Raw genomic sequence first — 57671 nt, forward strand, 5'->3', positions numbered from 1 at the left:
GTTGCTCCGATGGTCGGAGCAAAAATATACAGAAGCCATTTATTCACTTTTATATCGAAAGACTAATTATCTTTCCAACATGAAGCACATCAAGATTGTGGATTACGACTCCCGGCGCTGTCGGTAGTAAATAACCAAGTCCTTCAGGATATCTTTGCCTCCCTACTCGAGCGAATAACGACGGCCCTCCTCGACTCCGACCGCGTACCTCCACCCACGCGTGCCACGACACTCCTCGCATCGACACCTACACCGACGATGTTTGTATCCTCACCGCTGACAATCGCGGCGGTGTTGCTCGCATTGATATGCGTGTTGTTCTGGAAGGCCGAGTCCGTATTCGCATCGCCGTTCGCCTTCGACATGGATGTCGAGACGCCGAACCCGCCGGTCCCGTATGACACGCCGAAGCCGAGGCTCTTAGACTGGTTGTCGCTGCGCATCGACTCGGTGTCGGTGCTGTTGTGCAAGTTGACCTGATGGGTCGCCTGAAGGAGGACGTCCCGGGCATCGACGTTCGAACCGGTGATAATGACGTCGCCGTTGAAATCGCCTTCTCGCGCGGTACTAGTTCCCATCGGAGTGAAGCCAAGGTCCCAGTGTCTTTGGATCATCGCTCAGCATCCCTGCATTTCTTAGCGGCTTTGGTAAGTACTTCACAAAAACACAGAAAAAAACGACGGCAAATGGAAGAAAAATCAGCGTCATGGCCACTCGTTCTTCGAGGCCGAAAGCAACGCGACAAATTCCTGCGATCAGGAAAGACCAGAATCCGGCACCAAACGCCGATGCAAGACACACGACGAACCATATCTGAATAGTTGAGTAAGCCCTTCTCCAGTTCATCTACTTTCTCCTACACGACGAGCATCTTCGATAACAGTAGGCTCCTTCGATCCAACACTCCGTCATGCGACGGTACTGAAAACGTTGCGCCTTAATCGTAGATACCCTCCGGATTACTCGCACCATCCACCACCATCCCAGTCGTCACACTTTCGCCTCGTTGGCTATTGTTGGCTGCACGTAGAGCATCGCTTATCTGCTGCTCTGTATATTTCCCTCCACTGATTGACGCGATCTTTTTGCAAATGCTTGCATCATCCGGATGCAACTGCCGATTAAGCCGATCCGTGTTAAATCCTGTGAGCGCACTCGATCTACCGCCGACTACCGCACCAACTGCAGTACCGAAGCCCGTTGCGACGATCTGACCGAGGGCTTCGCCCAAGTCGGCGTTTCCTGTGGAGCGCTTATTCCGGATGTCTTCGTTCACTCAGTCGAGTGCGCGCCCGTGCTCCAGCATCAAGCCCAAACCTAGCGGTGTTCCGGTAATACTTTGTTGGCTACCTTGTTTTTCCGATTATCAAAAAAATCATAATTACGAAAAAGGAAAGGGATCCTTTAATTAAGGCACTTTTTACATTAATCATCGTTATCAAGATTCCGATGTTTATCTCTCTAAGGCAGTCGTCGTAAAATGCACAAGAAATTAATATGCCAAATATCCATACTAGGAAAAAGCATAGAACGCAAATTGTCCATGTGAAAACGGAAAAAATAATCCATCGCTTCACTTATTTTTTCCGTTAGATGTGTTGAGGTGCGGAATTTTCTTTGTGACGGTGTCAGCTATTTCCTGTCCAGAACTTCCAGAAACGCTTCCAAGTGCTGCGGGTAGTGAATTCTCTCTGAATAGGTTCCATCCGGAATTGCTCCATTTTCCAGTCGCAGTCCAGCCTGAAGAATTTATATCAGGTTTCAAAATACTCGACATCCCTTTTTGTGCGAATTTTCCTAATCCGAACCCAGCGACTGATAGCGCGCCATTTCGTAGCGCAGATGCGGCTATATTGTCGTTCGTACCCTGCACATAGTTCTTAACTCCGGCACTGACTCCCCCAAGAACGGCGTTAGTCCCTATGTTCCAGAGCAAGCCATGACCAGTTCCTAGCGCCGCCGCACCGAATGCCGCAGCTACGTCAAATGGATTAATTTCTCCGTTTTGAAGGTATTGCGCAGTAGCGTTGACCGTCGCTGAAATGGTTCCAGTCGCCACGGGGCCCGTCAGAGCGCCTGAACCCATTACACCTCCGGAACTGAAGATTGGGGTACCCGGTATGGCTGCTGCCGCACCGCCCGTAGCGATCGTTGCGGCCGTCCCAGCTGCGATCAGCGTTGCGTTTGCTAGGTTGTTTCGAATCGCCGTCTCTCTATCTACAGCGCTTGATATTGCGGAGGCACTTGGTGTGTTCATTCCATTTCCGTTTACGTAGAACTCGGCGTACATCTGGGGATTCGCTTTTTGGCCGGGCGTCGCGACAAACATGTAGCTCATGCCGCTGTCTCCAGAGGCGGGCAACATCCCACGAGCCTGACTCAGAAACGTGCTCGCGGATTGGTCCCATGCTCCCTCGGAGCCGCTCTGTACTTGTCGGTTCGCTTGGTCGGTCAACCGAGATAGGGCTTGCTCATCAGTGATGCCGAGCTGTTTTGCATACCGCGAGGCATTGTTCTTGATCCACTGGTTCTCATCCGGATGCAACTGCCGATTAAACCGATCCGTATTGAACCCGGTGAACGCGCCCGAACTACCACCGGCTACCGCACCGACGGCAGTACCTAAGCCCGTTGCGACGATCTGTCCGAGGGCTTCGTCCATGTCGGCGTTTCCGGTGGGGCGCTTCTTGCGGATGTCGTCACTGACGTCGTCGAGGACCCGGCCAAGCTTGGATGTCAGGCCGGCACCCAATGCGCCTCCTAAGGCGTTTCCACCCCCGAGTCCCGCAACGAGCGCGCCGCCTGCCGCATGCATCGTCGCGCGATAGTCGCCGCCTTCAGACCATTGTTTCGCTTCTTCCAAGTACTGCGCTTTCAGTGCGGGATCATCGGTTTTCTCGGCCAGCTTCTTCGCCTCGTCCGCCTTCTTGTTCGCGTACGTGCCGATGTCGCGTGCGACGGCTTCACCCGCCGCCGTCGCCGCTTGCATCAAGCGTGATTGATCGCTAAGAAGATTCTGCAAATCTGGCGTCCGTGTGACCGTTCCGTTCAGGTCTTCAGTATCTCTGTTGAGATTTACCAAATCCTGCGTCTGGTTCGCTGTGTCGGTGATGACAATCGTCCCTTCGCTCACGCCGGTGCGTGTCGTCGCGCGCTCGCTGCCGCTCTCCATTTGCGGCAACATCGGAGAAATCCCACCCTTGTTCTTGCCCGACGTCTTGCCAGTGGTACGTTCGTTAGCGCCCCCGTTGCCGACGGTGAACCCGCCGCCGAAGCCGAAACTGTTGGCGCTGTAGTCGGAGTGGTTTTCGATGTCGCTGAACGTCAGCGTGCCCGTCGTCAGGTGGTTCTGCGAGGCGTCCGCCGTACTCGCGATGTATGCGCCCTTCAGATCCGTATTCCCGGCGACGGCGACGTCGAAGCCGCCCTCGCCCGCCTGCAATCCCGATTGCTCCACCACGCCTGCGTAATTTCCACTCGCATTGCCGCGTGCATAGCTGGCGCTTCCAGAAGCCCCAGCCATGCTGAGGTTCACGCCGCCGCCCATGGTTTGCTGATGCGCGGATCCTTCGGTCGTGTCCTGCACGCTCGCCACATTGAGGTCTCCACCCACGCGCGCCACGACAGTCTTCGCATCGACAACCGCACCGACGATGTTCGTATCCCCACCGCTAACAATCACTGCGGCGTTGCTCGCGTTGATGTGCGTGTTGTTCTGGAATGTCGAGTCCGTATTGGCGTCGCCGTTCGCCTTCGACATGGATGCCGAAACGCCGAACCCGCTGGTCCCGTATGACACGCCGAAGCCGAGATTCTTCGATTGGTTATCGCTACGCGTCGACTCGGTGTCGGTGCTGTTGCGCAAGTTGACTTGATGGGTCGCCTGAAGGAGAACGTCACGGGCGTCGACATCCGAACCGGTGACGTTGACGTCGCCCTTGCCCGAGGCGGCATCGCCCGTGGCGATTAGCGCGACGGCGCCACCCGCTCTGATGTGGCTGGCATCGTTTTGCGTCATATCCATCGACGACGTCGATTTGCTGCTCGATGACCCCCAGCTCAACTCGATCTTGCCTTCAGGAACTTTGCCTTTCTTCAGCGCATCGACTGCCGCCTTGCCTTCGCCATACGCGCTGTATGCGCCACTCCCCGCTGCGTAACCGCGCAGCGCCGACACCCGTGCGTCGCCACCGTTGTCTACCGCTGCGCGGGTCTGATTCGCGACGTTCTGCACGGCGTCGATGACCGGCGACTTGATCGCCAGCGTGAAGCCGGAGCGCTTCATCTCGTGCGTCTCGTCCTGCTGCTGACGATTGACGGACGATTCCACGGTTACGTTCTGGCCAATCCCCGTGACGTCACCGTTCGCGACGATATCGCTGCCGCGAATCAGCAACTCGTTGCCGGCAATCATGCTGACGTTGCCATCGAGCGCACCCACGAGACTCCTGGTTTGCGTCACGCGGCTCTCGTTCGTCCGGTCGCGCTGTTCGCTCGCGCCGTAAGAGATGCCCACCCCGCCGGAGGTACCGAATCCCGACCGCTTCTCCTCATAGAAGGAATGGCGCTCGCTCTGGTTCTCCGTCGATTGAATCGTGAGATCGCGCCCCGCCTGAAGCGCGACGCCCTCCCCCCCGACAATCGTGCTGCCACGTACGCTCAGATCGTTACCCGCAACGATGGCGACGGCATCGGCGGAGATCATGCTGCCGTTGGCCTGTACTGTCTTCGAATCCATCGTGCTCGTCGTGCGCTTGCTACTGACGAGGCCACTGCGACTGCCTTCATGACGGCTGCTGTATTCATGCGTCTCGGTGACCTCGCCGACGATCACGTCCCGCGTGGCCGCGAGCGTTGCCGTCCCACTTTCAAGTGTGATGCCGCTACCTCGCAAGTGGATGTCGTTGCCGGATGCAATCGTAAGACTGTCCCCCGCCCGCACGGTGGTGCCCATGACGGTGTCATCGGACCGATACGACGACTCCGAGTAATCGCTGTCCGCGCTGCTGCTTCGCACCGTGGACGTCGTCACCGCCGCCTGCAACGTGACGTCGCCGCGGGCCGCAATCGCGCCCCCTCCCTTGAGGTTGATGTCCGCCCCGGTCGCGCTCAGATTGCCGCCCACGCCGATATTGGAAACACCCCCGACAGTCACTGCGCTGCCCGTCGCGGCGTTGACGTTGGTATCGGATACGCCGTTCGCCCGGGAGACGACCTTCTGCTCGCCCGTCTGCACGGTGTTCAGTTCCCAGTTGCCCCCGATCGCCATGCCGAGATTTCCGCCGACGTTCAACGCTCCGGCGTTTTGCTCGAAGTTGCCACCCGTGGCGATCACCGCGTCGCCTGTGACGTTAAGCGTCGCGACGGGACCGAGCGTGGTCGAGGTGCGCGTCGCGCCCGTGTCGCTGACCTGATCGACACGGTTGACCGTGGTATCGAGCTTCAGATCGCCGCCCGCTTTCAGAGCGAGGCTACCGGCGTTGACCGTCGCTGAACTCAGATCGACGTCACCGACGGTGGACAACGTCATGAGTCCGCCGCTCTGTAATGCGCCGAAGGCGTTGTCGATGGCCTTGCCGTCGACGGTGAGTGTTCGCTCGGCACTAAGCGTCCCGCTATTGATGAATCGCTGCGCGTCTTTCAGATCGACGTCGCGCGCCGCTATCAGTGGGCCGTTCTGGGTTTGCCGCCCCGTCTGCGCGAGATAGACGACCGGCACCAGCACCGTCTGTCCGTCGACCACCTGCGTTTGCATCACGATCACATCGCTCGTCAGCGCCGCGACCTGTTCGGCCGACAGGCTCATGCCAAGCGACAAGTTCAGCGACTTGGAGAGCGCAGCACCGGAGGTCATCATCGCCTCGAACATGCGCTCCGTATCGCCGAAGGGACCGAGCACGGGGCGTCCGGTGAGCGCTGTGATCTGGTTTCGTACCAACTGCTGCTCGTACATGCCGTCGCCCAGACGTTTGATGACCGTTTGCGGATCGACGCCGATCTGCTTGAGGTAGTAGTCGCTGGAGATAAACGTCTTCGCGTTGGTGAAGGCGGGATTCGATTCGATGACGTAGGTGGCGCCCGGTGCGGTCGTCGGTCGGAACAGGCCGCCTTGCGGGATCGTCAGGTTCGCGATCACGTCGAGCGCGACGGCGCTGGCGATGACCGGATCGATGAGTATGCCGTCGTGCTGGAACGAAGCGACGCCGGTGTTTGCGCCGCTCGCATGCCCGTCGAAAGTCCCGACGTTGACACCCGTCGCATCCTGTCCCGGCAGTAACCCAAGCAAAGGCGTTCCCGCGTTGCCTGCGGTGTTCTCAACGCTGACACCCGAGCCCGACAGCGTGCCATTGGCGACGAAGCTCGATTCATAGGCGGGAAGCGCATAAGTACGAACGTCCGCAGGCGCGACCTGCGAATACCCCCCTGGGCGGCGAGTCGTGAAGGTCGCGTCGCCGAAGGGAAGCTGCCAGTCATGCTTGCTGTTGTCGTAATTGTTGTAGTGGTAGTGTCCTGAATATCTGACGCTGACCGCGGGGGCGGTCTGATCCCGCCAACTGTTCTGATCCAGCGTCGCGGGCATCGCAATGTCACCCGTCGCGGAAACCGCGCTCCAGTAGTTCTGGAACAGGCCTACCGCCGACGCGTTCAGGTTCGCGCCCGACATGATCTGCGCCTGCGGGCTGATCGACGTCACGGTGTTGGCCGTCGCCACGCCCCAATACGATGTGAAGATGTAATCGCTGTTCCATTCCCCGCCATGGGGTTGCTCGATGTAGACGCCGCCAATCGCGTTCGGATTCCGGGTATTCACCTCTCCCGTGCGTCCGCTCAGGCTGATGCCGAGACGCGTAATCAGCTCGGGATCGACCGAGGTGCTGAATCCCGAGGTTTGCATCGAGCGTCGGGTGTTAGTCACCTGATCCGCGTGAAGCGCCATGTCCTTACCGGACTGAATGAGGGCCGAGTGGTTTTGAATCCGGCTCGCATTCAGGTAGCGACCGCTTGCATCCTTGAGACCGGCGATCACAACGCGGCCCAGACCGTAGATGGCCGTCGTCGCCTGTGAATCGGTACCGGTCGTGTCGTCGACGTTGTCGATGACCGGTGCGAGCAACGCTAGCGTTCCGTCGGCATTCGTCGCGCCAATCAGGGCGCTCGCCCCGATGTTCGACAACCGCGATGTGGCGGTGAACGAGACATCGCCACCCACGAGCGAGCCGACATTTCGCAACGTGCGCGAACGCGTTGCCAAGGTTCCGCCTGCCGTGATCGAGCCGTAGTTTGTGATGTCGCCAGCGCTCACCGTCAAATGACGGATCGCCGAGAATGCGCTGCCGTTGGTGAACGTGCCCGGCAGCGTGATCGACAGATGGCGGCCCGCGGCGAATTGAAACGTCGGCTGGAGGGTGAAATCTCCGCCGACGTTGATGACGACATCCTGAGTCGCACGATATCCGCCGCCACCAACGAGCGAGGCGGCACGGACGTCGAGATCGCGAGTGGCACCGATCTTACCGCCGGCGTTGGTGAGGACGCCCGTTGTCGCAAGCGCGATATCCCCGGGCAAGCCAGCGATATTGCCGATGTTGCCGCCGGTGTTGTCGAGTGTGTCGGCGTTGGCGCTGATGCTCGCACCGCTTAACTGCGCGCCGTCGGTATTGTCGATGGTGGCGGCCGTCACAGCCACATGACCGCTTCCGGTGATGACGCCGCCACGATTGACGATTCCGCCCAGGCTTAGCATCGCGGTGTCGCCCTTCCCAAGATTGCCGACGAGGCCTTCAGCGTTGTCAATCGCCGCTGCGCGAACGGAGAGTGAGTGACTGCCGCCCCCGGTGCCGGACTGAATCCGCCCCCCTGCGTTGCGCAGGTCACCGTCGGTGCCGAGCGAGATGGACCCCAGCGAGCGAATCACACCATGTGAATTGACGAGGTTGCCAAGAATGTTGGCCTGAAAATCGCTGCGTGCGGACAGCGCGCCTTGCGTGTTATCGAGCTGAGCCGCGAGCACCGATAACGCACCGCCTGCCACAATCTCGCCGCCGACATTCGTTAGCGTTCCCGTCCCCCCTCCCGGCGCGATGGTCAGCTTTCCCGTACCGGCGGACAGAATCTTCCCGCCGTTATTGTTGAGCGACGATGGCGTCAACGTGAGGTCGGACCCATTGCTTTGCAGCACGCCGCCCGCCGCGTTGTCCAGCAAGCCGTCGACGTCGATCCGCATCGGACTTGCGCCGTAATGCGTGATCGTCCCGCCTCGGTTCAGAAGATCGGTTGCCTTCAACGAGAGTTGGTTCGCTTTGAGCGTGCCGCAGTCGTTGTCAAGTGTGGTGCGGCTTGTCACATCGAGTTCGGACGAGACGATGGCGCCGCCGCGATTGGTCAGCGCGTCGACGTGTATCGTCGATTTCGCGCCGCCGGTGATGACGCCGTCCGTGTTCGTCAGCGTCTTGCTGACGAGTGTGACATCGCCGTTCGTGAGCCACTTGCCGCCCGCGTTGGTCAATGCGCCCCGGAGCGTTGCGCTGAGTCCGCCTTTGCTACTGATCGAACCCGCGGAGTTGTCGAGATGGTCCGCGCGGATGATCGCGTCGCCATTGCTGCGCACGGTGCCGCCAACGTTGAGAACTTCGCCACGTCCGCCATGGGCATCAAGCGTGAGCGTGCCGTTGCCTGCATGCGTGATGGTGCCGCCGTTGTTGTTGATTCGGACGGGCGATAACGCAAGGTCAGCACTATTCGTTTGCAGCGTGCCACCAGAAGCATTGTCGAACTCGCCGGAGATCTGGAGCGACATTGGCCCCGCGCCCGTCTGGGTGATCGTGCCGCCGCGATTGGCGACGTCCACCACACGCAGCGACAGTCGTTCGGCTTGTAGTGCGCCGTCGCTGTTGTCGAGGGTCCGTGCATCCAGCGTTACTGATTTGCCAGCAACGATGCTGCCGTCCCGATTGGTTAAATCCTCTGTGACGAGAACCGACGTGCGATTCGACGCGCGCAGCGTTCCTTCGCTATTGTCGAGCGCCCGGGCGGCGATTTCGAGATCCGATGGGCTGCTGAAGACGCCGCGATTTTCAATGTGTCCGCCGCGAATCCTGACGGCACCATTGCCACCGATGGCACCGCCCTCCGTATTCGTCAGCGTCTCCGAAGCCTCGACCGTCAGCGCATCGGTGGCGAGCGCGACAATGCGCCCTGCCGTGTTGTCGAGGGACTTCGTCGTCATCGACAGACCCCCACCGCTTTGTACTTGCCCGTGATCATTGGCGACGGATCCGCTTCGGACGTCCATCGCGCCGTCCGAGACGAATATCCCGCGCCGATTCGTCAGCCCTTCCGCAATTCGGGCGACCAGCGCTGCCTGTGATGAGACTTTGCCGTCTACGTTGGACAGGTTAGCGGCGTCGAGCGTCACGTTTCGGCGTGCCGCTAATGCGCCATGATCGTTGATTAGCGCGCCCTTCGCGTTAGCAACAAGCTGTCCTTGCGCGTTCGCCCAGGCGTGTGACAGATTCAGATCACCTCGCGTGGCGAGTAGCGTCAGATCGCCTTGGGACGATGTCTTGCCGTCCCCGAGGTCCAGCGTGCCGCCTTCCAATCGGAGGTTGCCGCCGGAAGTACTCACACCGCTTGCATGCAGGCGCGCGGAAGCGGTGACCGTCAGATCGCCACCGGTATCGACGGTCCCGTCACGGTTGACGCCCGCGCCGAGCGTGCCGGTCGATGTGACGTCTGCCGCCGTGGACGTCAGATGCCGTTGCGCGGCGAGTGTGCCGCTGTTGGCAAGTGCGTCGTCAGCGCGGAGGAATGCGTCCCGTTGCGCGTAGACGGTCCCGCGGTTGGCGACACCCTGCGCATCGATCGCGATATCGCCCGAGGCATTGAGCTTGCCCGTCTGCACGAGTTGCCCGGCGCTGGTCAACGTAAGATCGCCCAGTTGCGCAGCGATCGTGCCGCCGTTCGTCACGCCGACGCCCTTTTCGGTGCCGACCAGCGTGATGCGGTTCGCGTACATGCCGCCGAGCGCACTCACGTCGATAGCGACCGTCGGCGCGGGCCCGTCCCCCGTCGTGACCGTCGTTCCGAGTGTGTCGTGATCGATTCGATTCGCGCCGGTAATGACATTTAGCGTCTTGCCGTGAATGGCGGCATTGGCCTGCACGGCGCGCGCAAGAAGATCGACCTGATCGACGTTAGTGGCGTTGAGTCCGAAGCCCTGAATGGCGATGCTGCCGCGCGTCACGTCGAAACCCTGAATGCCGCCATTCGCGTCGAAGACGGGAGTTCCGGTCGTGAGAATGCCGCGCGTGGTGTTGATGAACCCCCCGCCGTCGACCACGATGCCCGCACCGTTCGCCACGATGACTTCAGCCCGGCTCCCCGCGACTTCGAGGTGGCCTCGCAACTGGCTCGGCGCATTGCTATCCACCTGATTCAGGATGATGCGAGCCGATTGGTCTGGCGCAAGATGCGGGTTCCCGTTGATCATGCCCGCCTGCTGCGTCTGCGTCATCGTCGATGCATTGTTCAGAATCACGCCGGCGTGCGGGACGTCGAACTGGGAATACGTGTTTTGCGAAACACCGGCGGCGCTTGGCGTATTGATATCGACTTGCTGAAGGCCATTGGCTGTCTGCACCACGGACGGTGGCAGATTGCCCGCGGCGGTGACTTGCGCATGGGCTGACGTTGCGCCGAGGGCCATGACTGCCGCAAACGCTATCGGTCTCAGGGTGAGACGTGCGGTGCGCGGTGCGACGAAACCCGCACGCACGCGACGCGTCCCCGCTTTACTGGCGGTGCCGACCGTCTCCGCAACGGCCATCAGCATGCCTCGTGCCGGGTTGTGCACTAATCGAAAGAGGTTCTTGTTCATTGACGTGATGACCAGAGGGTGGATGCCTTGGCGCGAGGCAGGAAAGGCGGGATCGGAAACGCGACGGGCGTACGCGCAGCGCGCGTGCTTCTGCATCAAAGGTGGGCGGTCAACTGAAATCCGACGGTCCACTTCGCTGTGGGAAATCCAGAGGGTTTGTGAAGCGGAGTGCCCGCGAACAGGCCATAGCCGTAGCTCCCGAATCGCGTTACGACACTTCCCTTGACGCCCATGACAGCCCCGGCGAGCCGCGTACCGTCGAGCGTCACGGGTTGTGGTCCCCACACCTGTCCGACATCGACGCCCGCATAAAGGGACTGGGCCGTCTGCCCGATAGGAATCTGAAGTTCGTTGCGCCAATAGAAGCCGCGTGCGGCGGCGAGCATGGTTTCGCCGTCGAAGCCACGTACGGTGTAGCGACTGCCGATCGAGAGGCTGTCGATGTAGTAGAGCTGGTTCGCGGTGTATTGACCGTGAAACGTGGTGACAAACCGGAACCGCTGCTGCGCGAGCGCGAAGGGCACGCTGACGTTGGCGTCGACCACGGCCATGCGAAAGCGATACGTCGGCCCGCCGCGACTGCCGAGACGATCCGCCTGAGCGCCGAATGCGCCGAGACCCTGCCGATAGGCGATGAGCCCATCGAGCTGCGCGTTGCCCAGGTAGTGCCGTTGCGTCAGACCTAGCTCAAGGAGGGTGTTGTTGCGTCGCTGGTGCGTGATTTCGACGTCTTCGATGAAGCTTTGACCGAAACGCCGCGACAGACGGATTTGCGCGCCGGTGACGTGGCGCTGACTACGGGACAGCACACGATGGAGTTTGACGTCGAGGGTTTGCGCGTTCCCGCTCGCGACGAATGTCTGATTCACACCTGCGATCTGTTGGTAGTAGGTGCTGGCGTACGCGGCAAGCGTCGCCGTTGTGTAGCCCCACGGTATCGAATAACTGCCATTCCAACCCCGGGAACCGAAGGTTTGGTCCTTCAGAAGCAGGTCGTGAGTGACGCCTGCGTTGAACATGTCGTTCAGGCCGAGCGGGTTGAAGATGCCGGCGGACAGGCTGCCCTGAAATTTTCCGGTGGCACGTGTGCCTGCATTGTCGATCGACGCGATTAACGTCCATGCTCGGGTGCGGGTGACGTCAAGCACGACGTCGCTTTGTCCGGGCAAGTCGGATTCCGAGGGGACGATTTGCATCGAGACGTCCTGATTCGGCACGCGTTTCATTTGCTCCAGACCTTGCTCCAGGTCTCGCAGGTCGAAGATGTCGCCGCTTCGCGCGGGAAATGCGTTTTTCCAGGTGCCGCGCAGTGTGGGATCGTCGAAGCGGATCTGACCGATGACGCCGGGAATCAGTGTGATGCGCAACATGCCGCTTGAGAGGTCCTGTTCTGGCAGACGAACACGTGTGGTGATGTAGCCGCGACGCAATATCTCGCGTTGCAACCCTTTGACGATCGTCTCCAGTCCTTGCTGTCCTACGCACTTGCCTGCGTAGTGACTCGTCCACTTCCGGGCGAACGCGAATCTGTCCGACGCGGACGAGAAGGCGCGATCCCCCTGTCCCGGCTCGGAAAACCCTTGCGGTGTGTCGAGCGCAAACGTGTCGATGCGCAAGCACGAGGTTTCGTGCGGCAGCGTGGGCCATCCTGACGCGTCTTCGCGCATCGACCGTACGTGTGGTGCGTTGACGTTCGCTTCACGCTCGCGCGCATCTTGCTGTTGCTGACGTTGCTGATCCTGCTCCGCGCGCAGGCGGGCGGCGGCGGCGTTGTCGGCTTGTGAGGGGGGCGCTAATGCGGGTCGGACGGGTTGGGTGTGTTGAACTTGCTGGGCTTGTGTCCCCGAGACGTACAGCGAGCACGCCAGTAAAAGCGTTCTTGTTTTCGTTGTTGGCATTGCAAAAGTTGAATGAGCGACGACGCGCCAGGCGCAGAAACAGTCGAAAAATCTACGGTGTTTGTGCTAATTCAACTTCTTGATATGGCTCAACGCTTCGGAGTCCAGACGCATTGGACGCCGCGAAACATAGAGACAAAAAAACCGCCCTCAAGGGGCGGCAACACGCTGAAACAAAACCGGGGGGAGGGGGGGAGCAGCTTTTCAGCGCGTGGGTATGTCGTTGATGGATGTCGAGGTGTTCGAGACGCGATTTCGCGCGTCGTGATGTTGTTTGGCGATCAGGCCGGTTCGAGTTCGCGATTGTCCGATTCGCGCATCACGCGAATGGCTTCGGCCGAAATCATGGCGTCGGCATTGAGCGGCGGTACATCGCCAAACAGCGGACGGTAGACGAAATCACCCGCGTCGATGGTCTCGTTCGTCAACGCGCAAACACCCGGATGCGGCGCCTTGCGAATGCGCCAGATCTGCGCGCCGTAGTTGCCGCCGGTCGCGTCGTTCCACGACACCGTGATCGTCAGCTCACTCGATATTTCCAGCACGCGCACGATGGGCGCACGTCGGGTGTACGGAATCACCGGCCGGCACACGACGGGTTCGGCGTCGAGCATGGCAACGGTGTGCTGCCACGGGGAATAGGACCCGCCCGGCTCACGTGCCGCGCGCGACGAGCGCGACGCACGGGACGTCTTGGACGGGGATGCGGACGCCGCAGACGACGCAACGGAGGACGTTCCAGAGGCGCGGCTGCTGCCGCTTCGGTTCGGGCAATTGGTTCGGTCGCTTCGCATGATCAGGCCAGCCGGATGCGCGGCCCGCGAAGGCCGCCGAGTTTTTCCGCGCTCATCAACACCGTCGCACGAGCGAACCCGTGCAACGCATGCTGATGACGCCGGTACAACATGGCGTGGCTCCACTGCGCAAAGCGTCCGCGCACGATGCCACCTTTGAAAAAGCCGAATCGCCCGAGCGCCCCGAACGCGTTGTAGCCAGACAGCGACAACGACGCGCCAGGATCGCGATAAGCGAACGGCGGAATTGCGCGACCCTCAAGCCACGCGCCAAGATGACGGCCCAGATGCGCCGCCTGTTGTGTCGCCACCTGTGCCGTCGGCGGCAATGCACATTCCCCCTGCTCCGCTGCCAGCGATGCACAGTCGCCAAGGGCAAAGACGCGTTCGTCCTGCGCCGTCTGCAAAGTGGCGCGAACGACAATCTGATTCGCTTCGTTGGTCGTCAATCCGCCAATGCCGCGCAGACAGTCCGGTGCCTTCACACCCGCCGCCCACACCAGCAGATCGCCGGGAATCAACTGACCGTCGTCGCGGTAGAAACCGTCGCGATCCGCACACACGATGCGCGTATCCGTCAGTACACGAAAGCCCAACTGTTCGAGCTGCGCCTGTGTCGATGCCGATACGTCCGGCGGGAATGCCCCGAGCACACGCGGCCCGCGCTCCACCAGCGTGAGCTTCAGTCGCTCGCAGATCTGCGGGTCGCCATAGCCGGCCGCCAACGCAAACGAACGGCTCAACTCGGCCGCGAGCGCCACGCCCGTCGTGCCGCCGCCGGCGATCACGATGCGCAACGCGTCGTCGTTCACTGCGCTGCTTAGCGCTTCGCAATGCAACGCTGCATTGAACGCTTCGGCCTGCGGTTGGCTATCGATGAAGTGACAGACGTCACGAACGCCCGGTACGCATGCGTCGTCGGCCTGTGAGCCGAGCGCGAGCACCAGCGCGTCGTAAGGCACGCGACGCTCGCTCAGCAAGCGCTTGCCGTCATGCCCCTCCATCTCTTCGAGCACAATCTCCCGACGCGCGCGATCGAGCCCGCTCATGCGTCCCGCCTGATACGTGAACCCGTTGCCGCACGCATGCGCGAGGTACGCCACCTGGGTGTGAGCCACGTCGCACGTGCCTGCCGCCACGGTGTGCAGCATCGGCTTCCAGAGATGGGTGGGATGACTGTCGACAAGTGTCACGCGCGCAGCACCGGTACGGCCGAGCGTTCTGCCCAGACGAGTGGCCAGCATCAGGCCGGCGATACCGCCACCGACGATCACGATTCGGTTTGCGCGAGACATTTGGGGGGAAATGTCAAATTCAACAAGTGATGAATAAGCGCATAATAGCGAGCGTGTACCCGACGTGTCAAATAGGAAGTGTCTGGGCAGGCAGGTGCGTTCGGGTCGGGTAGACTTGTGGCACTGCTCGCGCAAACGACTCTCGCAAATTCCACTAACCCATCACTCAATGACTCCGACCAAAGCCATCTCGCAACCCGATTCGCCTCGCAAACGCACCCGCGGGCGCCCGACGTGCGACTGCACGCATGGGGCCGACGCGCTGCTGCTCAACGCCCGTCGTATCTTCGCGCAGCGTGGCTTTTATGCGAGCAGCGTGCGGCAGATTGCCGAGGCGTCAGGGGTCGATGCTGCGTTGATTTCGCATCATTTCGGGTCGAAAGAGGCGTTGTGGGTCGCTGTGGTGGATCAAATTGCGGGACTCACGCATTCGATGGTCGAGCAGACGAATGCGCTGCGTGACGCGCCGATGGAACCGTTCGAGCGCATCGAGCAGGCCGTGCGCCTGTTCGTGGAGGCCGTGTTCGAGAATCCGGACGTCGGCATGTTCTTCTCGACCGCCGCGACCGAGGAAGGCGAGCGGCTCGATATCCTGACCCAACGGCTGGTGCGGCCGTATCGCGACGCCATGGTGCCGCTCGTCGCCGACTGGCTCGAAGCGCAGAAGCGCCCCGTGTCGGACGCGGACGTGATGTTCTTCATGCTGACGTCGGCCATCAGCAAGACCGTGTCGTACCGCCACATGATGGGGCCGTTCCTGCCCCCCGAAGGCATGGCCGACCTCAAGCGCACCGTGCTCGATTGCGCGATGGCGCTGATCCGGCAGTAACGCGTCGAGCGTTCGCCGGGCTTTGGCCCAACGCAATCGCTGACGCTCGTTCCATTCGTCGATCTGGACTGGACGCGGCCCCGAAGACACCGCAAGCGTCGTATAAGATAGCGGCACTCGGGCCGACTCCCGGCCCGTCTCATTTTTTCGGTGCCCCCTATGTCGAACGAAATCAAGCGTCTGCATACCAACGCTCGCATGAGCCAGATCGTGATCGCCAACGGCGTGGTGTATCTGGCCGGCCAGGTGCCCGACACGGCGAACGTGTCCGTCACGCAGCAAACCACCGAAATCCTCACCCGCATCGATTCGCTACTCGCCGAGGCCGGCGTGAACAAGTCGCGTCTTCTCACCGCCAACATCTGGTTGTCGGATGCCAAGCACTTCGCCGAATTCAACGCCGTGTGGGACGCCTGGGTGCCCGAAGGCCACGCCCCGACGCGTGCCTGCGTGCAGTCGCCGCTGATGCGCGCCGGGCTCGAAGTCGAAATCGCCGTGACCGCGCTGGCGTAACGTCGCCGCACTGGATTTCGCCGTACCCCGGCGCGTCCGGCTACCTTCCGGGCTCACCCCTGCGACTTTCGCGAGCGAGCCCGACGCTTTTCTCCGCTCCCTCTCAGATCGTCTGACGACGTGTCAGACGCATGCCCATGACGTTCGACGCCCTTGTGCTTGGTGCCGGTATCGTTGGTGTTTCCGTCGCGGTCCATTTGCAGCGACGCGGCATGTCGGTCGCGCTCGTCGACCGCAAGTCACCCGGCAACGAAACCTCGTTCGGTAATGCGGGGCTGATTCAACGCGAAGGCGTGTATCCGTACGCGTTTCCGCGTGATCCCGGCACCCTGCTCCGCTTCGCTCGCAATCGCTCCACCGATGTGCGCTACCACCCGTCGGCGATGGGCACGGTCGCGCCCTTTCTCGCGCGCTACTGGTATCACTCCGAACCGTCGCGTCATGCGCAGATTGCACGTCACTACAGCACGTTGATCGCGCATTGCGTGACGGAGCATCGTGAACTGATTGCGGCGTCGGGGGCGGCGCATTTGCTGCGCGAAGGCGGTTGGGTCAAGGTGTTTCGCACCGGTGCCGCGATGGACGCCGCGCAACGCGACGCCGAGCGCTGGCACACCGAGTACGGCGTGCCGTTCGAGCGGCTCGATGCGACGCGTCTGCGAGACGACGAGCCGTCGCTTACGCACGCGCTCGTCGGTGGTCTGCGTTACACGGCATCGGATTCCGTCAGCGATCCGGGGGCGCTCGTCGAGGCCTATTCGCGTTACTTCGAATCGCTTGGCGGACGCATCTTCGTCGGCGACGCGACGACGTTGCAGCCGCGCTGGTCGGTGCGCACGGAAGCCGGTCGCATCGAAGGACGTCGTGCTGTCGTCGCCCTCGGTCCGTGGGCCGATACCGTGACGCGTGCATTGGGCTACCGCTTCCCGCTGGCCGTCAAGCGCGGCTATCACATGCACTATCGCGCGCAGCCGGGCGCGCGCCTCAATCAACCGGTGCTCGACGCAGAGCACGGCTTCCTCATCACGCCGATGACGCGCGGCATTCGTCTGACGACGGGTGTCGAACTCGGGCGTCGCGACACACCACCCACGCCGGTGCAACTGGCCGCGGTGGAACCGCTGGCGCGCGACACGTTCCCGCTGGGCGAGCGCGTCGATCCGTCGCCATGGCTTGGCCGTCGGCCCTGTACTCCCGACATGAAGCCGGTCATCGGGCCCGCACCGCGTCATCGGGATCTGTGGTTCGCGTTCGGTCATGCCCATCATGGTCTGACGCTCGGGCCGGTGACCGGCCGTCTCGTGGCCGAGATGATGACCGGCGAGACGCCGCTCGTCGACCCATCGCCGTTCAGCGCGGAGCGTTTCTGAACGTCCGGGCATAGGCATTGCGGCGCTCGCCGCCGAATGTCGTCACACGTCGCTACATGTCGGTGATGCACGACGATGGCCCAGGACCCGGCGCCCGTGCGTGAAACCGCACGGTGTTCAGAAACTACTGCGGCATCTCTTCTTCGGATTCGACGTCGGGAGCGTGTGCACTGTCACCGCTGTCCGACGCGTCGCCGCCGATCACGCTGATCTCGAACAGCGGCTTGCCCGCGAGCGAGCGAACGTCGGGATCTTCAGGATAGGTCTTGAGCAACGGCAGGATGACCGAACCGCCGATCACGTTGCGGCGGCTGTTATCCGCCGGTGACAGTCCCCACACGTTTTGATAAGTCATCGGCACGCTCGCCGTCTCGTCGCCCCCGGCAGGCGTGGCTCGGGTGGCATTACCGAGATACAACATGATGTGACCGTTGATGTGGATGAGCGTCATGAGCGGACGTCCCCGCTCGGCCAGCACACGCAATCGCGTATCGATATCGGCATGGCGCAGATCGGTGCGTTTGCCCGCCCGCAGTTGATCGGACGAGTGACGCGGCAGCCATACGCCGAACGGCGCGAAGAGGCTGCGTGTCTCGGCGGAGCAATCGTTGTAGAACAGCGTGTTGCCCCAGCCATACGGGTGCCCGATCTGTTGCTTCATCACCTGCGCCATGTGCCGGGGCGTCAGCGTCCACGGCATCGGCACGAGGGCCGAGGCGTCGAGCGCGGTCATACGGATCTGCGCGCGACGCTGGGCGTCGGCCACGGGGATCATTGCGAATTGACGTCCGTCGCGAGACCGTGTCATGGGCAGCACCGTACCGATCGGGGCGAACGTCCGGTAGATGGCGTTCGTCGTGCCCGGTACGGTGTCGGCCAGCGGCACGTCGCCTTGCACGATGGCGCCCAGCTCGCGCTGCGCGGCCGCGCGCCAGGTGGCGACGAAACGCTCGTCGACAGATGCCACCGTGCGAGCTTCGACCCATCCGATCAGATCCGGGGAATAGACGAGCAGCCACGCGCCGTCGTTGCTGCGCGCCAGCGCGTAGACCGGCGTGCCGGGGCGCAACGCGGAGTCTTGCAGGGCGTCGAACGGATAACCCTCGCCCGCTTCCCGGAAATCGTAGAACGCGGGGTCGCGGGTCGGCAGCAGGCGCACCAGCGCGTTATCGACGGTGATGCCGCGCCGTCGCGGGTCGTAAGCCCAGCTTGCGTGATCGGCGTCGAGTTGGGCGAGCGCCATGTTCGTTTCGATGGCGCGGGCCCATGCCGGGGTATGCGGCTGGAAGTTCTCGCCGTACGTCTTGCGCACGCCCGGACGGTTATTGTCGAAGCGTCGCGCGCGGCGGGCCTGCGAGTCGGCGATCTGCGATGCACCAGCGGCGTTGAGCAGTGACGTCGACAGCCATGCACCGTTCCACGGTGACGGATCGCGTGGCGCGGTGCCGAAGTATCGCGCGCGGAAGGCCGCGAATCGCTTCGCCTGCTCCTGTGCGGAAAGTAGCGGTTGATCGTAGTTGGGCGCGTCGGGCCGGATCCAGCGATCGACGTCCTGATCGTAGTGCTCGATGGGGAAACGGCTGACGTTATAGCGCGTGGCCGGGGCGGCCGTCGCCGATGGATGCAACGTCGATGAAGACGTCGAAGTCGTCGATGACGATTCGGGGCTACTCGCACACGCCGTGAGGATGACGAGCGGCAGGAGGACGGCGAGGCGCGTCCTGCGTTGCGGCGTGAGTGAAGTCCGGCGGGTATGCGCCGAGCCCCGCGCGAGGGGGAGCGAGACGTCTGCCGGACGGGCTGACTGAGCGCAGACCGAAGCATTTGCCAAAGCCAGAGCGGCGATGTACTGCATCGCGTCGCGCACCGCGTGAATTGCGCCCATGTCGTGCGTGAGAGAGCTGGAATCCCGCCATGCTACTCCATCCGTTTACGTCGACAAGGGCGCGATGCCGGGCCGATTCCCAATATTCCCAATACGACCCGGCGCTTCGCGTTACAGCTTCGCGTTACGGCTTCTGGCGCGCTTACCAGCGTGCCGTAATACTGCCGATCACGGTGCGTCCCGTGCCGTAGTAGCACTGCACGGTGGTGTTGCAGCCTGCTACGTAGGTACGGTCGAACAGGTTGCTCGCGTTCAGTTGCAGACGCCAGCGCCAGCCGATGTCGGCGTGCAGCGAGGCGTCGACGAGCGTCACGCTCGCCACCGAGAAGGAGTTCGCCGAGTCGCCGGCCGTCTGCCCCAGATAGCGGATGCCTGCGCCCGCGCCGAGCTTGGCATCGCCCACGCTGCCGAAGTTGTAGTCGGCCCACAGCGACGCCATGTTGCGCGGCACGCCATACGGACGCTTGCCCAGATCGGCGTTGTTGCTGCGGGTGACTTCCACGTCCTGATAGGTGTAGCTCGCGACCATGTTCAGACGCGACGTCAGGCTCATGCGAGCTTCGAGTTCCACGCCGCGCGAACGCACTTCACCCGTCTGGATGGTGTTGCGCGTGTTGGCCGGATCGGCGGTCGAGACATTTTGCTGCGTCAGGTTGAAGAGCGACGCCGTGAAGAGTGCGGCGGTATTCACGGGCTGATACTTCAGGCCGATCTCGTACTGCTGACCGGTCGTGGGTTGCAGCGGCGTGCCCGCGAGGTTCGTCGACAGGGTGGGCAGGAACGACGTCGAATAGCTGAAGTACGGCGACAGGCCGATGGCCGATTCGTACAGCAGACCGGCGCGCCACGTGAACTTGTTCGGCGTTTGCTCGACCGACGTTTTTGCGATGTTGTTGTCCGTCGTCGACCACGTGAAGTCCTCGCGTGCGCCGAGCGTGAGATACCAGCGATCCCAGCGCATCTGATCCTGCAAGTACAGGCCGAGCTGCGTCTGTGTCTGGTCGGTGCTGGTCGTCGGATTGGCAGGCAGTACGCCCTTCACGCCGTAGACGGGCGCGTAGAGATCGAGCGACGGTGCGGTGCCCGTCCATACGCGGTTGAGGAAGCGTTGCGTCTGGAAGTCCACGCCGCCGACCACCTTGTGCGCGACGGGGCCGGTCGTCGTGTCGTACTGCACGTTGTTGTCGAGCTGCCAGCCGTTCAGGATCGGCTCGGCCTGATACGCGGTGCGTTGATACGTGCGTTGGTCGGCCAGCAGCGCGGTGCCGTAGATCGACTTGTAGTCGAGATCCATGTGCGTGAAGCGGGCCGTCGAGCGAATTTGCAGCGCGTCGTTCACGCGGTGTTCGAACCGGTAGCCGGTCGCGACCTGCGTCTTGCGGTAGCGGTCGAACGACGGGTCGCCGGTCAGCAAATCGCGGTCGATGCGACCCCAGCGCGACGGATTCACCATGCCGAGCGCCGGGCCGTAACTGACTGACGACCCCATGTTGTCCTGCGTGTAGTTGACGAACCACGTGAAGCTGGTGCGCGCGTTCGGGCGCCACGTGATCGACGGCTGGAGCATGATGCGATCGTCGCTGACGTTGTCCGTCTGCGCATTCGACATGCGGCCGAGACCGGTGATGCGGTACAGCAGCGTGCCGTCTTCGTTGGCCGGACCCGTCATGTCGACGCGAAGCTGCCGACGGTCGAACGTGCCGTAGTCGATGCCGATCTCGCGATACGGCTCGGCGCTCGGCGCCTTGCTTACGAGATTGACGAGGCCGCCCAGGTTGCCCGCGCCGTAGAGGATCGAGCTGGGGCCGCGCAGCACTTCCACACGCTCCAGGGTGTACGGGTCGACGCGCACGGCGGCGTAGCTGCCGGGACGGTTGGCGATCTGCGGCAGACGCAGGCCGTCCCAATAGACGTCGGCGTTGAAGCCGCGAATGTAGAACCAGTCGGCGCGGGTGTCGCTGCCGTAGGGATCGGCGTTGATGCCGGCGGCGTACTTGAGGGCGTCGGTCACCGTCTGCACGGCCTGATCGTTCATCTGATCGCGCGGGATCACGCTGATCGACTGCGACGTCTGCATGATCGACGTGTCCGACTTCGTTGCCGTGTCGCTGCGTGTCGCGACATAGCCGACGACCGGGCCGCGGGCGACGTCGCGCTCGGCGCGTGCGTTGACGTCCGTTTGCGGCAGCGCGACGGCCGGACCTGCGGCGGCGCCGGTGGCGTTCGGGCCGGGCGCGACGATGTAGCCGCCGTTGGGCTGGCCGGTCGCTTGCAGGCCGGTGCCTTCGATCAGCATCGCCAGGGCGAGCGTGGGTGTGTATGTGCCGGACACGCCTGCCGTGCGTTTGTCGGCGATCTGGGCGGCGTCGTACGAAATCATCAGGCCGGTTTGCTGCGCAAACGCGACCAGCCCTTGTTGCAGTGAGCCCGCAGGGATGTGCAGCGACTGTGCGGCACGCGCGGTCGTTGCGGGGGATGCCGTCTGCGCGTGGGCATTCGACGCGGTGAGTGCACTGACAGCCGTGGCGGCAGCAATGGCGCTCAGAGCGAACAGCGTACCGGTCGCCAGCGTGACGGCGCGCTGGGTGACGTGTCGGGCGAGGGCGGTTTCAGCACGGGCGAACGTGCGGACACGTGCGGCACGCAGGGGCGTGGGGCTGACGTGAGAAGACATGACGGCGGATTCCTTTCGTTGGCGCATCGAAACATCGAAATCGAAACGGGGCTTTCCTGTCTATGCCCCGCGAGATTCGAAAACCCCTCATCCGACGTCAAAATATTTTTGGACGGTGTGCCGCAGGCGGCGCTGGCGACGCCGTGGTGCTTCAGGTATGCGTGCGGTCGCCGCCGACGGCGCGCAATGTGGGTGGGCTGTCCGACGATTTGCCGGAGCGTGTGCCGGAAGGGTTGCCGGGCTGTACGCGCACGAACCAGCGGGTGAAGCGCTGGACCTCGACGGGTAACGCGCGCGAGAGCATGTCGAGCACGCGGTCGGTGTCGTCGACCGGATAGATGCCCGAGACGCGCAGGTTCGCGATGTCGGGCGCGCAGCCGAGGTGGCCGCGTCGGTAGCGGCCGAGTTCCGCGAGGAAGTCGCCGAGCGGCATCGCGTGGACGATGAGCATGCCTTGCGTCCACGCCGCCGCGGCGTTGGCGATGGCGACGTCGTCGAAGCGCGAGCGCACGGCGGCGGCGTCGAAGGTCGCGCCTTGCCCGGCGGTGAGGATCGTCGCGCCGTTGGCCATATTTCCAACGTTGGCGGGAGCGACACGCACCGCACCTTCGAGGACCGCGACGGCGGCGCTGCCCTCGTGCTGGCGCACGGTGAAGCGCGTGCCGAGTGCCTGGAGGCTGCCTTGCGCGGTATCGACGAAGAACGGGCGATGGCCGTGATCGGCATCGGCGCCGGTCGTGATGGCGATTTCCCCGCGCACGAGGCGCAGGCGTCGCACGTCCTGCGAGACATGCACGTCGACGGCGGAATCGGTGTTGAGCGCGAGCACGGTGCCGTCCGCCAGTTGCACGGTGCGGCGCTCGCCGACTCCTGTGCTGAAGTCCGCACGCCATGCCCTTACGGCGTTCGAGTCGCCGACGGACCAGACGGCCCCGGTCACCCCCGCGACGGCGAGCAGGCCGAGTACGCGCCGACGTCCCTGATTCGCTCGCGTGCGCACGAGCGTGGTGTGCGCGACGAGCGGTGGAATGGTTCGCAAATGCGTGCCGAAGTCGACGAGGCGCTGCCAGGCGAGCGCGTGCCGCGCGTCGGCGTCGTGCCACTGTTGCCAGGCGGCTTGCGCGTTGGCGTCGGTCGTCGCTTGCAAGCGGACGAACCATTCCGTGGCTGCCAGCGTGATCGCCTCGGGCAGCAGGGATGCCGCTGGGGCGGCGCCATGAGCGGACGGCGGGCGCAGGCTCATGCGTGCGTCCCTCCGAAGCAGCAGGCGTGGAGCGCCTTGACGATGTGACGTTGCACGGTGGCGATGGAGATGCCGAGGGTCTCGGCGATCTCGCGTTGGGCGAGGCCGTCGAGTTGCGACATGAGAAAGACGCGGCGTACGACCGGCGGCAGGCCGTCGAGGCGCCGGTCGATGTCGATGAGTGTCTGGAGCAGGATCGCGCGGGCTTCGGGGTCGGGGGCTACCGCCTCGGGCTGGGCGGAGAGCGCTTCGAGATAGGCCGCTTCGATCTTGCGATGCCGATGCAGATTGGCGACGAGCCCCTGCGCGACGACGGTGAGGAAGGCGCGGGGTTCACGCGGGCAGACGGGGGTGTCCTTGCTGAGCAGACGCACAAAGGTGTCGTGCGCGAGGTCGGCGGCGTCGCCGTGGTTGCCGAGCTTGCGATGCAGCCAGTTGCGCAACCAGCCGTGGTGATCGTGATAGAGCGCAGCCACGCCGGACGCGTCGGCGCGTGCGTAGTCCTGGCGTCCCCCGTTGTCGTCACGCATCATGGTTTTGGCTCGGCTGCATGTACCTGCAACCGTCACTGATCTAGCAGCTTTTGAGGTTAATGATAATCATTCGCATCATATCACGACCTGTCGCATGACTTGTCGCGCGGTGACGGATAGAAGGCAAATTAGTGGTTTGGGGTGTTCTCCGAATTAAGACCACCGTCAACGCGGGAATCGCTTGGTGCTGTACAAATGTACAGTACAATCCCAGCGTGCCGGGCGACGCATGGATGCTGCCAGCGACTGTCGTATCGGCCTGATAGAGTAGTTACCCCAAAGCGCGCATGCGCTCTCTCGTCTGCCCAGAGACCAAGTGGATAAGCCTTCCTCGAAACCCGTCCCGTCGGCCAGCCACGCCATCCGTATTCGTGGCGCCCGCCAGCACAACCTCAAGAACCTCGACGTCGATCTCCAGACCGGTGAGATGACCGTCGTGACCGGTCCGTCCGGTTCCGGCAAGTCGAGCCTGGTGTTCGACACGCTGTTCGCCGAAGGCCAGCGGCGCTATGTCGAGACCTTCAGTGCCTATGCCCGGCAGTTCCTGGACCGCATGGATCGTCCCCAGGTCGATCATGTGGAAGGCGTGCCGCCCGCCATCGCCATCGATCAGACCAACCCCGTGCGCAGCTCGCGCTCGACGGTCGGCACGATGACCGAACTCAACGACCACCTCAAGCTGCTCTTCGCCCGTGCGGCGGCGCTGTTCGATCGCGAAACCGCGCAGCCGGTGCGTCACGACACGCCCGAAACGATCTACGCCGATCTCATGGCGCGCACCGCGCAGAACGATCCGCGTCTGGTCGTCACGTTCCCGGTCGAATTGCCCGGCAGTGTCACGCCCGACGAGGTCGAGCAATGGCTCTCGGCGTCCGGCTACACGCGCGTGCAGGCCGAGCGCGAAATCACCACCGCCGAGGGCACGCGCAAGGTGCTCGACGTCGTGGCCGATCGCTTCCGCCTGCAGAACACCGAGAAGGCGCGCGCGATGGAAGCCATCGAGTCGTCGCTCAAACGTGGTCGCGCTCGCGTGAACGTCTACGTGCTTGCCGAGGCCGGCGAGCCGGAAATCTGGCGCTACTCGCAAGACCTGCACTGCCCGGACAGCGATCTGCACTACGCCGATCCGCAACCGGCGCTCTTCTCTTTCAACTCGGCCTACGGCGCGTGCGAAGCGTGTCGCGGCTTCGGCCGCGTGATCGGTGTCGATCTCGGGCTGGTAATTCCGGACGAGCGCAAGACGCTGCGCGGTGGCGCCATCAAGACCATCCAGACGCCGGCGTGGAAGGAGATTCAGGAGGACTTGCTGGAGTACTCGGGCAAGGCCGGCATCCCCCGCGATACGCCTTGGTCGAAGCTGTCGCCAGAGCATCGCGAGTGGGTCATCGAAGGCGATCCCGACTGGCAGGGCGAGTGGAACAAGCAGTGGTACGGCATTCGCCGCTTTTTCGGCTATCTGGAGTCGAAAGCGTACAAGATGCACATCCGCGTGCTGCTCTCGAAGTACCGCAGCTACACCACGTGCGAAACCTGCGGCGGTGCGCGTCTGAAGACGGAAGGCCTGCTGTGGCGGCTCGGCTCGAAAGAGAACGCCGACGCCGTGCTGTCGCCCGCCCAGCGCTTCATGCCGCGTGGCGTGTCGTGGTCGCGCGAGCAGCTCGAAGCGCTGCCCGGCCTGACCATGCACGATCTGATGCTCATGCCGATCACGCGGGTGCGTCAGTTCTTCGATTCGCTCACGTTCCCCTCCAGCCTGCTCGACGACGCGCTCAAGCTCCTGCAGGAAGAGGTCGGTACGCGTCTGAAGTATCTGTGCGATGTCGGCATCGGTTACCTCACGCTCGATCGTCAGAGCCGCACGCTCTCGGGCGGTGAGGTGCAACGTATCAACCTGACGACGGCGCTCGGCACGTCGCTCGTCAACACGCTCTTTGTGCTCGATGAGCCGAGTATCGGCCTGCATCCGCGCGATATGGACCGCATCGTGGCGGCCATGCATCGCCTGCGCGACGCCGGTAACACGCTGGTCGTCGTGGAGCACGATCCGGCGGTGATGCTCGCCGCCGACCGTGTCATCGACATGGGGCCGGGACCGGGCGAGCGCGGCGGTCAGATCGTGTTCGACGGCACGCCGGAGGAAGTGCGGCGCGCCGACACGCTGACCGGCAGCTACCTCGGTGGACGCAAGCACGTGGCGAATGCGTCGAACTGGCGGGCGCGCCCGGTGGACGACGCCACGCCGCGCCTGACCGTGACCGGCGCGCGCGAGCACAACCTCAAGCATGTCAACGTCGACATTCCGCTCGGACGCCTCGTGTGCGTGACCGGCGTATCCGGCTCGGGCAAATCGACGCTGGTGCAGGACATTCTGAGCCCGGCGCTGGCGCGTCACTTCGGTGATCCGACCGAGGCGCCCGGTGCACACGACGAGTTAATCGGCGCCGAACAACTGTCGGGCGTGGTGTTCGTCGATCAGTCCCCCATCGGCAAAACGGCACGTTCGAACCCGGCGAGCTATGTCGGGGCGTTCGACGAGATCCGCAAACTCTTTGCCGCAGAACCGGTGGCGCTGCAACGCGGCTACAACGCCAGCACGTTCAGCTTCAACTCCGGCAACGGCCGCTGCCCGACGTGCGGCGGTTCCGGCTTCGAACACGTGGAGATGCAGTTCCTGAGCGACGTGTATCTGCGTTGCCCGGATTGCGACGGCAAGCGTTACCGCGCCGAAGTGCTCGACGTGAAGATCCAGCGCGCGGTCCCGGGCGAAGCGATGCGTGAACTGAGCGTGTCGGATGTGCTCGAACTCACTGTCAACGAAGCCGTCAAGCTGTTCTCGTCGGATCGCGACGTGCTGCGCGTGTTGCAGCCGATCGTGGACGTCGGTCTGGAATACGTGAAGCTCGGCCAGCCGGTGCCCACGCTCTCGGGCGGTGAAGCGCAACGTCTGAAGCTTGCGGGTTTCCTCGCGGAAGCGGCGCAGAAGAAGACGGCCAGCGGCCAGAAGGTCGCACATCGCGGCCGTCTCTTCATCTTCGACGAGCCGACGACCGGCCTGCACTTCGACGATATCGCGAAGCTCATGCGTGCGTTCGGCAAGTTGCTCGACGGCGGCAACTCGCTGCTCGTCATCGAACACAACCTGGACGTGGTGCGCGCCGCAGACTGGATCATCGACCTGGGGCCGGAAGGCGGCGAGGGCGGTGGCGAAGTGCTGTGCGCCGGCACGCTGGCGCATGTTGTCGCTCGCGAAGGCTCGCACACCGGCCGCGCCCTCGCCGACTACGAGCGCACGGTCGTCGCACCGGGGCTGGCCGTGGCGGCTGGCAACACCACTGGCGATGCGGGCATGCCGCTGCAAACGGCGTTGCGGGCTGCGCGCGCGCATCGCAAGCCGGCGGGCGGCGACGACATTCGCATCGTCAACGCTCGCGAGCACAACCTCAAGTCGCTCGACGTGGCGATTCCGCGCGGCAAGTTCAGTGTGATCACCGGGGTGTCCGGCTCGGGCAAATCGACGCTCGCGTTCGACATTCTGTTCAACGAGGGACAACGCCGGTATCTCGAATCGCTCAATGCCTACGCGCGTTCCATCGTGCAACCGGCGGGACGCCCCGAGGTCGACGCGGTGTACGGCATTCCGCCGACCGTCGCCATCGAGCAACGTCTGTCGCGCGGCGGGCGCAAGAGTACGGTGGCGACGACCACGGAAGTCTGGCACTTCCTGCGTCTGCTGTACGTGAAGCTCGGCATTCAGCATTGCATCCACGATGGCGCACCGGTCACGGCGCAAAGTCCCGACTCCATCGTCGCGCAACTGATGCGCGACCGTCGCGGTCAGCACGTGGGGCTGCTCGCGCCGCTGGTCGTCGGACGCAAGGGGATCTACACCGATCTGGCGAAGTGGGCCAAGGCGCGCGGGCATTCGCATCTGCGTGTCGACGGCGTGTTCCTGCCGGTCGATCCGTGGCCGAAGCTCGATCGTTTCCGCGAGCACACCATCGAATTGCCAGTCGGCGACGTGGTGATCGCGCCCGAGAACGAAGGTCTGCTGCGTACGCTGCTGGCGGCGGCGCTGGAACTTGGCAAGGGCGTGATGCATCTGCTCGCGCCGCTCGATGGTCTGGACGACACGATGTCGGATGAGCAACCGGGCGAAGGCGTGGGCGAGATCGAGGTGTTCTCGGTCAAGCGTGCGTGCCCGGTGTGCGGCACGAGCTACCCGGATCTCGATCCGCGCATGTTCTCGTTCAACAGCAAACACGGCTGGTGCACCACGTGTGTGGGCACCGGGCTGGCGCTCACGCGCGAGCAGCGTGAAGCGTTCGACGATACCGTCCTCAATCAGGACAACCGGGGGCGCGAACACTCGTTGCCGTCTCAGGAGCAGGAGCCGGAAGACGTGGGCGATCAGCCGTGTCCAGATTGTCATGGTGCGCGTCTGAACGGCGTGGCACGTGCGGTGACGTTCGACGCTCATGCGATTTCCGACGTCGCGCAATGGACCGTGACGGACGTACGCCAGTGGATTCAGGGGCTCGAACTGACCGGTCGCGACGCGAGCATTGCGCGCGATCTGATCAGCGAAATTCAGGGGCGTCTGGAGTTTCTCGAAGAGGTCGGTCTGGGCTACCTCACGCTCGACCGGGCCGCGCCGACGCTCTCGGGCGGCGAGTCGCAACGAATTCGTCTCGCGGCGCAGCTCGGCAGCAACTTGCAGGGCGTGTGCTACGTGCTGGACGAGCCGACCATCGGGCTGCATCCGCGCGACAACGGCATTCTGCTCGGCGCGTTGCGCAAGCTCGGCGACCAGGGCAACACGCTGGTCGTGGTCGAGCACGACGAGGATACGATTCGTCGCGCCGATCACATCATCGATATCGGCCCGGGCGCTGGGAAGCGCGGCGGCACGCTCGTGGCGCAGGGCAATGTGGCGGATCTCGCGTCGCATCCCGATTCGCTGACAGGCAAATTCCTCGCGCATCCGTTGCAGCATCCGCTTCAGCCGCGCCGGGAGGTCGTTGCCCCGGTGAAGGCCGGCAAGGGAGCGAAGGAAATCGAAGCCGTACCGCCGAACTGGCTGACGGTGCACGGCGCCACGCTGCACAACCTGAAGAACGTGACGGCATCGCTGCCGCTCTCGCGACTGACGGCGATCACCGGCGTTTCGGGCTCGGGCAAATCGACGCTCGCGCGCGATGTGCTCATGACGAACCTGCTCGATGCCGTGGGCCGATCGGTGCTGTCTTCGCCGGCGGAGCGTCGTGCGCGCAAGGGCTCGGTGCGTCATGTCGTGAAGGCGGACGGCAAACCGCGTGCGAAGTCGGACGCCCCGGCCGAGCCGAAGCGTCCGGTCGTGCATGCGTGGCATGGATGCGAGTCGGTGACCGGCTGGGAGATGATCGACCGCGTGCTCGAAGTCGACCAGACGCCGATCGGCAAGACCCCGCGTTCGTGCCCGGCGACGTACATCGGCTTCTGGGACACGATTCGACGGTTATTCGCCGATACGCTCGAAGCGCGCGCACGCGGCTATTCGGCGTCGCGTTTCTCGTTCAATACCGGCGAGGGACGTTGCCCGGCATGCGAAGGGCAAGGGGTGCGCACGATCGGCATGAGTTTCCTCGCCGACGTGAAGGTGCTGTGCGATGTCTGCCACGGGCAGCGCTTCAATGCCGAGACGCTGGCCGTGACGTGGCGCGGCAAGAGCATTGGCGACGTGCTGACGATGGAAGTGGACGAAGCCGTCGAATTCTTCGCGTCGATGCCGAGCATTGCGCATCCGCTGCAACTGATGCAGAACGTTGGCCTTGGCTATCTCACGCTGGGGCAGCCGTCGCCGACGTTGTCGGGCGGCGAAGCGCAGCGTATCAAGCTGGTGACGGAATTGACCAAGGTGCGCGACGACATCACGCGTCGCGGCCAGAAGTCGCCGCACACGCTGTATGTGCTCGACGAGCCAACCGTCGGTCTTCACATGGCGGACGTGGCACGGTTGATCAATGTGCTGCACCGGCTGGTGAACGGCGGGCATACGGTGATCGTCATCGAGCACAACCTCGATGTCATTGCCGAGGCCGACTGGATCGTCGACATGGGGCCGGAGGGTGGTAAGGATGGCGGGACGGTCGTTGCCGCCACGTCGCCCGACGCATTGGCGAAGGTCAAGGCGAGCCACACCGGTATCGCGCTCAAACCCGTGCTGGCGCAGACGGCGGGTCCGGGTGTCGAGACGGCGACCGCGCAGGAGGCGGCCACGGCGAAGTAGGTGCCGTAGCTGGACCATTCGTGACCTACGACGGGACGCCCGAATACGGCGTCCCGTCTTCGTTTCTGCCGGAGACTCTTGGAATTAATAATATATTTTAAATATACGAGAAATCTTCGCACTATAAGCTCGTATATCAAAGGTCATAACGAGAGTGTGCAATTACTTCTAAACGTATTGGCTCGACCGTCGATACCGGGAAATGTTTCCAATTATTTCTAAACAAGCAATTAGAAATAGACAATTATCGACTTTATTGCGATTGATGATGGCAATAGACTGCAACTGTCGACGATGAATTGAACATCGCCTCTTTCAAACAGACAGGAGAATCATCATGAAGCGCACTCTTATTACCTCTGCCCTGGTTTCTGCAATGCTGGCTGTCTCAGCCGGTTCGGCTTTCGCCAGCGATGCTTTCGACGGCCCGTCGGAGTTCTCGTGGGTGCCGCAGACCAGCGTGCTGACCCGCGCACAAGTTCGTGAAGAACTGGTGCAGGCGCAGAAGGCCGGCCTGCTGCAACAACATGACACGGTGTACCCGAAAGCCGTCTCGACGGTGGGTGGCGGTGCAGTGTCGGCGGTGACCCCGGGTTCGGTCGGCAACGCCCAGCTTGCTGGCAGCACCTACTTCGGTAACTAATCGCAATCGCGAATCGCTGTACTGGCTTCACCCCGTGAGCCTGCGTCAATTGGCGCATCGTGACTCCGGGTAGCAGTCTCCGATACTCAATCGGCCGCCTTCGTCGCGGCCGATTTTGTTTTCTGTGCTCGCGTCGAGGTGACCCTCGCCGTTCCCGCCCGCCTCGGGGCAGTCATGATGAATCCCGCAGTAAAAGCGCCCCCTGCACGTTTCCGCCGAACCATCGCCTACGCCACCTTCAACTGTGGATAACACTGTCGATAACCCTGTGAGCAAGCTGTGTCAGGGCTGTGGGTAACGCTGTGGATTGCTGGGGGATAGACGGTGGAAATCGTGAGGAAAAGTGCCGGAAATGACGGGGATAACCAGTGAATATCCCGTGGATAGGTGGTGGATATGTCGTGCATAACCCGGGGATAAGCCGGTGGATTTTCTGTGGAAATCCTGGGCTTTTCAGTGATTAAGCTGTGGATAGCCGGTGCATAAATTTCTCGGCAATCGTCCATAAGCACCGTCCAGCCTGCGTTAACGGCCACACGCTCGTGGCCGCAATACATTTTCACGCAAAATCACTGGCCAATCGTCCTGGCCAAAAATGCCGTCACGCGTTCGATGGCATCTTCGCGGGCCTCGGGCTGGGTGCCGGTAATCGGCACCACATGGGTCTTCGGATTCGTGAATTCGGGGCGTTCGCGCACCGGTAGATTCGGCGTATCGAAGTCGTGATACGCCCCCGGATAGATGTGGAACGTGATCGGGGCGCCCTTGGCGGTGACGTCCTTGACGAAGGCGTCACAGGGGGCGGCCTTCGTCCAGACGTCGTCGGCGCCCGTGAGCAGGAGCAACGGGATCTTCGTCGACCAGTCCGCGCCCTGCGCCTTCGCGTTGCACCAGCCGGGGTAGAACGCGACAGCGGCCGCGAAGTCGGGGGCCGACGTGTCGCTTTGCGCTCGCGCCGGGCGCTTGGGGCCAATGGAGAACAGCGTCGTGCCGCCGCCGTGCGACCAGCCCATCAAGGCGATGCGATCCGGGCGGATGTCCGGCAGCGCTTGCAGGTAACGCAACGCCCCGTAGGCATCGCGCGGGCGCTCGGCCCACGGACGCACCGGCCCGCCCTTCGCGCACTCGCTGCCCTGCCCGCGCGTCGTGAAGCTATCGACCATCAGCACCGCATAGCCCTGTGCGTTGAAGCGGCGCGCCCAGTCGAGTTCTCGTCCGTCGATGGTGCCTCTGCGCGAGAACATGCCGTTGCAACCGTGCATGAAGACGACGGCGGGTGTCGGCGCGTTGGCGTTCACCGCGCGGAACAGATACGCATCGATCATGAGAGGCTTGTCGTCGCTGTCCCTATCCAGCGATGCGACCTTGACCTTCTCCTGCGCGATGGCGTTGCCCGTGCAGCCGAGCGAGAGTGTTGCAATACAGATCAGGCCGGCGGCAAACCACCGGAGTGAAAGCCGAGGACGGCGACGGCCGTGTGCCGCCAAAGGGAACGAACGAAGTGAGCGGAACGCCGACAAGCGCATGGCGGGTCTCCTTTTCATGCGCCCACGATAGCGCGTGCCGCACCCGCCGTGTCGTTCGCCATATTACGAACGGTTGCGTGCTCTTCGGTTCTCGCCGCGCGTCGGGCACTAAGCATCTGCCAATCGAAGATAAGGCGTCCATGCGCCTGCGTTTAGAATGCCATCGGATAACTAATCAATTCGACAGATCCGTTCCGCCAGCGGAACGCAACGCCTATCCGGAGACATGCGACATGAGCGGCAACAACGATACGAACCAAGCGCAGAACGACACCTCGCAAGCCGCGCAATGGCGGCTGGAAACGCTGGCGGTGCACGGCGGCTACCGTCCCGACCCGACCACGCGCGCGGTGGCCGTGCCGATCTATCAGACGGTGGCGTATGCCTTCGACGACACGCAGCACGGCGCGGATCTGTTCGACCTGAAGGTGCCGGGCAACATTTACACTCGTATCATGAATCCGACGCAGGACGTGCTGGAACAACGCGTTGCTGCGCTGGAAGGCGGTGTGGCGGCGCTGGCGCTCGCCTCCGGTCAGGCGGCCGTCACCTACGCGATCCAGACGATTGCCGAAGCCGGCGACAACATCGTGGCGGCCAGCACGCTCTACGGCGGCACCTACAATCTGCTGGCCCACACGCTGCCGCTCTCGGGCATCACCACACGCTTCGCCGATCCGCGCGAACCGGAGTCGTTCGAGCCGCTGATCGACGAGAAGACCAAAGCGATTTTCGCCGAGTCGATCGGCAACCCGCTGGGCAACGTCACGGATATCGCGAAGCTCGCGGCGATTGCGCATCGCCACGGCATTCCGCTCATCATCGACAACACCGTGCCGTCGCCGTACCTGTTGCGTCCCTTCGAGCACGGCGCCGACATCGTGGTGCATTCGCTGACGAAGTATCTTGGGGGACACGGCACGAGTCTGGGCGGCGCCATCGTCGACTCGGGCAAATTCCCGTGGGCCGAGCACAAGACACGCTTCAAGCGGCTGAACGAACCGGACGTGAGCTATCACGGTGTCGTCTACACGGAAGCCTTCGGGCCGGCCGCCTACATCGGCCGTGCGCGTGTAGTGCCGCTGCGTAATACCGGCGCGGCCATCTCGCCGTTCAACGCGTTCCAGATCCTTCAGGGGATCGAGACGCTTGCCCTGCGCCTCGAGCGCATCACGGACAACGCGCTCAAAGTCGCGCAATTCCTGAAGACGCATCCGAAGGTGGAGTGGGTCAACTATGCCGGGTTGCCGGAGCATCCGGATCATGCGCTCGTGCAGAGGTATCTGTCGGGACGCGGGCCGGGCATCCTGACCTTCGGGGTGAAGGGCGGACGCGCGGCAGGCGCAGCGTTTCAGGACGCGCTGCAACTCTTCACGCGGCTGGTCAACATCGGCGACGCCAAGTCGCTCGCCACGCACCCGGCGTCGACCACGCACCGCCAGCTCTCTCCGGACGAGTTACGCAAGGCCGGCGTGAGCGAAGAGACCGTGCGCCTGTCCATCGGTATTGAACATATCGACGACCTGCTCGCCGATCTGGATCAGGCGCTGCACAAGTAAGTTGGCCTGCGCCCGGTCCATCGTCTCGCGATGGCGTCAGCCGGTGCGAGCGTCTCGCGTCGTCATGCGGAAATGCGGAAGTCAGGGTGTTTGCCAGCGCCGGATTCGCGATTGTTTTAACTGACGCAACGACGACCGGAGCCGGGCATTCCGGCCCCGGCCCCTGATGACCGGACGGATCCTCAACCTCATTTTCTGCCAAGTCTGTCGGAGTATCATGCGCGGCATTCGGTCGAGGGCAGGCGACCGGTGCCGCCGTCATGTGACTGTCACACAATTGTCACGGTGACGGCGTACTGTCCTTGCCCATTTCTCAAGGATTGCGCATGGATTATCTGCAAGTGCTCGTGCTCGCCATCGTTCAAGGCGTGGCAGAGCTGCTCCCGGTGTCGAGTTCGGCACACGTCATCATGGCCGAGAAGCTGATGGGGCTCGACCCGTCCACGCCCGCCATGACGTTGTTGCTCGTCATGCTGCATACCGGCACGATGCTCGCCGTCATCGTCTACTTCTGGAAGTCCTGGCGCGAGCGCTACTTCTCGTCGAAGTACGATTTCATCCATAACGCGAAGCAGGTGATCATTGCGACGGCCTTCACCGGCGTGATCGGTCTGGCGCTGATGTTCTTCATCGAGAAGGTGCTGATGCGCGGCTCCGAGCATGCGGAAATCGAGCATCTGTTCGGCAATCTCTACATCATCTCGGCAGGCCTCGCGATGGCCGGCATTCTGATCCTGATTTCGGGCAGCAAGCGTCCGCCGATGGGGGATCGCCCGATGCGCGGTGTGGATTCCGCCTGGATCGGCGCGGTGCAAGGCATCTGCCTGCCCTTCCGTGGCTTCTCGCGCTCGGGCTCGACCATCTCGACGGGCATGCTGCGCGGGCTCGACAAGGTGCGCGTCGAAGAATTCAGCTTCGCGCTGGCGGTCGTGCTCACGCCGCCGGTCATCGTCAAGGAAGCGTACCGTCTGTACAAGTCGGGCGGCGCACAGACCTTCTCCGGTCACTTCATGTCGGTGCTCACGCCAAGCCTCGCCGGCATGGTGTTCAGTTTCCTCGCCGGGCTCGTGGCGCTGCGCTGGCTGTCGCGCTGGCTCGAACATGGTCGCTGGTACCTGTTCGGCATCTACTGTCTCGTGGCGTCCGCCATCGTGCTCGCCGCCAGCCAGTACCTGTAGTCGTCCGGGGGCGGTCGTCGTGACTGCCCTCGTCTTGCGTTGTGTCCCAAGAGTATGCGGCGCGCATGATTTCGATGACGTCCAGGACGTCCACAACGTCCATGACGCCGATGAACTCATCGTGGCGACGCAGCGTCACACCAAGCCTGCCACGACATCCATGAATGCCGCGATCGCGCGCGATTCGCGTCGTTCGGCGAGGCAGACGACGACTGTCGTGGTTTCCACCCGCGCGTCGCCGATCGCGACGGTGGCCAGCCGCTCGTCGGGGGTGTGTTCCCGCGCCGACACCGCCGCAATACCCAACCCCAGAATCACCGCTTCGCGGATCGCCTCGCGACTGCCGATCTCCATCGCCACCGTGGGCGACACACCCGCGTCCTGCATCGCCGCTTCGAGCGCGTGACGTGTGGTCGACCCCAGCTCGCGCATGAGCATCGGTTCGTCGGCCAGCTCGGCGAGCTTCACACTGCGACGTCGCGCGAACCGATGCGTGCGCGGCACCAGCAGCACGACCGGATGCGTGCGATACGGCACGGCGTGCAGACGCACATCCTCGTGATAGCGCGCCAGCACGGCCACGTCGGTGCGATACGCCAGCAGACTCTCGATCATCTCCTCTGAATTGCCCGGCCGCATGGAAATGCGAATGCCCGGATAGCGTGGCTGGAACGCCGCGACGATCTCCATCGCGTGATGCGGCCCGACCGCGCCCAGACGCAATTCCCCCGTGCGCAGGCCGCCGTGTTCCTTGAGCAGGCCGAGCGCTTCGGCTTCGTCCGAGAAGATGCGCAGGCTGACCGAGTACAGCGCCTTGCCCGTCGGCGTGAGCGTGAGCCCGCGTCCGTGCCGATAGAACAACTCCACGCCGTAGGTCTCTTCGAGCGCGCGGATCTGTGTCGTCATCGTCGGCTGACTCACATGCAATGCCTGTGCCGCACGCGTGACGCTGCCGTGGTGCGCGACGGCATGAAAGGACCGCAACTGGGTAATGCGCATGCGTGACGCTCCCGTGACGAGGTATAGGTTTTACCAATAGATTGCCGAAAAAATGTGAATTGGAAGTATAGGACGACGCTCACCATAATCCAGCTCAATCTTCCTCAATCGATCGCAGCGTCCTGAAACGTCAGAGACATCAGATACGCCGCGGCACGCTCCTCGCCATGACTGCACGTTCACGCTTCCACAATCCGGTCGACGTCCGCTTCGGTGCGGGGGCGCTTGCCGATCTGCCCGATCTCGTCGGCCACCGCCGCGCGGTGCTCGTCACCATGCCCGAAGCGCGCGCGCTCGGCATGACCGGACAGATCGAGGCGCTGCTCGGCCAACGGCTTGCCGGGATCATCGATCAGGTCAGCCCGAATCCGGACGTTCGCGAACTGGCGCCGATGTACAGCGACTTCTGGCGGCGCTACGGGCAGTGCGAGGTGATCGTGGCGCTGGGCGGCGGCAGCGCGCTCGACACGGCCAAGCTGCTGATGGTCGCGGGCGCCGACGACCGGTTCGCTACGCTGGTCGATGCCCTCGATGCCGGCGGCACCTTCGAACCGACGCGGACCAAACGGCTCATCACGATTCCCACGACGGCGGGCACCGGCAGTGAAGTCACGCCGTGGGCCACGCTGTGGGACCGCCATGTGAAGCGCAAGAAATACTCGCTGCACCTGCCGCATACGTGGCCGGAAGCGGCCATCGTCGATCCGTGTCTGACCCGCTCGCTGCCGCGCGCCGTCACCTTGCAAAGTGGTCTCGACGCGCTCTCGCACGCCCTCGAAGCAATCTGGAACGTCAATGCGAATCCCGTCTCCGACACGTTCGCCGTGACGGCAGCGCGCGAAATGATGCGCGTGCTGCCGCAACTCATGGCCTCGCTCGACGACATGACGTTACGCACACAGGCCGCGCTTGCCGCGCTTCAGGCGGGTATGGCGTTCTCGAATACGAAGACGGCGCTTGCGCACTCGATTTCATACGACATGACGATTCGCCACGGCCTGCCGCACGGCATTGCCTGCTCGTTCACCTTGCCGACGGTGATGCGGCTGGCCATCGGCCGACGCGCCGACCGCGACGCCGTGCTCGCGCAGGTCTTCGACGGCGATATCGACGGTGCCCCCGACGCGCTCACGGCGTTCCTGAACGGGCTGGGCGTCGCGACCGAATTTTCCGCCTATGGCGTGAGCGAGCCGGAGTCCGCGCAGATGATCGCCGCCGCACTCGACGGTCCGCGCGGCCGCAATTTCATCGGCGCGGCTGCCTGAAAGGATCCGATCGACGTTGCGACTTTGCGACGTCGCGTTGGAGGTCGTTGTTGTCGCAGTCGTAGTGGTTGTCGTTGCCGTGCCGTCGTGGCGGCATGAGTGTTTTCGCGTCTTACCCGCAGTCCCCGCAGCATCCATCATCAAAACGATAGCCGCGCACCGAACCCTCGGCATGCGCGGCACCGAGACATCCAGGAGACAGACGCCCGGCAAAGACCGGTGCGTCGCAGCGCGCCGCCGGGGCGCGGCGCATCAACAGGAGGCGCAATGGAACAGGTTCTCACCGGCGTTGGCGCGCGCGATGCCGTCAATACCGAAAAAGCGGTGCGCACGGTCGCGCTGGCCAGCCTGATCGGCACGACCGTCGAGTGGTATGACTTCTTTCTGTACGGGACCATCACCGGACTCGTCTTCAACAAACTCTTCTTTCCGAGCGGCGATGCCTTCGTCGCAACGGCGCTCGCGTACACCGTCTACGCGGTGGGGTTCGCCACGCGTCCGCTCGGCGGCATTCTCTTTGGCCATTTCGGCGACCGGCTCGGACGCAAGCCGCTGCTCATCGTCACGCTCACCATCATGGGCGTGTCGACGTTCCTCATCGGCCTCGTGCCGACCTACGACAGCATCGGCATTGCCGCGCCGTTGATCCTGCTGTTCCTGCGGCTGCTGCAAGGCATCGGGCTCGGCGGCGAATGGGGCGGCGCGGTGCTCATGGCGTTCGAGTACGCGCCGCGCGGCAAGCGCGGACAGTTCGCGGCGTATCCGCAGATCGGGCTGGCCGTCGGCCTCTGTCTGTCGACGGGGGTCGTCGCCCTGCTCTCGTCTACGCTGACCGACGAGCAATTCATGTCGTGGGGATGGCGTCTGGCCTTCATGCTCAGTCTGGCGCTCGTGGCCGTCGGCATGTTCATCCGGCTGCGGGTGCTGGAGACGCCCGAGTTCGCCCGCATCAAGGACAGTCAGCACGTCGCGCACGTGCCGCTCTCGGAGATCGTGCGCGATTACCGTCGAAACGTTCTGCTCGGCTGGGGCGCGCGCTATATCGACGGCGTGGTGTTCAACGTCTATGCCGTGTTTGCGATCTCGTATCTCGTCGGCACGCTGCACTTTCCGAAAACGCCGATCCTGCTGGCCGTCACGCTTGCGGCACTCGTGCTGGTCGTGACGATTCCGTATGCGTCGAAGCTCTCGGATCGCGTCGGGCGACGCCGCGTGTTTGCGGCAGGGGCGCTGGCTTGCGGGGTGTCGTCGATCCCGGCGCTGGCGGTGATGCACTACTCGTCGAACGTCTGGTGGGTATCGCTCGCGGTGATCGTGCCGCTGGGGGTGGTGTATGCGTTCGTGTACGGCCCGGAGGCGTCGATGTTCTGCGAGCTGTTCGACACGCGGGTGCGCTACACCGGCATCTCGGTCGTCTATCAGGTCTCGGGGATCGTTTCCAGCTCGATCACACCGCTGGTAGCGGCAACACTGCTCGAATACGGTGGCCACAAACCCTGGTGGATTGCAGTGTACGTGCTGGCGGTGGGATGTTTGTCTGCCGTGTGCGCGAGGGCGATGAAGCGGACGTATTGAAGCGCGGGAGGGGGGCGCACGACGTGCCCGAAGCGACGAAAAGCCGCGGAAGGACAAGATCACGTAGGGGGTGAGATCCCGGGAACGGGAACACGGCAGGCCGGTGGATGGCTCCCCGGCTTGCCGTTTTTTTACGCCGCGCGCAGTGTCGCAGTGTGACCGGCGGCGTCAGGGCTTACTGGCCGAAGTAGATCGATCCGGCGCGATTCACGCGGCCCGGGACTTCGTACACGGGCGAGACGACCGAACCCTGCTGGGCGGCCACCGGACCCGGTTGTGCCTGAACCTGCACTTGCGTTTGTGCTTGCGTCTGCACTTGCTGCGCCTGGGCGGCCGGTTGCGTATTCTCGGCAGCGTTCGCGCCGGTCATGGCACCTGCACTCAGCAATGCGGCGACAAAAGTCGAAGCGATCAGAGCGTGTTTCATTTTCATTTCTCCTGTCTGGCGAGACGTCCACGATGGGCGCCGTCATTGCCGCCAATCTACGCTCGCGAAATCAGGAGAAAAACGCGTTCCTTGATAAGGACGCATTGCTGAAAACGAAATAATCCAACGATGTTTTCGTCGATTCGTCGTGCTAGACGAGCGATTCGACCGACACCGGCGATCCGCCGTGTCGCGACTTGCTGCCTTTATGGCGTCTGACGGCGCTCAGCGAGACTTCACGCGCACGCGAGCTTCCTGCTGACGGCGCGAACGAGCGGTGCGGCTGCGCAGATACGACGCGGTGAGCCACGATGCGCTCGCCAGTAAAAGGAAAGAACCGAGGGCAGCCATGGTAATGCTCCTGTGACTTACTACCGGCATCGTCCGCGGTGCGGCGCACCCTGCGAGCCACGATGTCGGTGGACTTCATCATGTTGTCACTCTACTGCTGACGCACTTCGCGATAAACCCCATTCGGTCAAAGACGCTGTTGCGCATAGCGTCATGCCCCGCCAAAACCGTCCCAAAATGCCCCGAATGCGCGCCGTACATTCGGTTTAACGGCACTAAATACCTGATTTTCAATAGATTTTTCGAATCGGACGATCGGTTGCATTTCGTAGACGTTCAGTTGCGAAAAAACCACGGGTTTTCCCTAAGATTCACTCATGCCAACGCGACGGACACCGCAACGCAGCAAAACGAAGTGCCCCCCGGCCTCGACGCTGATGATGCCCCGAACGCTAGCTCAACCCGAAGTTATCTATCTAATTGACAGGAGTCTCACCATGAACACCCGTATCCTTGCCGCCGTTGTCGCCGCCGCTTCGTTCGTTTCGGCTTCCGCTTTCGCCGATGCCCGTTACAACGACAACACCCCCGACATCCAGGCCGCTACGCAAAGCCAGGTCAGCCGCGCCGAAGTGCGTGCCGAGTTGGTGCAAGCCGCCGCCAGCGGTCAACTGAACCAGACCGAAACCGGCGCACCGCTGGTCACGGCAGCACAAGCCCAGGCGCAAGTCGAAGCACAAGCCGCGCCGCTGACCCGCGCCGACGTGCGCGCCCAACTGAGCGATCGCAACGTCTTCGCACAAGACAGCCGTTCGTAATCGACCCGGTTTGCCGCACCCCCAGGTAGTACAGCAGTACCGCAGCACCCCCGCATCGACCCCAAGCGATGCGAAGCCGCCAGCCTGAAAGGGTTGGCGGCATTTTTTTCATGAACGTCCCCTGTCGTGCGCCCATGAACGGGACGCAGCGCCACAGTCGCACATCGAAATACAGAAGCGTTGCCGGAAACGGGCTCATAAAATTCGCAGCCCCTTGAGCGTGCGACGCGCCCACTCGGGCGCAACACCGGCCATACCGCCTCTGCATACCGGCAATAAGCGGACGACAGGGACGACAGCATTGGCCGCCCGACACCCCCCCAATGCCTCGGCCCCCTGTCCCCAATGCCCAATATCCACTCATGCATGTCGTTGCCACATGACGTTTGCCATCCCTCCCGCACCCGTCGCTGTAGCGTTCCGGAAAAAAGCGAGTGCACCGCGCACGCCTTTGCGTTTGCACTGACCGGGGCCCGTTCACGTGCGGTGCACTCGGCGCGAGCGCTTGAGATCGACGTCCCACGACACGTCGCGCGGCCCACCCATGCGCCGTCCGCGGCGAGGTACTACTGCCTGACGCCCGAGGAAGCGTCTCGAATCCCGCGCCGCCCCATCGCGCCTCCGCGCCCCAAGCGCTATCTCGGCTTCGACCGCGTCGCGCAGTCGTTGCGACACATCGCCATCGCCGTGAACATGACGATGCGCGAACGTCTGCACGTCGACCCGCTGGAAGTTCAGGTGAGTGTCTTTGGCGGACGGTTGCACATCGCGTCGAATTTCCATGCGGACCGCATTTGCGATGCGCTGCATCTCGCGCTGACGGACGATGCGCTCATGTCGGGTGCACCGCGCCGAGTTGCCCCGGGTGACGAGCGCAACTGGCTCGCGATGGTGATGTCCCGACGAGTGCGAGATATCGCCAAGCTCCGGCATCGGTATGTGCAGGGGCGGGGTTTCGAGCACATGCGTATGGCGGCACGTGCTGAAGTGGAGAAGGGAGTCGGCTTGCCGGCGGATGGTGTGACTGGTACGCACAGCGCGCTTCGTCAACTCGACGACGCATTCGAGACGTTGCGCAAAGTGCTGCGGGATGCCGCCAGCGAGTCTCCGCAATTCACCGATGTCGTGGTGCACACGCCCATGCGCGACACACCGAGGCTCGCGGCGTTACCGACTGGCGTGACGGAAACGATGCACGCAGAGCAGTGCGTCGAGTCGGCCATTGCGGGGAACGCCGAGCGCTGGCATCGCGCAGCGGTGACGCGTCTGCATCTCTGTCCCGATGCGCTGATCGTGGTGCCGATGGCGGGCCGCTTCGTGCCGTGCGCCGCGTGTGCCGAAGTAGAGGCCGAGAGCCGCGCCCATGGCGGTTTGTTCGACCCGGCCAACGCGCGATTCGTGCTTCACCGCAGTAGTCGGCGTATCGGGATGGCGTTTGCCAACGAAGTTCAGCACATTGCGCAGGCCACGCTGGCGAGGACACCCGCCGAAGCCGCACAGCGGGCTCAAACGATTGCCGAGCGATTTGTGCACGCGCCGCATTTGCTGCGAGCGTATGGGACACCGGTCGTGCTGGACTATTCGCTCGATACCGAGAGCGAGAGTTCGGGCGACGAGTCTCAGGGATGAGCACGTGACGAACGGGCGACGCATGCACACGCACCGACGACGGTCGCCCTAACCCTGACTCAGGCGGCGCTACTCGTCAGAGAGGCCTGCGCGTGCACCTTCCTTCAGACGGTCGAGCATCGCCGCGCCGAGCGGTGTGTCGTTCAGATCGGCATAAGTGGCCCGATCACGGTAGTGCAGCATTTCGCTGCCGTCCGTTACGCCAATCGAAGCGGCCATGATCTCGTGATACGAGTGGTGGTCCTTGGGCGGCATCAGGTTCGCCATCATCACCATGCGCGCCTCGGCAAGCGACGGCCAGTCTGAGACATCGCCCGCGTAAGCCGCCATCTCGCGGCACTGCGCGTAGTGGTTCAGATAACGCAGCGTATGTCCGCTGGGTCCCGAGATGACTGGCTTGTCGTGCACGATGGCCCCGAGCGCGAATTTCGCGATCTGCGGATCGTTGCGATCCGAGGTCCTGACCATGTTCGAGCGATCCCCGGTGCGATGCTGACGCACGTCCGACCCGATCGGACTCAGATCGCGGCCGTTGGCTTCGTCGCCGGTGTATTTCGCCGTACTCCACGTGATGTCGAGCAGGTCATGCAGCAACCGGGAGCGTTCGTCGGGCGTGCACTGGAACATGTACGCGACGGCGTCGCCGGTCGCAGCGAACCCGGCTTCACGATAAACACGCGCCACGCCTGCATCCTCGACGAGCGCGGCGAACGTGGACTCGCTGCCCGCTCCGCTGCGGAGGGTGTCCCAGCGCGTCTGCATGATTTGCCGGATGCGGTTCGGCATCTGCTTGGGCGACTTGATCTCGGCGATCGGCACGTCGAACTCACGAAGATTCCACGGATGCATGGGATTTTCTGGATGCGGCGCCGCGTTGAACATGTTGCGGCGGCGCTTGGGATTGGGCGCGACCGGATCGTCATAGTGCGGCGCCTCGGCCTTGATCAGCGTGGCGAGCACGTGAGCATCGAGCGTGTTCTCGGATCTCACGCATTCGTCTGCGCCACCGATGCCCACGCGCTCACTGAGAATCTTGGCCTGCGCGGTTTCACCGAAATCGTCGAAACGCACGGGCGTGCCGGTCAGCTCGCGAATGCGTCGCGCGATATCGCGGATCTGCGGTTCGTCGCACAACGCCTGCCCCAGCTTGCGCTCGAATTCCACGCGCGCGGCGGCCTTGGGATAGTACGGCGCGCAATCGAACAGATTGCGGCCGACCTCGGCGTTGCGATAGGCCTCGAACGTCTTGCTGTCCGGCAACGATTCCAGCGAATCGGTACGGGCACGCAGGCCTGCGTGCATGCGCAATGCCGGAATGGGCCGCTCCGGCGCCATCTGCACGTGCTGCTCCAGCGTACGGTTGTCGAATTCGCTCGCCACGCTTGCCCGGCTCAGGAAGCGGGCGCCCATCGCCAGTTCCAGCAGGTTGTCCGCCGAGCGGACGCGTGAAATGTCGGACTGCACTGTCAACAACATGAATCAATGAACCTCGTTTCTCAAAAAACCGATCAATGTGGTGTAGTCGGAGAAGCAGGCATCGAGCCGACGCGCCGAGGCGTCAGGCATTGCGCCATATTCGATATCCCTGCATCCGAACAACAGAATGCCCTCCGGCGCCTGAACGGAAAGCAGCGCAAAGGGCTCGTCTCCTGAAAAGCAGTGTCTCGTTATCGATGGAATCAGATCGGCACGACCCGACATCGACGGGGGAATGTCGATGCGGAAATAGAGATCGAACGTGTCGAGCGTGCCGTTGGATCGGAAGTAGGCCATGTCGCCGTTCTCCAGCGTCACGCCGGCGCCGGGAACGTCGCGCGATTGCAGACCGGACAGACCGAAGCGCTGACCCAGCACGTCGAGAAAGTCGTTCAGCCGGCGTTGCGACAGTGTCGCCGTTAGTGATGGCGACGCCGACACGCTGGCTGGCGCCGCGTCATCTTGCGTCGTGTGAAAAGTGTGTGGCATGGCGCGCTCGTCGGCTCGTTTCGATAAGAGCGGCGCATGTTATCGGGTGACTGTCACCGCGAATAGACAAGCTCGGGGTTTTGGGGTGAATCATGCGCAATGCCGCCGATATTTCCCGGCTGTGGAATTCACGCAAATCGTGTCGAAAAAAAAGCCGCCCGAAGGCGGCTGAAGGTCGGGTGAGACCAAGGAAAAGCGGTTGGCGGCGGTGTCAGGCCGCGAGCGAATCGTTGAGCACGTTGCGTGCCGCGTCGAAGTCCGCTGCGAAACGGCCACGCCAGTCCTGACGTGTGCTGTCGTCGATCCACGCACCGTCGAGCCCGTTGTGCATGAAGCCGCGCAGGTCGTCGAGCGAGAAGCCGAAGTGGCTGTACATCAATTCCCACGCTTGCGCCGGATTGACCTTGTGCAGCGTCGGATCGTCGGTGTTCGGATGCACCTTCAGGCCGAGACCGGGCATGCGCCGGATCGGGTGATCTTCGGCCCAGCGCTCCGGGGTCAGCGTGCGCAGGTAGTACGAATTCGTCGGCACGATCGTGAAGACGATGCCGCGCTCGGCACACTCGCGCGCGAAATCCGGCGCGTCGACGATGGTGTAGCCATGGTCGATACGATCGCACTTGAGCAGCTCCACGGCCGTCTCGACGTTCGTCCAGGGCGTGCCGAATTCGCCCGCATGCGCCGTCGTCTTGAAACCGGCGAGACGCGCGTTGCGATAGGCCTTCCAGAAGAGTTCCGGCGGCCGGTCGTTCTCGCGATAGTCGATACCGATACCGATCACTTCGTCGGCGCGATGCGCACGCATCCACTCGACCATCTCGACGGCTTCGCGGGCATCGGCTTCGCGGTCGATGCTCGGGACAAGACGGCCGACGATGCCGTGATCGCGTTCGGCGTCGCGAATCGCCGCGACGATGCCGTCTTGCGCGCTCGCGTAGGGAATGCCGGACGTGCGCACGGTGCCGGTCGGGTTCCAGAAGAACTCGCTGTAGCGCACGTTATGCGCGGCGGCGTCCGCCAGATACTCGTAGGTGATGCGGTGCAGATCGTCCGGCGACGTCAGCAGATACTCGTCGAGCGCGCGCAACACGCGCAGCACGCCGACGGGCTTTTCGCCACGGGTGTAAAAGGCGTCGATCTCGGCGCGTTCGAGCGGCGCGTTCGACTTCTCGGCGAGTGCCACGAACGTGTCGTGACGCACCGCGCCCAGCAAATGGCAATGCAGTTCGACTTTCGGCATCGCATGGAAGAACGTGCGATGCGCCTCCTGAATCTGCACGCCGGTGCGTGCGGCGGGCACGTGGCCCGGTGTCTCTGTCATAACGTCTGATGTTGTTGATGGCATCGGTGAAGCGGGGACGTCGGCGCGGGATCGGGTCTTCGACGCTCGTGCGCGCTTCGTCGTCTCAATACCCTTCATTCCGGCAGTCGGTCAGTGACGCCCCACGACCGTCCAGAAGTAATACGCCAGCGGCAGCGCCAGCACATACAGGCCCCACGGTAGTTCCTTGAAGCGGCCCATGAGCGCCTTGACCAGCACGTAGCACAGCAGACCGCCCGCGATACCGGTGCCGAAGCTGTTCGAGAGCAGCGTGAGCAGGACCATCGCGAGCACCGGGAAGGCGTCGCTGAAGTCGTCGAACGGCACATGACGGATCGTGCTGAACATCGACAGGCCGATCAGGATCAGCGCGGGGGCCGTGGCTTCTTTCGGAATGGCAAGCGCCACCGGCACGAAGAAGCACACCAGCGCGAACATCACGGCGGCGGCCACCGACGTCAGGCCGGTGCGGCCACCCGCTTCCACGCCCGCTGCCGACTCGACCAGCGCGGTCAGGGCGGGAATGCCCAGCAACGCGCCGCCGGTTGCTGCGATGGAGTCGACGAGGAACGGACGGTTGATATTTTCCATGTTGCCGTGCTCGTCGAGCAGACCGGCCTTGCCGCCGACGGCGAGCGTCGTGCCGAGCGTGGAGAAGAATTCCGCTGCGAAGAACGCGAACAGATACGGCAGCGCCGAGATCGTCAGGGCGCTCTTGAGATCGAGCTGGAACGCCACTGGCGCGATGCTGTGCGGCAGCGAGATGAACGATTCGGGCACCTTCGTGACACCGAGCGGCACGCCGGCGAGCGCGGCGATCAGGATCGACCAGAGGATCGCGCCCGGCACCTTGCGGCCTTGCAGCAGCACCGCGGCGCCCAGACCGATCAGTGCGACGATCGTGCCCGGCTTGCTGAAGTCGCCCAGCGCGAAGGCATTCGTCTTGGCGTTGGCGATGACCATGCCGGCGTTGCGCACGCCGAGCACCGCGATGAACAGCCCGATGGAGGCGCCGAGGCCGAGCTTGATGGCCGTCGGAATCAGACGCGCTACCACACTGCGCGCACCGATCACGGTCAGCAGCAGGAACAGCACGCCCGAGAGGAACGCGATGGCGATGCCCGTCTGCCAGGCCACGTGTTCGGTCGCGGCGAGTGTGACGCCCACGATGACCGAGCCGCCAATGCCGGGGCCGACGACGAACGGCAGGTTCGCGTAGAAGCCCATGAGCAGGGAGAACAGCACGAACACCAGCATGACAGCCGTGGTGGCCGCGCCACGGTCCATGCCGCCCGTGGCGAGCAGCGACGGGATGACGACCATCAGGTAGGCGGCGGCGAGGAACGTCGTGATGCCGGCGAGCACTTCCGTGCGCACGCTGGAGCCGCGACGGCCGATGGCGAAGCGGCGTTCCAGCCAGCCTCCCGAAGGCGCTGCCTGCGTTGCGGGGGCCGTGTGTGCCGTGTTGCGCTCAGGAGAAGAGGTCTGCATAAGCCAAGGATAGAAGGTCTTTGCGTGGCACTTTACGTGCGCCCGACTATAAATAAAAAATGAAATTACTTATGATTCGATAATTCGAATCTATTCTTTGCGGCGTGCATGGATTCCCGGGCGATCCGGTGTCCTGCAACGTCGCGAGACTGTTGTGCTGCCGTCACGTTGCGTGCCCTGCGTGCGCCGAAACGGCAGACGACGATACAACCCGAGACGCAACTTCAGGAGCGCGCCATGGCGACTTCGTCCCGTCGTACCGAGAACGCTGCGGCCAAGGCCGGTGCGACGTCTGCCGCCAAGGCTGCGGAGGCGCCCGTCGCTTCGGCCGCCGCTTCGGCGCAGGCAGTGCCGCCGCCGATCGCTCCCCTGCCCGCGCTGACGCTGCGTCAGGTCCAGTACTTCGTGGCGCTCGCCCACTCGCGCAGCTTCACGCAGGCGGCGCAGGCGCTCTCGGTCACACAACCGGCGCTCACCGCCGCCATTCGCCAGATCGAGTTCCTGCTCGGCGGACGCCTGTTCGAGCGCTCCGCACATCGTTTGACGCTGACCGATGCCGGCACGACCATCCTGCCGCTCGCGGAACGTCTGCTCAACGCGGCACGCGGTACGTTCGACGACATGACGAGCACCTTTACGCTGCAAGCGCAGACGGTGCGCATCGGCTTCATTCCGTCCGTCGCCGCCCGGTTGCTGCCGGTGCTCGGCAGCCTGCGCGAGGCGCATCCGAACGTGCGGTTCGCACTCTCCGACTTGCCCAACAGCGAACTGGTCGCGGCGCTCGCCCGAGGCGAAATCGACCTCGGCGTCGGGATTCGCGACGAGGCCGACGAAGCCGGCCATGCCGCCAATACCGAAGGCTTTCGCTGCGATGATCTGTTCGACGACGAAATCGTGCTCGTCGCCCGGCATGACGATCCGCTCGCCTCGGCAGGGGCCGTCAACTGGGCCCAACTGACGGAGCGGGATCTCGCCGTGTTCGTGCGCGGCAACGTCAGCGATTCGCTGCAACGCACGGGCGGCTCGCAAAATCTGCGGCTCGAACCGAAGTACCGCATGGAGTACACCGAGCCGCTTTACGCACTGGTGCGCAGCGGCCTCGCGCTCGCAATCCTGCCCCGGCTCTACACGCTGCATTTGCACGATCCGGCGCTCGTCGCGCTCGACGTCATTGCCCCGCGCGTGACCCGCACCGTGGCGCTGATGTCGCTCGTCGGCAAGGAGCGCGGCCCGCAGGTGAGCGCTTGCCGGGACTGGATCGCGACGCATCTCGCGACGTGATGTCTTTCCCGGCGAGGTCCATCGTTCGCTGCCGTTCGCGGTCGCCCGCAGCGCTAACGCTCCTGCCCGTCATGCAAAACGCGGTGGCCGTTGCCGACCACCGCGTTGTCCGTCCTTGATACGCTGCCCCGCGTGTCGCTGCGCGTGATTACGGCAGACGTGCGATGCGTTCCAGCAGCATGTCGTAGAAGCGGTCGGCGTCGATGTCGGTGAGCCACATCGCGTTCGCTGCGCGCTTCGTGCGGCCGTTCCAGTCCACCACCGTCTCGCCCAGCGTGAGCTGGCCCGTCGTCTCCACGGCCACGTTCACACGGCGGCCGCCGTACATCGTCGGATCGAGCAGATACCCGATGGTGCACGGGTCGTACATCGGCGCTTCTTCCACACCACGGCGACGCTTCTGATACGCCACTTCCGCCGCGAGAATGTCGGCGACGATGGGGCCGCAGCGGTTCTTCAGCGCGCGGAACGGCACGATGCGCTCCGGCGTGATGAGTGCCTTCAGGCTGACGTCGCGCGGCACCACGGTCACGGGCACGCCTGCGCCGAGCACGATGCTCGCGGCTTCAGGGTCCACGAAGATGTTGAACTCGGCGGCCGGTGTGTAGTTGCCACGCTCGAACCAGGCGCCGCCCATCACCACGATCTCGCGAATGGCCTTGGCGCCCTCGGGGGCAGCCGTCAACGCGGTGGCGATGTTGGTGAGCGGACCGATGCCCACGAGCGTAATGCTGCCCGGCGCGGCGGCGCGCAGCGTGTCGATGAGATACGTCACGGCGTGCGGCTTTTCCAGCGGGCCGCGCGGCTCGTGCAGTTCCACGCCGTCCAGTCCCGAGCGTCCCATCACGTTCGCGGCCGTGACCAGATCGCGCATGAGGGGCTTCGGGCAGCCGGCGTAGACCGGCAGCGCACGGGTCTTGTCGGCCCAGTCGCGCACGATACGGGCGTTGCGCTCGGTGAGGGCGAGCGGCACGTTGCCGCCGACGACGGTGAGTGCCTTGAGGTCGATCTGCTCGCGTGCGCCGAGGGCGAAGAGGATGGCGATGGCGTCGTCCTGACCCGGGTCGCAGTCGATGATGACGGTACGGCGCGGCGAGCCTTCTGCGCTGAGCGGCGACGCGCCTTCGGTCGACGTCATCTTCGCCAGCGCCGTGCCGGCGCCGGTCGCACCGAGTGTGGCGAAGGATGCCGCGAGCGACGTGCGCAGGAAGCTGCGACGGCTGCGATGGCGAGCGTCGTCGTGATCGAGCGTAGCGGCGAGGTCGGGCGTGGGGTTCCGTTCGTTCATTGTCGTCATGGGGTCGAACTGATCGTCTTGCGGGTGGAGACGTCGCAGGGCTTACCCGCGACGTGTCGTTGCGTATCGTTGGCTATCGTTGGTTGTCGTCTACCGCGATCAGAACGTGTGACGCATGCCGAGCGTCACGGCCATCTGGCGCTTGGTGCTCGATGCGGCGTAGCCGAACAGTTGCGCATATTTTGCGTCACCGGCGGCTTGCTGGGCGTTCAGCGTGAGGGCGACGTCCGTGCGCTTGGACAGCCAGTAGTCGGCTTGCAGGTTGACCTGATGCCATTGCGGACGCGTGTTGATCACGTCGTACTTGCCTGCGGTGAAGCCGTACGCGGCCCCCAGCACGAGCGCCGGCGTGATGTTGTAGTTCAGCGTCAGGTTGTAGTTCTGGAGATGCAGGTGCGAGTTGTCGAGGTACGTGTAGTTCACGTCCGAGAACATGGCGCCGATGAGCGCCGGGCCCCAGCGGTAGAAGCCGCCCGTGGCGAAGATGCGCTGTTGGCTCGCGAACACATTGGCACGCGTGGCGCTCTTCGAGAAGATCAGCAGCGGGCTGGCGTAATCGTTGGCGATGGCGCCGTCGTTGTTGGTGCCGCTGAACGGGTTGTTGTACTGCGCGTAGGCGGCGTTCCAGTCGAAGTTGCCGTACTTGTAGCCGAGGCCGAAGCTGTAGGCGTTGTTGTTGCGGAAACCGGTGGCGGAGTTCGAGAAGCCGTACTGCGCCGTGCCGTGGAAGCCGCCGACGGTCGGGCTGACCCACTTCACCGAGTTCTGCATACGGATGTCGTTGTATCCGTTGTCGTTGTCGCCGATGTTCACGCCGTTGCTCGAAATGATGATCGGGCCGACGTAATCGTGAATGGTGTCGTACTGACGGCCCAGCGTGAAGGTACCCCACGACTTGTTCGTCAGGCCGACGAACGACTGGCGACCGAAGGCGCGGCCGTTCTGGGCGCCCGTGCCGTTCATGATGTTGAAGCCGGCTTCGAGCGTGAAGATGGCCTTGTTGCCGTTACCGAGGTCTTCCGAACCACGGAAACCCCAACGCGGATTCTGATTGGTGCCCGAGAGTGCCTGCCACGTCTTGCTGCCGCCCTGATTACTCACGTAACCCACGCCGCCCGAGATCAGGCCGTAAATCGTGACGTTGCTCTGTGCGTGTGCGGCGCTCGCGCCGAGTCCCATTGCTGCGGCAAAGCCGGCAAGGCCCAGACGGGCCAGAATCGTGGTCTTCATGAGGTGTGGCTTTCTCTAAGGTCTGTCCGCGCGCTTGCGAGAGTTGGCGCGGTTCGGACCGAACTATAGGGAAGGGGCTTGTATAAATATAATTTTGATTTTTTATATATCGATAAATTGAATCGATATAAGCGCGCAGGCCGCATGGAGACTGGGGGGATGCCCCAATGCAGGGTGATGTCTTGAGCGTTGCGTGTGGCCGACAGTGGGCTGAGCCGGCCGGTGTGACATGAGCGAACACGGGGAGCACCGTCTTGCCCCGCTTGGCACTCACCTTTGCCAGCGAGCGTTGCATGAGCGAATTCTGCAAAGCGCCAGCCGAATCATTTCCTATGTTTGTACCGTCACGCACGATGAAACGCGTCGCCTATCTAGCGGGGGCGGCATGTCGATTTCTCATGTTGAAAGCGCTGGAATATCGCTTCCCTCCTCCCCATCCCGTCAGGAGAACTTCAATGGAAATTGGTCAAGTCAGCTACACCGCGAGCGTGAGGTCCGAGGCCGCTCCTTCGTCGGCGGATATCGTCCGAACGGATAGCGAATTGAATGATCGGTTGCTGGACGTTCTTTTGTTCGGACCTTCCGTGGCGGTCGTGGGTGAATGGCCGCAGGCCCATGGATACACTCGATGGAATCTGATCCATACCATGCGTGACGATTTTTTAAGACTCCGGGACCAGCGCGGGACTTTCACGATCGCGGCGAATCCGACCGGCGACGGCATCGGCCGCGAGGCGCTCAGGGTCGCAAGGGAGCTGGGCATCGGAACGCTAGCGGTCTATGAGAGTGCCGATCCTCGGCCGCAAACACCATGCTGGGATCAGGAGATTGTCATAGCGAGCGCGGAGGCTGGCGCGCCGACGCAAACGCCGGAAGGTAAGCGCGACGTATTTGGCACGATGCAGGCATTGCACCCCAGTTCGGGGGCGCTGCTGTCATACGGGGGGTGGAGATGCCATGACTTCCGTTGCCGAGGCGTGGCATGGCGATCATTCCGTGTTCGTCGAGACGAAATTCATGGCGCCGGACAAACGAGACGCGTTGGTGGAGCAATTCTTGCAGTACACGCATATCCAGACGATGGCGCATGCGCATGTCAACGGATATCAGGGCGAGCACACCTCGACAGATCCGAAATGCTTCTACGACACGGCGCCTGACATCACGTCCCACTTTCCTCAGAACGACGCTCGCTGGTTGGGAAAGATCGGCGATTTTCTTGGGGACGGCGCCAGGAACAAATGGCGAAAGATGAGTTAAGGGAACGTGGCTGTACGGCGCCTGTGTGGCCATGGCGTGCAGAAGACAGCGGGCGCCGCTATTGCTAACCGGCGCGCGCAAGCAACACCGGCGCCTGCGCCACCAAATAAAGCACGGCGCCGATCAACCCGCCCACGAGCGTGCCGTTGATGCGGATGTATTGCAGGTCCTGTCCCACGCTGAGTCGAATCTGCCGTGACAGATGTTCCGCGTTCCAGCCATGCACCGTTGCGCGGATGTGTTCCGTCACGAAGTCGGCGAAACCCGGGGCCATGCGCTCGGCCGCATCCCGGAGTTGCGCATCGAGCGCCTTTCGTAACGACTCGCTGCGTGCGAGTTCCTGCCCGATCCACGCCGCCGCGCCCGTGATCTTCGCGCCGATCACCGAGTCGTCGCGTGCCAGATCCCGCTTCACCCAACTGCGCCATTCGTTCCACAGGCCGCCCACGTAGGCGTTCAGCGCGGTGTCGCCTTTCAACTGCGTCTTGAAGCCGTCGAGCTTCGCCTGAAATTCGGCATCGTGCTTCAGTCGCTCGATCAGCCCCGCCACCGCGCGATCGAAGGCCTGACGCAACTGGTGCGACTCGTCCGCCTCCATCTGCGCGAGCAGGCGCGTGACTGCCGCCGAGATCATGTCGGAGCCCTTGTTGCCGATCCATTCCGAGGGCAACACCTTTTCCTTCTTCGGATGATCGGCCTTGAGCCATTCGACGATGCGCGCCGAGATGAACTCGCGCGTCTGTGGCTCGTTGAGCAACTCGACGAGATAGTCGAGCGTCTCGTCGAGCAGGGCCTGATGGCGTCCATCGCGCGTGAGCGTGTCAAGAATCGCTGCGGCGGACTGCGACAGATCGAGCCGGTCGATCATTGTGTCGAGTGCGCGGCGAATGAAGGCCTGCACGTTGCGCTCGTCCATCACGTCGAGCACACCGCTCGTGACCTTCACGAGCACGGCGCTCAACTGACGCGTGTTCTCGTACGACCCGAGCCAGCGCGTGAGGGCGTCCGCCGGATTCTGCTGTTCGATGAGACGCACCACCGACGGCGTATCGAGAAACTTCTCGCGCACGAAGCGGGCGAGGCCATCACCTAGGGCGTCTTTCTTGCGAATGAGGATGTTCGTGTGCCGCGAGAGGCCGGGGATCGGAATGCGCCGGAACAGCGCTTCGACGGCGAACCAGTCCGCGAGCCCGCCGACCATGGCCGCTTCGGCCGCCGCGCGAATCCATCCGGTGAGGAAGTGCACCGGCATGAAGAGCGTGGCGATGAAGATCGCCAGCGCGACGAGAAGCAACGAGAGTGCGCGCCGTTCGGCGCGTTGCAGGGCGATGGCGGGATCGATGGCATCCATGCGCAGCCGGCTCCTCACAAAAACGAAGACGCCTGACAGGTTACCCCGTCAGGCGAGCGGTGATAAGTCCCGACGAGACGCGTTCGGCTCGCCGACCATCGATCGCCGATCGCTTTCGTCCCCAGGCGTTGGGCGAATACGGGCACGGCGCGGAGCCATTATTGAAAGGCCTTGCAATGCGTACGCGCTCACACTGGGCCCGCGCGATGACCGTGATCGCTCTTGTCCAACGCCTTCGCGCACCGGGCGGTCTCGTCAACTGACACCTGTCGTGTCGGGCTGCCTTCTGGATGACCTTCGTAACTCTTGAAAGGAGTCGCCTTATGGATCCCATCGGTCAACAAACGGTATCGCCGCCTTTGACGTTGTCGGCACCGGCGCCAGCGGGTCGGAAAACCGACGCTGATTACGAACGCGAATTCATTCGCATGCTCTGCGGTACGCATCTCATTGTCGTTCAGGGCTTTCACTGGAACTCGTACGCAGATACTCAAGGATTGAAGCAGTCGATGCGACGGGAGTTGGAAGCGCAGCGCGATAGCCAGCATGGGCAGCAGATCGTCGTTGTCAGCCGGGGGACCACCGAGAATATCGGCGTGGTCTACGACATCGCCAGAGATCTCGGGATGAGCACGGGATGTATCGTTGCGGAAGACGATGAGTTCAACTCACCGTGTCATCACACCTTTGTGGTCGATACGAGGGACGGCGAATGGAGCCGCGACAAATACGCGCGCAAGCTGGTCATGCCGCAGTCGGGCAAAAACCTCTTTCTCTACGCGCTGGAGATCGCCAATCGCCCCGGTGGCTGCGGAGGCAGCCTGTTGTGTTTCGGTGCGGACTCGGGGGTCTCCCTTCTGGCGGGCGACGTCAAGAATGCCGGGTATGAGGTCAAAATCTTCAAAGATCACCCGCCGGCGGACGCCGACGAACGCAGATTCTACGAGCGCACGGTCGATACCATGCGGCAGCAGGGGTTCGAGGTGATTGACGGCCGATAAAAAACGCCCGGCGGTGGAGAGCCGCCGGGCGCCGTGTTCCATGCGCCGATCCTGCCGTGCTGCATGGCGGGATCGGCTTCGTCCATCAACCGCGTTGCTTCGCCTTCAGTTCCAGACGGTACTTATGCAGCAGCGGTTCGGTGTAGCCATTCGGTTGCGTCAGCCCTTCGAACACCAGTGCGCTGGCGGCCTTGAATGCCAGCGAGGTCTCGAAGTTCGGCGCCATCGGCACGTAATGCTTGTCACCGGCGTTCTGCTTGTCGACCACGGCGGCCATGCGCTTCATCGTCTCTTCGACCTGTTCGCGCGTGATCACGCCGTGGCGCAGCCAGTTCGCCAGATGCTGGCTCGAAATACGCAGCGTGGCGCGGTCTTCCATCAGGCCGATGTCGTTGATGTCCGGCACCTTCGAGCAGCCCACGCCCTGATCGATCCAGCGCACGACGTAACCCAGAATGCCCTGCGCGTTGTTTTCGATTTCCTTGCGGATATCGTCGGCGCTCCATTCGGCCTTCGCCACGACCGGCACCGTCAGCAGACCGGCGAGCAGCGCATCGCGCTCCTTCGCGTAATCGATCTTTTCGAGTTCCTGCTGAACGGCCTGCACGTCGACAACGTGATAGTGCAGCGCGTGCAGCGTGGCGGCGGTCGGCGACGGCACCCATGCGGTGTTCGCGCCAGCCTTCGGATGCGCGATCTTTTGTTCCAGCATCGCGTGCATCAGGTCCGGCATGGCCCACATGCCCTTGCCGATCTGCGCGCGGCCACGCAGGCCCGCGGCGAGACCCACGAGCACGTTGCTCTTCTCGTAAGCCGTGATCCAGGCGGAGGACTTCATGTCGCCCTTGCGCATCATCGGACCGGCTTCCATCGCGGTGTGCATTTCGTCGCCCGTGCGGTCGAGGAAGCCCGTGTTGATGAACGCCACGCGCGCGGCGGCCGCTGCGATACAGGCCGAGAGGTTGACGCTGGTGCGGCGTTCCTCGTCCATGATGCCCATCTTGAGCGTGTTGCGCGGCAGGGCGTACAGGTCTTCGATACGGCCGAACAGTTCGTCGGCGAAGGCCACTTCGGCCGGGCCGTGCATCTTCGGCTTGACGATGTAGATCGAGCCCGTGCGCGAATTCAGACGATGCTTGCGGTCGTGCAGCGAGGCGAGCACCGTGACCACGCCATCGAGAATGCCTTCCGGAATCTCGCGGCCTTCGCGGTCGGTGATCGCCGGGTTGGTCATCAGGTGACCGACGTTGCGAATGAACAGCAGCGAGCGGCCATGCAGCTTCACGGGCTTGCCGTCGGCGCCGGTGTATTCGCGATCGGCGTTCAGGCGGCGCGTGAAGGTCTTGCCGCCCTTGGCGACTTCTTCCGTCAGCGTGCCTTGCATCAGGCCCAGCCAGTTGCGGTACAGCTCGACCTTGTCGTCGGCGTCGACGGCCGCGACCGAGTCTTCGCAGTCGATGATGGTCGTGACGGCGGCTTCGACGAGCACATCCTTGATATGGGCGGCGTCGGTCTTGCCGATCGGATGGCTGGCGTCGAACTGAATTTCGAAATGCAGGCCGTTGTGCTTGAGCAGCACGGCCGTGGGTGCAGCGGCGTCGCCCTGGAAGCCGACGAACAGCGCCGGCGTGGCGAGACCCGTCTTGCCGCTGGACGTCGTGACGACGAGCTTGCCGTTCTCGACGCTGTAGCCGGTGGCGTCCTTATGCGAGCCTTCTGCCAGCGGTGCGGCCTGATCAAGGAACCCACGCGCGAACGCGATCACGAGTTCGCCGCGCTTCGGGTTGTAGCCGGTGCCCTTCTCTGCGCCGCCGGTCTCGGGGATCGCGTCGGTGCCGTAGAGGGCGTCGTACAGGCTGCCCCAGCGCGCGTTGGCGGCGTTCAGGGCATAGCGGGCGTTCGACAGGGGCACGACCAGCTGCGGGCCGGCCTGTTCGGCGATTTCGTAATCGACGTCTGCCGTGGTGGCCTTCACGCTGGCCGGTGCGGGCAGGAGGTAGCCGATCTTTTCGAGGAAGGCGCGGTAGGCGGCAGCATCGGCAATCGGGCCCGGGTTGGCGCGGTGCCAGTTGTCGAGTTCGCCTTGCAGACGGTCACGCTCGGCGAGCAGGGCGCGGTTCTTCGGGGCGAGATCGTGGACGATGGCGTCGAAGCCTTTCCAGAACGCGTCGACATCGACGCCGGTGCCCGGCAGGGCTTCCTTTTCGATGAACGCGATCAGATTGTCTGCGACCGTCAGGCCGCCACGCTGGGAAGTGGAAGTCATGATGCTGTACTCGAGTTTGAAAACCAGGTTGACGCGACTCCGTCCGCCTTCTTGCCGGGTGTCCGCCGTATTTCGCGACGGACCGATCGTCAGGAGGACAGACGTTAAGGGGCAGTCTTATATAAGAGTCTGAGTGTAATCCTTCTCCGGTCACTCGGAAACCCGGTATTTCGAGTCCCGGCACCACCGCAGCTTATAGGTGGCATAAGGGTTTGCGTATGACATCGACGCGGCGAGGCTTTGCGCCCGGTCGTCAATTTTTCGTGTGCAGTTGCAGCATTCGGTATGACGTTTCACTTTATGAGAAATGGGGGCGATCGAATGAGGATGTGGGGAGCGGCGTAGGCGGGGGCATTTTGTCCGTTTCTGCTCCGGGTACACTCGATGTTTTCGCCGAGTGCGCACTCCCCCCAAGACCATCCGCCCAAGGAGGCAAGCGTCGTGAAACAGATCTTGATGATGAGCAGTTCCCGCAAGGGTCAATCGGCCTATCTGGAACATGCCGAGGATCAGGTGAATGCGGTGCTCAAGGGCCGCGCGAGGCGCGTGCTGTTCGTGCCCTATGCGGGCGGCATCACCTTTAGCTTCGACGAGTATGAGTCGCGTGTGAAGCCGTCCTTCGAGCGATTCGGCTACGAGCTGGAGTCCATCCATCGCTACCAGGACGCGCGTGCGGCCGTCGAGCAGGCGGAAGCCGTGGTGATTGGCGGCGGCAATACGTTCGTGCTGCTCGATCGCATGTACAACGCGGGCATAGTGGGATTGCTACGTGAGCGTTTGAACGCGGGCATGCCGTATGTGGGCTGGAGTGCCGGGGCGAACGTCGTGTGCCCGACCATCCGCACGACCAACGACATGCCGATCGTCGAGCCGCCGACGCTCAAGGCCTTGGGCGTGGTGCCGTTTCAGGTGAACCCGCACTTCATCAGCGGCAAGCCGGCGGGTCACAACGGCGAGTCGCGCGAGGAGCGTCTGGCGGAGTATCTGGCGATCAATCCGGACGAAGGTGTCGTCGCGATTCCCGAGGGCGTGGCGTTACACGTGCATGGCGATAGCGCCACGGTACTCGGCGAGTTCGACGCCCTGCACTTCAAGCAAGGCGGCGCCGTCGACAAGATCGCGA

General features: G+C 63.3%; 37 protein-coding genes and 1 pseudogene (1 of these 38 cut by a window edge). 15 read left to right on the top strand and 23 right to left on the bottom strand.

Annotated features, from left to right (window positions below; translation table 11 throughout):
* Nucleotides 1-143 precede the first annotated feature (143 nt).
* The 7 genes and pseudogenes from PCA20602_RS07320 to PCA20602_RS07345 all read right to left on the bottom strand — a co-directional run bounded on the left by PCA20602_RS07320 (nt 144) and on the right by PCA20602_RS07345 (nt 14863).
* On the bottom strand, nt 144-578 hold the full coding sequence (locus PCA20602_RS07320; RefSeq protein WP_174980881.1) for a hemagglutinin repeat-containing protein: 435 nt from the start codon (nt 576-578) through the stop codon (nt 144-146).
* 359 nt (nt 579-937) lie between these two features.
* Nucleotides 938-1231, bottom strand: a complete 294-nt coding sequence (locus PCA20602_RS07325; protein ID WP_150720666.1) for a hypothetical protein — start codon at nt 1229-1231, stop codon at nt 938-940.
* Nucleotides 1232-1573: 342 nt separating this feature from the next.
* Nucleotides 1574-9967, bottom strand: a complete 8394-nt coding sequence (locus PCA20602_RS07330; RefSeq protein ID WP_425495657.1) for a hemagglutinin repeat-containing protein — start codon at nt 9965-9967, stop codon at nt 1574-1576.
* Nucleotides 9962-10972 (bottom strand): annotated as a pseudogene (locus PCA20602_RS26375) (two-partner secretion domain-containing protein); the annotation flags it as partial. The pseudogene PCA20602_RS26375 and the gene PCA20602_RS07330, both read right to left, overlap by 6 nt.
* Nucleotides 10972-12774 (bottom strand): ShlB/FhaC/HecB family hemolysin secretion/activation protein, encoded by a 1803-nt coding sequence (locus PCA20602_RS07335; RefSeq protein ID WP_150720668.1) that lies wholly within the window; start codon nt 12772-12774, stop codon nt 10972-10974. The pseudogene PCA20602_RS26375 and the gene PCA20602_RS07335, both read right to left, overlap by 1 nt.
* Nucleotides 12775-13055: 281 nt before the next feature.
* Complete coding sequence (locus tag PCA20602_RS25555; protein WP_174980884.1) at nt 13056-13388, bottom strand: DUF3331 domain-containing protein; 333 nt, start codon at nt 13386-13388, stop codon at nt 13056-13058.
* Between the two features lie 182 nt (nt 13389-13570).
* A complete protein-coding gene (locus PCA20602_RS07345) occupies nt 13571-14863 on the bottom strand; it encodes an NAD(P)/FAD-dependent oxidoreductase (RefSeq protein ID WP_150720670.1) in 1293 nt (430 codons plus the stop codon).
* Between the two features lie 169 nt (nt 14864-15032).
* On the opposite strand from PCA20602_RS07345, the gene PCA20602_RS07350 reads away from it, so the two are divergent.
* From PCA20602_RS07350 to PCA20602_RS07360, 3 genes are all read left to right on the top strand, one after another.
* A complete protein-coding gene (locus tag PCA20602_RS07350; protein WP_069340495.1) occupies nt 15033-15692 on the top strand; it encodes a TetR/AcrR family transcriptional regulator in 660 nt (219 codons plus the stop codon).
* A gap of 159 nt (nt 15693-15851) precedes the next feature.
* Nucleotides 15852-16205 carry a RidA family protein gene (locus tag PCA20602_RS07355; RefSeq protein WP_039394400.1) on the top strand — a complete coding sequence of 118 codons (354 nt, stop codon included), beginning with the start codon at nt 15852-15854 and terminating at the stop codon, nt 16203-16205.
* Between the two features lie 137 nt (nt 16206-16342).
* Complete coding sequence (locus tag PCA20602_RS07360) at nt 16343-17575, top strand: NAD(P)/FAD-dependent oxidoreductase (protein ID WP_150720671.1); 1233 nt, start codon at nt 16343-16345, stop codon at nt 17573-17575.
* Nucleotides 17576-17699: 124 nt separating this feature from the next.
* Here the strand turns inward: PCA20602_RS07360 and PCA20602_RS07365 are convergent, their stop codons facing one another.
* From PCA20602_RS07365 to PCA20602_RS07380, 4 genes are all read right to left on the bottom strand, one after another.
* A complete protein-coding gene (locus PCA20602_RS07365; protein WP_246182073.1) occupies nt 17700-19460 on the bottom strand; it encodes a C40 family peptidase in 1761 nt (586 codons plus the stop codon).
* A gap of 142 nt (nt 19461-19602) precedes the next feature.
* Nucleotides 19603-22134 carry a TonB-dependent siderophore receptor gene (locus tag PCA20602_RS07370; protein WP_174980886.1) on the bottom strand — a complete coding sequence of 844 codons (2532 nt, stop codon included), beginning with the start codon at nt 22132-22134 and terminating at the stop codon, nt 19603-19605.
* A gap of 151 nt (nt 22135-22285) precedes the next feature.
* Complete coding sequence (locus PCA20602_RS07375; protein WP_150720673.1) at nt 22286-23377, bottom strand: FecR domain-containing protein; 1092 nt, start codon at nt 23375-23377, stop codon at nt 22286-22288.
* Nucleotides 23374-23910 (bottom strand): sigma-70 family RNA polymerase sigma factor, encoded by a 537-nt coding sequence (locus tag PCA20602_RS07380; RefSeq protein WP_246182074.1) that lies wholly within the window; start codon nt 23908-23910, stop codon nt 23374-23376. The genes PCA20602_RS07375 and PCA20602_RS07380 overlap by 4 nt, the downstream gene beginning before the upstream one ends.
* 316 nt (nt 23911-24226) lie before the next feature.
* On the opposite strand from PCA20602_RS07380, the gene uvrA reads away from it, so the two are divergent.
* Both uvrA and PCA20602_RS07390 read left to right on the top strand, forming a co-directional pair.
* Complete coding sequence (uvrA, locus tag PCA20602_RS07385; protein WP_150720674.1) at nt 24227-30175, top strand: excinuclease ABC subunit UvrA; 5949 nt, start codon at nt 24227-24229, stop codon at nt 30173-30175.
* Nucleotides 30176-30512: 337 nt separating this feature from the next.
* Nucleotides 30513-30818, top strand: coding sequence for a DUF4148 domain-containing protein (locus PCA20602_RS07390; protein WP_150720675.1), 306 nt, complete (start codon nt 30513-30515; stop codon nt 30816-30818).
* Nucleotides 30819-31387: 569 nt separating this feature from the next.
* Here PCA20602_RS07390 and PCA20602_RS07395 read toward each other — a convergent pair.
* Entirely contained in the window at nt 31388-32344 is a 957-nt protein-coding gene (locus PCA20602_RS07395) for a dienelactone hydrolase family protein (protein WP_174980888.1), read from the bottom strand.
* A 233-nt stretch (nt 32345-32577) separates the two neighbouring features.
* Between PCA20602_RS07395 and PCA20602_RS07400 the strand changes: the two genes are divergently transcribed.
* Together PCA20602_RS07400 and PCA20602_RS07405 are read left to right on the top strand one after the other, a co-directional pair.
* Complete coding sequence (locus PCA20602_RS07400) at nt 32578-33903, top strand: O-acetylhomoserine aminocarboxypropyltransferase/cysteine synthase family protein (RefSeq protein ID WP_150720677.1); 1326 nt, start codon at nt 32578-32580, stop codon at nt 33901-33903.
* Between the two features lie 326 nt (nt 33904-34229).
* Nucleotides 34230-35081, top strand: coding sequence for an undecaprenyl-diphosphate phosphatase (locus PCA20602_RS07405; protein WP_150720678.1), 852 nt, complete (start codon nt 34230-34232; stop codon nt 35079-35081).
* Between the two features lie 135 nt (nt 35082-35216).
* Here the strand turns inward: PCA20602_RS07405 and PCA20602_RS07410 are convergent, their stop codons facing one another.
* The gene (locus PCA20602_RS07410) at nt 35217-36080 is read right to left on the bottom strand and encodes a LysR substrate-binding domain-containing protein (protein ID WP_150720679.1); all 864 of its coding nucleotides are present in this window, start codon (nt 36078-36080) and stop codon (nt 35217-35219) included.
* A 167-nt stretch (nt 36081-36247) separates the two neighbouring features.
* Here PCA20602_RS07410 and psrA point away from each other — a divergent pair, with 167 nt between their 5' ends.
* The gene (gene psrA, locus PCA20602_RS07415; RefSeq protein WP_150720680.1) at nt 36248-37345 is read left to right on the top strand and encodes an iron-containing alcohol dehydrogenase PsrA; all 1098 of its coding nucleotides are present in this window, start codon (nt 36248-36250) and stop codon (nt 37343-37345) included.
* A gap of 267 nt (nt 37346-37612) precedes the next feature.
* Nucleotides 37613-38920 carry an MFS transporter gene (locus PCA20602_RS07420; protein WP_150720681.1) on the top strand — a complete coding sequence of 436 codons (1308 nt, stop codon included), beginning with the start codon at nt 37613-37615 and terminating at the stop codon, nt 38918-38920.
* Nucleotides 38921-39095: 175 nt separating this feature from the next.
* Here the strand turns inward: PCA20602_RS07420 and PCA20602_RS07425 are convergent, their stop codons facing one another.
* Entirely contained in the window at nt 39096-39347 is a 252-nt protein-coding gene (locus PCA20602_RS07425) for a hypothetical protein (protein WP_150720682.1), read from the bottom strand.
* A gap of 225 nt (nt 39348-39572) precedes the next feature.
* The gene (locus PCA20602_RS26180) at nt 39573-39698 is read right to left on the bottom strand and encodes a hypothetical protein (protein WP_277990378.1); all 126 of its coding nucleotides are present in this window, start codon (nt 39696-39698) and stop codon (nt 39573-39575) included.
* A gap of 437 nt (nt 39699-40135) precedes the next feature.
* Here PCA20602_RS26180 and PCA20602_RS07430 point away from each other — a divergent pair, with 437 nt between their 5' ends.
* Nucleotides 40136-40456, top strand: coding sequence for a DUF4148 domain-containing protein (locus PCA20602_RS07430; protein ID WP_069340508.1), 321 nt, complete (start codon nt 40136-40138; stop codon nt 40454-40456).
* 666 nt (nt 40457-41122) lie between these two features.
* On the top strand, nt 41123-42085 hold the full coding sequence (locus PCA20602_RS07435; protein WP_150720683.1) for a hypothetical protein: 963 nt from the start codon (nt 41123-41125) through the stop codon (nt 42083-42085).
* Between the two features lie 69 nt (nt 42086-42154).
* Here PCA20602_RS07435 and PCA20602_RS07440 read toward each other — a convergent pair whose 3' ends face one another.
* From PCA20602_RS07440 to PCA20602_RS07455, 4 genes are all read right to left on the bottom strand, one after another.
* The gene (locus PCA20602_RS07440; protein WP_150720684.1) at nt 42155-43561 is read right to left on the bottom strand and encodes a hypothetical protein; all 1407 of its coding nucleotides are present in this window, start codon (nt 43559-43561) and stop codon (nt 42155-42157) included.
* 3 nt (nt 43562-43564) lie between these two features.
* On the bottom strand, nt 43565-44050 hold the full coding sequence (locus PCA20602_RS07445; protein WP_150720685.1) for a hypothetical protein: 486 nt from the start codon (nt 44048-44050) through the stop codon (nt 43565-43567).
* 211 nt (nt 44051-44261) lie between these two features.
* On the bottom strand, nt 44262-45371 hold the full coding sequence (locus tag PCA20602_RS07450; protein ID WP_150720686.1) for an adenosine deaminase family protein: 1110 nt from the start codon (nt 45369-45371) through the stop codon (nt 44262-44264).
* A gap of 111 nt (nt 45372-45482) precedes the next feature.
* Nucleotides 45483-46862, bottom strand: coding sequence for an NCS2 family permease (locus PCA20602_RS07455; protein ID WP_150720687.1), 1380 nt, complete (start codon nt 46860-46862; stop codon nt 45483-45485).
* Nucleotides 46863-47099: 237 nt separating this feature from the next.
* Between PCA20602_RS07455 and PCA20602_RS07460 the strand changes: the two genes are divergently transcribed.
* A complete protein-coding gene (locus PCA20602_RS07460; protein WP_150720688.1) occupies nt 47100-48143 on the top strand; it encodes a LysR family transcriptional regulator in 1044 nt (347 codons plus the stop codon).
* Nucleotides 48144-48291: 148 nt separating this feature from the next.
* On the opposite strand, the gene PCA20602_RS07465 is transcribed toward PCA20602_RS07460, so the two are convergent.
* Entirely contained in the window at nt 48292-49431 is a 1140-nt protein-coding gene (locus PCA20602_RS07465; protein WP_425495652.1) for a nucleoside hydrolase, read from the bottom strand.
* A 108-nt stretch (nt 49432-49539) separates the two neighbouring features.
* Nucleotides 49540-50670, bottom strand: a complete 1131-nt coding sequence (locus PCA20602_RS07470) for a porin (protein WP_150720689.1) — start codon at nt 50668-50670, stop codon at nt 49540-49542.
* Nucleotides 50671-51627: 957 nt separating this feature from the next.
* On the opposite strand from PCA20602_RS07470, the gene PCA20602_RS07475 reads away from it, so the two are divergent.
* Entirely contained in the window at nt 51628-51930 is a 303-nt protein-coding gene (locus PCA20602_RS07475) for a hypothetical protein (protein WP_150720690.1), read from the top strand.
* Nucleotides 51931-51994: 64 nt separating this feature from the next.
* Here PCA20602_RS07475 and PCA20602_RS07480 read toward each other — a convergent pair whose 3' ends face one another.
* A complete protein-coding gene (locus PCA20602_RS07480; protein WP_277990379.1) occupies nt 51995-53281 on the bottom strand; it encodes a DUF445 domain-containing protein in 1287 nt (428 codons plus the stop codon).
* A 323-nt stretch (nt 53282-53604) separates the two neighbouring features.
* On the opposite strand from PCA20602_RS07480, the gene PCA20602_RS07485 reads away from it, so the two are divergent.
* The gene (locus PCA20602_RS07485) at nt 53605-54282 is read left to right on the top strand and encodes a hypothetical protein (protein ID WP_150720691.1); all 678 of its coding nucleotides are present in this window, start codon (nt 53605-53607) and stop codon (nt 54280-54282) included.
* 85 nt (nt 54283-54367) lie between these two features.
* Here the strand turns inward: PCA20602_RS07485 and PCA20602_RS07490 are convergent, their stop codons facing one another.
* Nucleotides 54368-56548 carry a malate synthase G gene (locus tag PCA20602_RS07490; protein WP_150720692.1) on the bottom strand — a complete coding sequence of 727 codons (2181 nt, stop codon included), beginning with the start codon at nt 56546-56548 and terminating at the stop codon, nt 54368-54370.
* Between the two features lie 441 nt (nt 56549-56989).
* On the opposite strand from PCA20602_RS07490, the gene pepE reads away from it, so the two are divergent.
* Nucleotides 56990-57671: the 5' portion of a dipeptidase PepE gene (gene pepE / locus PCA20602_RS07495; RefSeq protein WP_246182075.1), read on the top strand. 32 nt of this gene lie beyond the right edge of the window; 682 of the gene's 714 nt are visible here — the first part of the coding sequence; it begins with the start codon at nt 56990-56992; the stop codon falls past the right edge of the window.

Source organism: Pandoraea capi, assembly GCF_902459735.1.
GTDB classification, from domain to species: domain Bacteria; phylum Pseudomonadota; class Gammaproteobacteria; order Burkholderiales; family Burkholderiaceae; genus Pandoraea; species Pandoraea capi.

What these genes read in the sequence shown, in the direction of transcription:
- PCA20602_RS07365 (WP_246182073.1), bottom strand. Translation starts at nt 19,460, where the DNA reads ATGGGCGCAATTCACGCGGTGCGCGACGCGATGCAGTACATCGCCGCT.
- PCA20602_RS07470 (WP_150720689.1), bottom strand. Translation starts at nt 50,670, where the DNA reads ATGAAGACCACGATTCTGGCCCGTCTGGGCCTTGCCGGCTTTGCCGCA.
- PCA20602_RS07370 (WP_174980886.1), bottom strand. Translation starts at nt 22,134, where the DNA reads ATGTCTTCTCACGTCAGCCCCACGCCCCTGCGTGCCGCACGTGTCCGC.
- PCA20602_RS25555 (WP_174980884.1), bottom strand. Translation starts at nt 13,388, where the DNA reads ATGCTCGACGCCGAACCCGTCGTGTGCCGGCCGGTGATTCCGTACACC.
- PCA20602_RS07485 (WP_150720691.1), top strand. Translation starts at nt 53,605, where the DNA reads ATGGATCCCATCGGTCAACAAACGGTATCGCCGCCTTTGACGTTGTCG.
- PCA20602_RS07440 (WP_150720684.1), bottom strand. Translation starts at nt 43,561, where the DNA reads ATGTTGTTGACAGTGCAGTCCGACATTTCACGCGTCCGCTCGGCGGAC.
- PCA20602_RS26180 (WP_277990378.1), bottom strand. Translation starts at nt 39,698, where the DNA reads ATGGCTGCCCTCGGTTCTTTCCTTTTACTGGCGAGCGCATCGTGGCTC.
- PCA20602_RS07390 (WP_150720675.1), top strand. Translation starts at nt 30,513, where the DNA reads ATGAAGCGCACTCTTATTACCTCTGCCCTGGTTTCTGCAATGCTGGCT.
- PCA20602_RS07460 (WP_150720688.1), top strand. Translation starts at nt 47,100, where the DNA reads ATGGCGACTTCGTCCCGTCGTACCGAGAACGCTGCGGCCAAGGCCGGT.
- PCA20602_RS07335 (WP_150720668.1), bottom strand. Translation starts at nt 12,774, where the DNA reads ATGCCAACAACGAAAACAAGAACGCTTTTACTGGCGTGCTCGCTGTAC.
- PCA20602_RS07465 (WP_425495652.1), bottom strand. Translation starts at nt 49,431, where the DNA reads ATGAACGAACGGAACCCCACGCCCGACCTCGCCGCTACGCTCGATCAC.
- PCA20602_RS07480 (WP_277990379.1), bottom strand. Translation starts at nt 53,281, where the DNA reads ATGGATGCCATCGATCCCGCCATCGCCCTGCAACGCGCCGAACGGCGC.
- PCA20602_RS07410 (WP_150720679.1), bottom strand. Translation starts at nt 36,080, where the DNA reads ATGCGCATTACCCAGTTGCGGTCCTTTCATGCCGTCGCGCACCACGGC.
- PCA20602_RS07475 (WP_150720690.1), top strand. Translation starts at nt 51,628, where the DNA reads ATGACTTCCGTTGCCGAGGCGTGGCATGGCGATCATTCCGTGTTCGTC.
- PCA20602_RS07445 (WP_150720685.1), bottom strand. Translation starts at nt 44,050, where the DNA reads ATGCCACACACTTTTCACACGACGCAAGATGACGCGGCGCCAGCCAGC.
- PCA20602_RS07420 (WP_150720681.1), top strand. Translation starts at nt 37,613, where the DNA reads ATGGAACAGGTTCTCACCGGCGTTGGCGCGCGCGATGCCGTCAATACC.
- PCA20602_RS07450 (WP_150720686.1), bottom strand. Translation starts at nt 45,371, where the DNA reads ATGACAGAGACACCGGGCCACGTGCCCGCCGCACGCACCGGCGTGCAG.
- PCA20602_RS07490 (WP_150720692.1), bottom strand. Translation starts at nt 56,548, where the DNA reads ATGACTTCCACTTCCCAGCGTGGCGGCCTGACGGTCGCAGACAATCTG.
- PCA20602_RS07350 (WP_069340495.1), top strand. Translation starts at nt 15,033, where the DNA reads ATGACTCCGACCAAAGCCATCTCGCAACCCGATTCGCCTCGCAAACGC.
- PCA20602_RS07425 (WP_150720682.1), bottom strand. Translation starts at nt 39,347, where the DNA reads ATGAAACACGCTCTGATCGCTTCGACTTTTGTCGCCGCATTGCTGAGT.
- PCA20602_RS07320 (WP_174980881.1), bottom strand. Translation starts at nt 578, where the DNA reads ATGGGAACTAGTACCGCGCGAGAAGGCGATTTCAACGGCGACGTCATT.
- PCA20602_RS07345 (WP_150720670.1), bottom strand. Translation starts at nt 14,863, where the DNA reads ATGTCTCGCGCAAACCGAATCGTGATCGTCGGTGGCGGTATCGCCGGC.
- PCA20602_RS07400 (WP_150720677.1), top strand. Translation starts at nt 32,578, where the DNA reads ATGAGCGGCAACAACGATACGAACCAAGCGCAGAACGACACCTCGCAA.
- PCA20602_RS07380 (WP_246182074.1), bottom strand. Translation starts at nt 23,910, where the DNA reads ATGATGCGTGACGACAACGGGGGACGCCAGGACTACGCACGCGCCGAC.
- psrA (WP_150720680.1), top strand. Translation starts at nt 36,248, where the DNA reads ATGACTGCACGTTCACGCTTCCACAATCCGGTCGACGTCCGCTTCGGT.
- PCA20602_RS07430 (WP_069340508.1), top strand. Translation starts at nt 40,136, where the DNA reads ATGAACACCCGTATCCTTGCCGCCGTTGTCGCCGCCGCTTCGTTCGTT.
- PCA20602_RS07360 (WP_150720671.1), top strand. Translation starts at nt 16,343, where the DNA reads ATGACGTTCGACGCCCTTGTGCTTGGTGCCGGTATCGTTGGTGTTTCC.
- PCA20602_RS07375 (WP_150720673.1), bottom strand. Translation starts at nt 23,377, where the DNA reads ATGAGCCTGCGCCCGCCGTCCGCTCATGGCGCCGCCCCAGCGGCATCC.
- PCA20602_RS07455 (WP_150720687.1), bottom strand. Translation starts at nt 46,862, where the DNA reads ATGCAGACCTCTTCTCCTGAGCGCAACACGGCACACACGGCCCCCGCA.
- PCA20602_RS07395 (WP_174980888.1), bottom strand. Translation starts at nt 32,344, where the DNA reads ATGCGCTTGTCGGCGTTCCGCTCACTTCGTTCGTTCCCTTTGGCGGCA.
- PCA20602_RS07355 (WP_039394400.1), top strand. Translation starts at nt 15,852, where the DNA reads ATGTCGAACGAAATCAAGCGTCTGCATACCAACGCTCGCATGAGCCAG.
- PCA20602_RS07405 (WP_150720678.1), top strand. Translation starts at nt 34,230, where the DNA reads ATGGATTATCTGCAAGTGCTCGTGCTCGCCATCGTTCAAGGCGTGGCA.